This window comes from Rhodococcus phenolicus (genome assembly GCF_001646785.1).
Taxonomy (GTDB): domain Bacteria; phylum Actinomycetota; class Actinomycetes; order Mycobacteriales; family Mycobacteriaceae; genus Rhodococcus; species Rhodococcus phenolicus.
This window is the reverse complement of the sequence record NZ_LRRH01000231.1, coordinates 1-57632: the sequence shown is the minus strand read 5'-3', so window position 1 is coordinate 57632 and position 57632 is coordinate 1. Positions and strand designations below refer to the sequence as shown.

The following is a 57632-nucleotide window of genomic DNA, read 5'->3' as shown; positions in this document are numbered from 1 at the left end:
CGCTGTCGATCGAAAAATCCACCCCAGACGCTGATCCGGAACCTGGGGAACTCCAGCAGCGAATCGAGCCCGACCCACCGCTTGGCGCGCTCGGTCCCGGTCTGCATCGCGATGACGGGCTGCGCACCCCATCTCGACCGAATCTGCTCGGCTGCGGCGCAGAGCATCAGGTACGCGCCCTGGTTGGTGAAGTTGCCACCCGTGATCAGAATGTTCTTGCGTCGTGTACTCATCGCGGATCTCCTTCGGTGCTGCCGACGAATTGTCTGATCGAATCCAGGTCCCGCTTTCCCGAGCCGGGAACCATGGCGTCCGGGAGCGCACGACCGTAGGCGATCAGCATCACGGTCCGTTCGTATCGCTCCAGCCCGAGGATCTGCGCGATGCGCGAATCCGCTGCCGCCGAATCCGGCCAGTTGATGCAGCAGGTCGACAGTCCTTGCGCCTGCATCGCCATGAGGAAGCCCATGGACGCCAGGGAGGAGTCCACGTAGATGAGGTGGCGGTCCCTGCTGTGGGCGTATGCCGACAGGTCGCCGACCACGACGACGAGGCCCACGAGATTCTGCGCGTAGCCGGCGGTGCCGCCGGGGATGTCGGCGATCCTGCGGATCGTGTCCCGGTCGTCCACGACCACGAATCGGTAGGGCAGGCGGTTGCACGCGGACGGTGCCTGCATGCCCAGTGCGATCGCGCGGTCGACGAGCGTGCGGTCCACGGTCTCCGGGGTGAACCATCGAACCGATTGGCGGGCGTGGGCGAGCGAGAGCAACGCGTCGTAGCTCGGCAGTCCTTCACCCGTGACCTGCGCGGGATCGCGGACCGGTACCGGACCGAGGAAGTCCCGGGACCGCGGTCCGACATCCAGTTGCTTGTACCTTTCCCGGGCGCGGCGGATCTCGGGTGACGAACTCGCCTCCGTCGCAGTGAAATACGCGTCGAGAGTGTCCGCAACCCACCCGCAGGTGACCGTGTCGAGCAGGTCGGCCGCGGTGCAGGCTTCCACGGCGGCGACGAGATCTTCGATGTAGCCGGCGGCGAAGGTGTCCCTCCGGGGGATCATCGAGATGCCCTTCTCCAGCATGTGAACGTGCCTGCGCACGTAGAAGACTTCGCGTCCGGAGCGACGGGCGTCGTGGTGCTTGTGCATCCCGGAGTACACCGCCACGATCTCCCGCAGGAACGCGCGGCGTGCGAAGAAGTCGGCGAGAGCAACGGCGAGGAAGAACCGCTGGGCGACGGTACGCCGGATCGAGCGGAACACGGACATCGATCGGTCGAACATTTCAGGGCTCCACTCTCTGGGATCCGACTCGGGCGAGAACGCGGCGGACCGGCGCCAGCCAGGCGCGGGACATCTGGACCGCCACCGGCCAGGTCGATCGGGACAGGAACGTGAACAGGTACACCGACATCACGTAGGACGCGGTGCTCGCCCAGGCGGCGCCGACGGCGCCCCATTCGGGAACGAGCAGAAGGCACAGGGCGACGGTCGCCACCGCGCCGAGCCAGTGCCGGCCCACCGAGATCCACAGATTTCCCTCGGCGATGATCCATTTGCTCAGCACCGACGACATGAACATGAACGGGACGGCGAGCGACTGGATCCTCAGCAGCTCGGCGGCATCCGCGTACTCGGCGCCGAACGCCGTCACCACCACGACGTCCGACAGGACGTACAGGATCGCGGCGATCGCGATTCCCGCCCACAGCGCACCGTCGAACGACCGCTGCAGTCTGTGCCGGTACTCGGAGGTCCCACCTCGTTCCCGGTCCCTGCGGCGCGCTTCGAGCAACGCCGGGAAGGTCGCGGTCATGTAGGCCATGGGCAACGCCAGGCACACGTCCATCACGCGCTGGGACACCGCGAACATCGCGACTCCGGTCGCGCCGACGAGGATCTGGACGACGATCAGCGACGCCCTCAGGTTCACCTGCTGCGCGATCCCGGAGATCAACAGCGGGAAGGACCGCTTCCACAGTTCCACCACGTCGCGGGCAGCGGGCACGGCGAACGCCCGCCCGGTCGTCACGTCCCGGCGATAGCAGAGCAGGACGACGATGCTGGCGGTGAACAACTCGGCCACGTAGAGCAACACGATCACGGTGACACCGGATCCGAGCCAGAGTGCCGCACATTTCAAGGCGAAGAACGCGGCGGCCACGACGATCTTCGCGATGGCCGGCTTCCGCGCGTTCAACTCGGCCTGGTACCAGAGTTCGGGTGCATCCAGGACGCGACCGAACACCGCCACACCGGCCAGGGCGACCAGGAGGAATTCCTCGGTGCCGGTTGCGGTGCTGCCCATGAAGCCCAGCAGCACAACGAAATAGAACGCCACCGTGATCTCGCGCACGATGATGATCGAGCAGGTGACGGCTCCGGGATCGCGGCTCTCGCTGTACCTCTGGATGGCCAGCCCGTACAGACCGGCCAGTCCGATCGCGATACCGAGTCCGGCCAGCGACATCGCGTAGCTGTAGACACCGAAGTCCTCGACGGACAGTGCCCGAGCGAGGATCACGCTCAGGAGCCCGACGAACAGCAGGTTGCACATCTGCTGGAGCGACGCCCAGATGCCGTTCGACGCGGCTCCGTCCCGCAGCCGATCGCGAAGCCTGCGCATCTTCGTGACCGGTTGCGCAACCTCCGGATTGATCGTGTTCATCTCGTCGGACGCCGCTCAGCGCACACCCGAGAGACCCACGATCACGGCCGCACCGTGGGGTGCGCCGGATCGCGCGATCACGGACAGGCTCCTGCCCACGCCACGCAGGGATCTTTCGGCCAGCGCAGCACGCAGCACGTGGGTGCAGGCGAAGTCCGCGCGCGCACGGCCCGACATGGTCGCACCGTGCACATCCAGCCAGCGCAGTGACGCGCGGTGATCGGCCTTCTTCGAGATCGATCCGTGGCTGTCCTGCTGGACGTGGACGAGCGGTTCGGGTACCCACACGAACTCGGAGCCGGGTACCTGCATCGCGCGGGCGATGTAATCCCAATCCTGATGCTTGGGCAGCGACTCGTCCCACCGGACCGCCTCGTGCAGTTCGCGGCCGATCAGCAGTCCGCTCGTCTGGAGTGCGTGGGTTCCGAACCGGAGCCGCGGCCTGGCCACCAGGTAGGACGCGACGTCACCCCGGCCGTCGTACGGATGCGACGGGATCCGAGTGACGGAATCCGCTCGGTGGAAGTACATTCCGCTCGCCACGAGCACCCGCTTCCCGGCCGTCCTGTCCCGGGCCGCGTTCAGCTGCTTCTCGATCTTGTCCGGTTCCCACCAGTCGTCGTCGTCCAGATACGCGATGTACTCGCCGTCGGAAGCGTCGGCACCGAGGTTGCGTGCGGCGGATCCGCCGATGCGCCCGGGTGTTCCGATCACCGTCACGTTCCGCGCTGCGACCCACTCCGTGACCGTCCCGAGTGCCGCGGGGTCGTCGACGACGACCGTGACCGTGACCGGCACGGTCTGAGCGAGGGCGCTCTCCACGGCACGCACGACCGACTCCCGGCCGATCGTCGGTATCACCACCGAGACAGGCATGTTCACGACTTCCTCTCCTCTTCTCCCGCAACGCGACGCCCCTCACCCGTCGCGATCCACCTGGCGGCGACGACCATCAGCAGCGCCGGCTCGACGAGGTAACGGAATGCGAGCCGTCGCGGTGATCGCGCGAGCCGGTAGAGCCACTCGACGCCGAAGCGACCTGTCCAGCGCGGCGCGAGATCCTGCGTGCCGGACAGATAGTCGATGCACCCGCCGACGTTCGCGACGACCTTCCCGGCGAACTCGTCGCTTTCGATGTTCTCCGCGATCCAGTACTCCTGGGTGGGCATTCCCCGGCCGACGAGCACGACGTCGGCCTTTCGGACCGCGTCCTGCCAGGTCAGTCCCGCAGCCATCGAACTCTGCGGTTCGAGCCGGTATCCGTCGAATCCCATCCACACCACGTCGGGGCAGTTCTGTTCGACCCGTTCGGCGGCGAGCCTCGCCGATTCCGGTGACGCACCGATCGAGACCACGGTGCGGCGCTCACCCGACTCCAGCAGGACGTCCAGCCAATCCGAGCTTCCGACGCGGCGATCACCGTCGAGCTTGCGGCGGGAGGCGATCCGTGCCAGCTGCAGGATCGGCCAGCCGTCCACCAGGAAGACTCCTGCCTTCCGGTATGCCTCACGGAATCTCGGTTCCTTGAGGTACAGGTACAGGGCGTGCAGGTTGTAGTTGGCGATCCACAGTGGCTCGCTCGTCCGGCTCGCCGCTCCGATCAGGTCGACGACCTCGGCGGCGTTCATCGGATGCAGTGTGATCCCCAGCGAATCGATGCTGACTTCCGGTGTATCGATCATTGTTCGTCCCCCTTGTCGATCGTGTGACGGCGGTCGGTCCCGGCGGCCGGCTGTGTGACGTTGCCCGTGTCCGCAGTCATGAACAGCGCCGCCGCAACGACGATGAGACCCGCGGTCTGGGGGCCGAAGAGCGCCTCGGCGAACATCGCCGCGCTCGTCCACGCAGACAGCAGTACCGCCGAGCGCTTCCCCAGGTGCTTGCACAGGCTCGCCACCGTGGCAGCGAAGAGCACGATGCCGAGGATTCCGGCCTGATAGGCGAGGACGCCCCAGCTGCTCTCGCCGCCGGTGAGAATCCACCTGGAGACCGGTGCGCCGGCGATCCGTGCGAAATTGCCGCCGTTGCCGATTCCGGCACCGACGAATTCGGTGACCGCGTGCTTCATGCCCGCGACGAGCCCGGCGAGATGGTAGGTGGTGCTGTCGCCGCCGACGATCCCGAGCGGATCGGTGAACACCGACACCGCCTTTCCGGGTCCTGTCGCCACGGCGACATAGGCGAGGACCACGAGCAGGGAGATCGTCCATCCGCCGAGGAGCCCACCCCACACCCGCTTGGACCGCGCGTACGTCACGCCGCTGATCGACGCGACCAGCAACATGAGCAACCCGCTCTTGGCGCCACTCGAGATCAGCACCCACCCGCACAGGGCGATACACACATACATGCCGGTGCGCACGGACCGCGGTCCCTGGATCGAGACCAGCGTCGCGATGATGATGACCGCGGCGGCGATGTACCCGGCGTTCGTCGGTTCGACGATGAATCCACCGGTCCGGTCGATCTGTATGCCGAGGAAGGACGTCACGGACGACAGCGAGTTCAGCGCCGCGTTCTTGTCCACGTTGACCATCGACCGCCACGCGGACGAACCCACGAGAGCTTCCGCGACCGTTCCGATCGTCAGAACAGCCGTGCTGTACCGGACGACGACGCGGAGAAGGTCGGACCGGCGATCCTCGCTCCACTGCGCGGTGATCGCGACGATCAGCAGCACCGTCGCCAGCGGAATGAGAAAGTTCCTCAGGTACGGCAGGGTCGCGCCGCCCAGCGACGAGACGTGACCGACGACCACCACTGCGAACAGCCCGTACCAGATCACCGGACGCCGATACCTTTTCAGGTTCGTCATCGCGGTCGGGAACATCAGGGCGAGGGCGGTGACGATCGCCACCGTCTTGCTCTCGCTGATGTACACCGGCACGAGGTCGACGTGTCCCGGCACGAACATGCCGACCGCGAAGTTCTGGAAGAAGGCGAGCGCCAGCCAGAACACGACGAACAGCTCCGCCCCGATCGCCATGGTCAGCACGGTGGCCACCACGACGGCCGCGACGGAGAGCACCATCAGCACGGTCGGCCGGAACTGGCCGACGAACGACAACGGCACCGCGTACACCGCGAACGCAGCCAACGTCACGAACAGCAGGTGGACGGGATTCACCGGCGTACCGGCGCTCCCGGCCCGTGCCCGCTGCAGTGACGCGAACCGCCGCGTCCGGCCCCGAACGGGATCGGCCTCACCCCTCGAGAGGTCGTCCCGACGGGGAATCGTCGTGGTCATTGCGGATGCCTTTCGTCGGTCGCTGTCATTTCCGGCTCCGATTCCTTCCTCCGGCCGTCACGAGCCGACACCGACGTGCAGTTGCATCTCGTCCGATCGGGTGTTCGTGAGCACGACGGTGAGCTCGCCACCACCGGCGTCGACCCGGAACGCGACACCGACCATTCCTGGACCGTCCCCGAAGGTGGACCCCACCGTGTTCGAGACGCCTTCCGTGGTGACGGCCGCATCGCCGTTCTCCCGCGCCACGAGCACCACAGCCGACGCCGCACCCCGCGTCCCGTCCTGCGGATTTCGCGCCAGCAGGGAGATCGAGTGCACCCGGCCGATGTCGAACGGGTCCAGAGGAAGGTACGAGAACGTCTCGGAGGCTTCCTCTCCCGCGGCGAGTGTCACCTTGCGCGAGGCGGTACCGCCGTCGCCCACGAATCCTGCGCGTGTCGACTTCCCGAGGTTCGCCGCGAGCTGCACACCGGAACCGACCGCGTGCGCACCGGCTCCCCCGGAACCCGTGTGGCCGGTGAGGTCGTTGCCCACGACGATGCCCGTGGATTCCGGGTCCGCGACGATACAAGCGCTCGGAGAGTCGTAGCCTTCGCCGTCGTCGTTCGGTCCCGAGTTCGTCAGATTTCCCAGGACCAGCGTCCCGGCACCACCGGCCGACAGGATGTGGGTGTCGTCATCCGCGACACCTTCCGAGCGCGCGCCGTTGCGACGCAGGACGTTCGCGGTCACGACGGTGCGCTCACATCCCGAGAGCCGGATCCCGGATCGCCCGTTCCTGTCGATATTGTTGCCGGACAACACATTGTGCTTGGCATCCTCTGCGTTGATGCCGTATCCGTGGTTCCACTCCAGCTTGTTCTGGGTGATGATGTTGTCGTTCGCCCCCGCCGGCAGGTGGATTCCGCCGGCGCCGTTCACGTTGACGTAGTTGAGGGAGACGATCGAGTCGACACACCTGGCGATCCCGTATCCGGAATTGTCGTGGATGTTGCAGCACTCGATCCGGTTGACTCCCGAATAGCCGCAATCGATCCCGGTGCGACAGTGCAGGATGTTGACCTCGCGGAGCAGGTTGCGGCCGTCCAGGACGACGCCGTCGTGTGCCGGATCGTGTTCGGTGCCGCGCACCGCCAGGGACGTCAGGCACGCGCCTTCGCCGAGTCTCACCACCGGATCGGTCCGCCCGTCACCGGTTGCGATCAGACGCGTTCCCTCCTGAGGTACACCGGTGTAGGCGAACGACCATCGTCCGGCCAGCCGACGGCCCGGCGGCACGACGATCGTCCCCTCCACCCGGTACCGCCCCGACGGGAGAAGGAGCGAATCCTGTTCGACGAGTGCCGCATTGATCGCGTCGGTGTCGTCGGTCTCCCCGTCACCGGCGATACCCAGTGCGGCGATGTCGTCCGGTGCCACCGGTTGCGCGTTGACCCGCGCCGGCGGCACCGATTCGACGGCATCCTCCTCGGCCTTGCGCGCGCAGGTCGGAACCGTCGCGATCGCGGCGACAGCCGCGGTCAGTGCGGTGCCGGAGATGGCCTGCCGGCGGCTCATACGCACGAGGGGTCCTTCCTGCGAATCGCGGTGCTGATCAGCCGGCCACGGCTTCCGCGGCCGCGCGTCCCAGGCCGCGGTACTGCCAGCCGGCACTGCGCCACCGGTCCACGTCCAGGCAGTTGCGCCCGTCCAGCACGACCTTTCCGCGCACAACGGTGGCGAGCACGTCGGGATTCAGCTCACGGAACTCCTTCCACTCCGTGAGAACGAGCACGACGTCCGCGCCCGCGCAGGCCTCCAACGTGCTCGTCGCATAGTTCAACGTGGGGAACAGACGGCGAGAGTTGTCCATCGCCTGCGGGTCGTACACAGTGACCGCAGCTCCCTGCAACTGGATCTGCCCCGCGACGTTCAGCGCGGGTGAATCGCGCACATCGTCGGAGTCGGGTTTGAACGCGGCACCGAGAACCGAAACCCGCGCACCGAGCAGCGACCCGCCCGCCGCGTCCCGCGTCAGCTCGACCATGCGACTGCGTCGGCGCATGTTGATGTTGTCGACCTCGCGCAGGAAGGTGAGCGCCTGGTCGGCGCCGAGCTCACCGGCTCGGGCCATGAACGCGCGGATGTCCTTCGGCAGGCATCCACCACCGAAACCGATTCCCGCATTGAGGAATCGGCGACCAATCCGGGCGTCGTGCCCGATCGCGTCGGCCAGGACGGTGACATCGGCACCGGAGGCCTCGCAGACCTCGGCCATGGCATTGATGAACGAGATCTTCGTCGCGAGGAACGCGTTGGCGGATGTCTTGACGAGTTCCGCCGTCGCCAGATCGGTGACGATGAAAGGGATCTTCTCGTCGAGCAGCTGGGAGTACACCTCCCGGGCAACCTCGACGGCCCGGCCCGGATGCGCTCGGTCGACACCCAGAACCACGCGGTCCGGGTGCAGAGTGTCCTGCACCGCATAGCCTTCCCGCAGGAACTCCGGGTTCCACGCGAGATCGACGTCCTCTCCCGCCGGGGCCAGCTGCCGCGCTCGCGCACGGAGCCTCTCCGCGGTTCCGACCGGGACGGTCGACTTCCCGAAGATGACGGCCGGCTCCGTCAGCAGCGGCGCGAGCTGCTCGATCACCGAATCGACGTAGGTCAGATCCGCGGCGAATTCCCCCTTCTTCTGGGGTGTTCCGACACCGATGAAGTGAACGTCGGCGAATTCGGCGGCCTCGGCGTACGACGACGTGAACCGCAGGCGCCCGGCTGCGAGGTTGCGTTCGAGGACCTCGGTGAGGCCGGGTTCGTAGAACGGCACCTCGCCGGCCTCGAGCTTGGCGAGCTTACCGGCGTCGACGTCGACGCCGAGCACCTCGTGACCCAGTTCGGCCATACACGCTGCGTGCGTGGCGCCCAGATATCCGGTTCCGAACACGGCGATACGACAAGTCATGGCAGAGACCCGACCTTTTCTACTTCGTTCTCGATTGAATGCGGGTGTGGCTAGTACGCGCCGTCACTGGCGACGACCGCTTTGACGGTCCGCGCAATGATCAGGACGTCGCTCACCATCGACCAGTTCTCGACATAGGACAGATCCAGGCGGACGGACTCGTCCCACGACAGATCGGAGCGTCCGCTGACCTGCCAGAGGCCCGTGACTCCCGGCCGGACGAGAAGCCGGCGCTGGACACGCCCGTCGTAGTTCTCGACTTCCCGGCGGAGCGGCGGACGCGACCCCACCACACTCATCTCCCCACGGACGACGTTGAGGAACTGAGGAAGCTCATCGATACTGAAGCGGCGCAGCACTTTACCGACCTTGGTGACTCTCGGATCCTCGCGCATCTTGAAAAGCAGCCCCGCGCCCTCGTTGCTCTTCATCAACGAGGCAACCTGCCGGTCGGCGCCGGTCACCATCGACCGGAACTTGATCATGCCGAACGGTTTTCCGTCGAGTCCGATCCGCTCCGAGCGGTAGAAGACCGGGCCCCTGCTGTCGAGCTTGACCGCGACCGCGACGAGAGCGAAGACCGGAGCGAGAAGAAGCAATGCCGTCAACGCGAACACCAGATCGAAAGCGCGCTTACCGCTGCGCTTGGCCCCGTGGTAGCTGGGCTTCTCGACGTGAATCAACGGCAGGCCCGCCACCGGGCGCATGTCCAGTCGAGGTGCCGACACGTCGACGACACCCGTCGCCACCACGAGATCGGCGTCGTGGGGGTCCATCTCCCAGAGCAGGTCACGAATACCGTCGTGGCCGAGTGTCTCCGTGGCTGCCACCGCGACCGTGTCGGCGCCGGAAGCCCCGAAGGCGTCGACGATCGAATGCTCGTCCCCGTACACGGGAATTCGCTTTCCGCCGATCTCCAGATGGTCTCCCTGGATCCCTGCGTATCGCGGCACGCAGACGCCCGCGACCCGGTATCCGTCCGTCGAGTTGCGTTCGAACGTCTCGACCATCAACCGCACGGAGCGAGCCCCGCCGACGACGAGGACCGATGTCTGGAACTCGCCCCGGCCACGTTCGGCAGCGACCACCTTTCGCCACACCCACCGTCCGAGCAGGAGCCCGAGAAGGCCGGCGGGAAACGCGATCGCCAGGTAGCCACGCGCGATCTCGAGCCGGAAGACGAGCGCAATAATGGCCACTAGACCGAACATCCGGAAGGTCGCCGAAACGATTCTCTGGTATTCGTCGTATCCGGAGCCGATCACCCGCCGCGACCGCGTCCGGAACGCAGCGAGGAACGCGATCCACATCGCTGCGAGACAGATCGAGATGACGACATAGTTCCATTCCGCGACCACCGCGTTCACGAGCATGTCGCCCTGCCCGAAGCGGACGACGTGGGCGAGCGTGACCGCGAGCACCACAACGAGACTGTCGGTCACGATCAGTCTTCGAACGTAGATCCGTTGCCACGCCCGCCGCGTGCTCACGCCGGAAGCGTGAACAGGCGGCCTCTCCGCGGCATGAGTGTTGGGTCGAACCGCTTTGAGCGCCAATGCGGTTCGACCTTCAGGCGGTTGTTCTACCGCTGTCATCGATGTATGTCCTCCCCGTAGCCGGTAAGCCGTTGCCGGTTGGGCATGCGCCCGTGCAACTCGTCCGATCGCCGGGTCCCACGCAACTCTTCCTCCCCAGGAAATTGCACGGGAATCGACGGCCGATACCAATTGCCTTACGTAAGTAGAGAGTCTCGGGCATCCGGCCGCCGATTGCATCTCCTTCCGTGAGGCGAAGTGCGGCTTACCTATTCGTGCACCACAAGTGTCTATTCACGACAGCCACCGATATCGGGCAGTCGGCGCTGGTCAGCCGGTCCCGGAACCGGGCCGAGCCCGATAACCGACCGGTAGTTCTCGTTTCGACGCCGAAACGCTTGTGGTCAAGATCACAGCGCTGCAGCGGCAATACACCCTACATTCACCCACCTGGACACTTGACCAAGTGGAACTTTCACCGTAGGAGCGACGAGCACTCGGGGCCCGCTACGGTCGCCACCGCTCCCGGCACGGATACCGCCGAGCCGCCCGATCGAACGCCCGCGGCCGATCCGGTCGCGGGCGTGCCGGGCACCCCGGCCTGCACGGAGACCCGCCGATGAACACCGTTCTCGGAATACTCCGATGTCGCCCCGGGCCTGGCGCCAACCACTTTCCTCATCCCACGGAGGCGGCACTGCACGTACCGACGACTCGACGGGCGAGTTGCGACGTCCTCGTTCACGATCACGTCCGAATTCGAAATACCCTACTACACAAAGGTATTAATACCCTTGAGGCACGCCTGCACGGATCGTCGGGATGTCGGTGCTTGTCGCTGCGAGCGAAGCCGGGCAGCGCGATCGACGTCGGAAGGTCGCGCCGATGCAACGAATTCTCTATACTCCGATTCGACTCCACGCCTCCCCACGATCGCTGGTTCGATCGTCGCTTCTGCCGGGAGTTTTCCAATTCACCGCACGAGGACGTGCGCTCGTTGCTCGATGTGGGACGCAACCCATCGGGTGACCTCGGCTCATCCATCCGAATTCAGATATGAGGTAATGCCATGGGGAGTATCGACAGTCAGGTTCACAACACCTTCAGGACTGCGGTCGTTCCGGCGGCCGGAATGGGGACTCGGTTCCTGCCCGCCACCAAGACGGTGCCGAAAGAGCTTCTGCCCGTGGTCGATACTCCGGGGATCGAGCTCGTCGCCTCCGAGGCCGCGGGATCCGGCGCCGGCCGGCTCGTCATCGTGACGGCACCGGGGAAGGACGGAGTGGTGGCCCATTTCGTCGAGGATCTCGTCCTGGAGAGCAGGCTCGAGGAGAGCGGGAAGTCGCATCTGCTCGAGAAGGTCCGGCGGGCGCCGAACCTGCTCGATGTCGAGTCGGTCGTCCAGGAGCGCCCGCTCGGGCTCGGCCATGCCGTCGGTTGTGCGGAACAGGCGCTCGACGACGACGAGGATGCCATCGCGGTCCTCCTGCCGGATGATCTGGTGCAGCCCTGCGGGATTCTCGATGTCATGGCTCGCGTGCGCGCCGAACGCGGGGGCAGCGTGCTGTGTGCGATCGACGTTCCGAAGAGCATGGTCGGTTCCTACGGGATCTTCCACGTGGAGGAGGTACCGGGGGTCGCCGAACCCGGTGTGCTGAAGGTCCTCGGAATGGTGGAGAAGCCGACGCTGGCGGACGCACCGTCGACTCTGGCCGCAGCCGGCCGGTATCTGCTCGACCGCGTAGTTTTCGACGCCCTGCGCCGCATCGAACCCGGCGCCGGTGGGGAACTCCAGCTCACCGACGCCATCGCCCTGCTCATCGAGGAAGGGCACCCCGTTCACGTGGTCGTTCACCGCGGAACTCGCCACGACCTGGGAAATCCGGGTGGCTACCTCCGCGCGGCGGTCGATTCCGCACTGGCCAGCCCCGACTACGGTCCGGGGCTGCGTCAGTGGCTGTCCGATCGACTCGAGCTCGAGGACTCGGTCGGCTGAACCTGGATGCCGGACAACGGGTCCGGATGCGCATCACCGCGACATTCGGTGGTGGGCATCCGGGCCGGTATCCGGCCTTGCGAGCCGCGCGAGACCCGGACGAGTACATCCGCAGTCATGATTCACGTAACTGTTTCGTCACGCGGACGGGCACAGCGGGTCCTCGTCCGCTAAGCTGTCGGACGTCGCCGGAAGGTGACGGGTGCGTCTCCGATATGTCCTCCCTGACAAACTGGAGTTACTGCACAGCCCCGCCCGGCTCCTCCCCTTTTGCCGGCGGGGCTTTCCCGTCTTCCGTGACAGCCGCGCTCACACGATCCCGAGCGCGCTCGAAATGAACGCGTATGCCCAGGCGACGATCTCCTGGAGTCCGATGGCACTGGATCCCTCCGAGCCCACCGGGGGCGCTTCCGCGGCCGCGTGAGCCGGGGCCGACGCCAGGAAGGTACTCGCAACGACGATCGCGCCGATCATCGCAGATCCCACACGACCCGATGTCATTCGACCTCCCGCGCATCGACTTCCGAATTGTCGTCGGGGACCGAGGGTTACGCCCCATCCTGCGTCGACCGGGGTTACCCCTCGCAATCCCGGTCGGCACAGTCGTGGGGCGGCGAGACCGATTCGTCCGAACCGACGAGCGGATCCGAAACGATCCGGTCCCGCCACCCGTTCCCCGACGGAGTCCACTGTAGCATAAAACCGGTCAAACGGTTTTTTACCAATATGTGACATCTCGGTACGGTATCTTTCGGGCAATTCGGCCCGGGAGCTACGTCCAGATGTCGTGCACACCGCTGTTCGACAGGCTGTTCTATAGTCGCCGCCAGCACCGCTCGAAGACACGTTCACACGACAGCAAGGGAGGCCGGAAGATGGCCGGGGGTTTGCACGTAGACGAGGCACGTCCCGTCTTGGGATTCGAATCGACAGTGCCACGCCGTTTCGTGCACCGCCGTGCGGTCGCCGAGGTCTTTCTCACCGATTGCGTGGCCTCGGAAGCACCGGACGACTTCGTGCTGGGCGCGCAGTGGCCGCGACTGCACGGCTACTACCGGTCGCAGACCGGGCGCTACGACACGATGCTGCTGGTCGAGACGCTCCGCCAGGCGACGATATACCTGGCACACACGAGATATCGAGTGCCGCTGGGTCACCCGTTCGTGATGCACACTCTCCGTGTCGACGCGACACCTCACGCGCTGGCAATCGGCGACCGCCCGGCCGAGGTGACCATCGAGGCGCACGTCGGTGATCAGATCTACCGCGGCAATATTCTCGCCCGGTTCTCCGTCACCTACGTATGCAGCATCGACGGCACCGAGATCGGCCGCGGAGTCGGTACGGCGAGTGTGTTCACCCCCGCCGCGTACGCCCAACTTCGCTGGGGTGGTTCGGGACCCCGGATCATCGGCACGCCGGTCTGCCCAGAGCCGATCGCCGCCGAACATGTCGGCCGGTCCCGCCCCGAGGACGTGGTCCTGGGAGAGGAACATACCCCGAACCGGTGGACACTGCGGGTCGACGATACGCACCCCGTCCTGTTCGACCACCCCAGTGACCACGTTCCGGGCATGCTCGTTCTCGAAGCATTCCGGCAGGGCGCACGCGCTGCCCTCGCGCAGCCGCACGGAGACATCGAGACCATCGAGGTCACCTATCATCGCTTCGCCGAGAACGACGCGAATGCCACGGTCTCCGTCGAGCCCGATCCGGATTCCCCATGCACAGTGCGGGTTTCCGTGGAGCAATGGGGCCAGCACATCGCCAGCGGGCGGGTCCGCCTGCTACCGGCCCGGTTCCGGCCGTGAGAACGCGCGTGGGCTTACGATGCGGCGGCGGACCACCGAGCGCGCCGGATCGCCGGGATCTTCAGGTGCCGATCGGCGGGCATGATTCCGGGCAGCAGCAGAAGCCACATCTCGTCCAGGCGCTGCTCGAGGTCCTCCCGTCCGGTCAGGACGTTCGAGACCAGCTGCACCCCGGTGAACGCCCCGATCCCGAAGCGGGCAAGAGTCTTGGGCTCGATGCTGTCGAGGAGATCGCCCTCGGCGGAGGCGCGTTCGGACAGCGTCTCGTACGCCTCGATCCAGCCGAGGTACGGCTCGGCCGGGCCTGCGACCGCACTCAATTCCAAGGTCAGCCGGATACCCGCCCGCACGATGGGATCGTGCACCATCTGGTCGCCGATCTCGTAGCTGAGCATGACCATCTGTTCGAGAGCGGAACTCCCGGTCGCGGCGATCGCATCGACAGCGGCGATGGAGATGAGGTGCTGCTCACCGATGATGGCCTGCGCCAATTCCTCTTTCGACTTGAAATGGAAGTACAGGGCGCCCTTGGTGGTACCGGCGATCTCGACGATCGTGCCCAGAGTGGAGCCCTCGAAGCCTTTCTGCTCGAATGCCTTTGCCGCACCGATCAGAATCTGCTGCCTGGTTGCTTCCGCTCGAGCCTGCCTGACCACGTTCGCTCTGCCCCTAACCGACAAGTGAGATGAATTGTGACGGAATTCGTTGATGGCCCCGCTTTCGACCTCTCACCGAACACCATAGCCGGACCCGTCCCCCACGGATCCGCACTGCCCGCGCCGCGAATCGTACTCTTCGGCGCCACCGGTTTCATCGGTGGCGCAATACTCGAGGCGCTGACCAGCGCGGGAGCCGACTGTACCGCAGTCGCGCGGCGGCCGGAGGCCGTTTCTCCGTCGGCTCCGCGTGTCGTCGGGGCCGATCTCACCGATCCGACGAGCCTCGAAGGCGTGCTGAGCGGGGCCGATGTGATCATTCACGCGGTCTCGTACACCGGCGGCGACCCCGAAGAAGCCGACGCCGTGAACCGGGTCGGAACCGAGAACCTGATCGCCGCGGCCCGCGACCGCCGAGTGCCGCTGATTTACGTCAGCACGGTCGGCGTGTACGGTTCGGGGCCACATCGCGGGATCGTCGAGGGAAGCCTGGACCCGAACCCGGTGTCCGTTCTCAGCATCAGCCGTCTCGCCGCCGAGGAAGCGGTGCGCGAGTACGGCGGTACCGTGGTCCGGGCCGGTTTCGTGTACGGCCCCGGCGACCGCTGGTTCGCGCCCGGGCTCGCGTACATCCTCGCCCGGCTGGGCGCGTGGGTGGACGAAGGCCGGTCGGTGTTGTCGCTCATCGGCGTCGGTGACCTCGGTCGTCTCCTCGCCACGCTCGCCGAGCAGGCACCGCCGCTCCGGACCGGCGGGACGCTGCTGCACGCCGCGTACCCCGAGCCCCGGACGGTCCGGGAGATCGCCGCCGAACTCGCCGCCGACGGCGCGTTCTCCCTGCCGGAGGCCGGCCTGACGTACGACGAAGCCGTCGCACGCGCCCCTGAACTCGGCCTGTCCGAACGCAACATCGATCTGGCCGGGCACGACCACCACTACGACTCGACGCTCATCTGGCGGACGACCGGACTGCCCGTACCCGACCAACGTCCACGTCTGAGCTTCTGACGATCCGGCCGAATCAGATCCGTCGACCCGTTCGGGACGTGGAAAGAGCCGTGCCCGGGGCGGTCCGACGAGGGCGGGTCGGAATTTTTTGTCCGCCACGGGCATCGGAATCCTGCGGGGTGAGCGTCGGCTCCCCCGACCGGACGATCTCGACACCGTCGGCGCGCATTCACCCTGTCCGGACAGGGTGAATGCGCACTCCCGGATCCGCTCACGATGTTTCTGCCCTCGAGGTGCACGAACATCACTCGGCGTGATGCATCACACATTTCACATGCACAGCCGGAACATGTTCTGCCACAAACAGTTCATGCGCGACACTCCTGCCGAGACTGCATGATCTCGCCGAGTGGAACGCCGCTACGCGGTCGTCGGAATCAGAACGGACCGATGATCAGGCGATGCCGATCAGGGTGGCCAGCGTCTGCAGGCCCTGCGTCACGACATCGGCCGGGGCGGGCGGTGCCGGCGGTGCGGCCGGCGCCGGAGGCACGGGCGGTGCAGGCGACACGGACGGTGCTCCGCCTTCCTGCGCGGTACCGCCCTGCGGCGGCGCCGACGGCGCCGCGGGGGCCACGCCCTCGCCGTTCTCGCCCGGCACCGTCACGGTGATCGGCGACGCGAACGGTCGCCCGGAGGGGCCGTAGATGTTCTCCCACTGCTGACCGTCGGCGTCCTGGCAAGCCCAGAAGACGTCGTACGTCCCGGCCGTGATGGCACGCGGACCCGCCGAAACCGGGCCGTTCTCACCGATGTACGTGGCGGACGAGGTGCGGTTGTTCGAAATCGAGAAGTTCGAGCCGGCCGGCTGCGCGTCGAGGCGGGCGGAAGGCTCCGCCGCATCCAAGGTGCCCTGCTGCGCGACGACATAGGTGATGCACGTGACGCCGAGCGCGACATCGACGCCACGGAAGTCGAAATCGACGAGCACCGAACCCGGCTGCGCCGACACCGAGACATCGGGCGAACCTGCTGCGGATGCTGTGGCGGGCGCGAGAACTGCGACCGTTGCGGCTCCGAGCGCGGTGACGGCAGCCTTCTTCACAGAGATGTTCATGGGTACGTCCTCCCCTGGCTTCCCTTTGCGGATCGGTGGCCGCACCGCGAATCGCGGTCTCCCTTTTGCGGCCACCTGATGGATAGTTCGTACCCACACTAACGTTGTCGTGGCACGGCCGCGCGGGAAGCGCCGGTATGTCGCCGGTCCCGGCTCCGTGCTCCTGCTCGCGAGAAGGATTGCGCGACACGCCCTACGCGCGCGTCGTCCGGTCCCCGTGCCCGAGATCACGGTCGGGATCGACGACATCTCGCACTCGCTGCTTCAGAGTGACGATGTCGGGAAAACCTCCGTCCCGTTTGCGATCCCATACGAGGTGCTCGCCCGCGGTCACCTGGAAGACACCGCCCGTGCCCGGAATCAGCGCTACTTCGCCGAGGTCGCATCCGAATGTGTTGAGCAGCTCCTGTGCCATCCAACCGGCCCGCAGCAGCCATTGGCATTGCGTGCAGTAGGTGATGGTGATCCGGGATCGTGTCGTGGCCATGGACCGAGGCTAACGGTGAAAACAAGGCGAGACCCCGCCGGCCGTGGTGGTGGGCCGACGGGGTCTCCGCAGGCCGGAGATGGGGGGATGACCAGCCTGCATCGTCGTCCTCGCAGGGGGGTAGGAGGACGACGGATTGCAGATTAGTCCGCCAAGATCGTTACTCGCGAGTACAAACGTTCTCGCGCGTGTCAGCTCAGCTCCGTGCGGGAATCGTCCCGGTGCGTGCGCTGGATCTCGACGATCTGCTCCTCGGTGTCGGCGCGGCGAAGAATGCGCCCGAGGACCAGGGCGGCAATCGCCGACACCATGACCCACGCCGCGCCGCCTATGGCGATCCACCACCACATGACGAACATTGTCCCCGATAACCGGGAACGAGCCAACTGCCGCCCTCCACCCGGCCGGTGCGGCGGACCGCCGATCGGCCGGGTCCGTCGCAGAATCCGGCGGGCGGAATCACAGGATCGGATCCTGCGGACGCAGCAACTCGCGGGCGACGGTGCTCGCCTCGATGCGGTCGAGCGGATCCGCGGCCACATAGGCATCGAACCCCAGACCGGTCATCGAGGCGATCCGCCGCACCGGGACCTGGTAGGTGCGATAGGCCCCGAACGAGAACTCCTCCGGACCTGCCAGGAACTCGTCGAGCAACGCAGCCTGACTCAGCAGATATCCGGTGGCGGACAGCGTGCCGTCGGACTTCCTCATCGCCACCACCTTCCAGTACTGGCGCGGCAGGGCGACACCCCGGTACAGCGGATCCTCGGCCGACAGGATCGGGCCGGTCACCACGCTCACCTTCAGATCCCGCGTGTCGGCGTTGCCGAGCACGTAGTCCTCGAGGCCGAGCCACAGGGTGCTGCCGGCATTGAAATCATGGTGCTGCGGAGTGCAGTTCGTGAAGTGGAAGGTGTCGTCGTTCGCCGCTGTCGCGGCGGGACCCCATGCCGGATCGAGGCGACGCACGAGATGCCCCCGGTCGAGCGGATTGTCGCGATACACCTCCTCCCCCGTCTGCTCGTCGTCGGGCAGACGCGGATCGCGGATCCACCGGTCGCCGTCGCGCCGGAGCCTCTGCGCGAGTCCGCCGTCGATGTTCACCGCCGTGAACAACGCCAACCGGCGGCGCCGGTGCATGACGACACTGAAGTGGTGGTAGCGCAATTCGCCGGAGGCCACCCGCGCGGCGTCGCCCGTCACGCCCGGGAGCGGAAGCATCGAACCGAGGAAGCCGGGATCGAAACCGGCGCGTCGGCTGTAGTCGGGGTCGATGGAGATCGCCTCGATATCGGGCGGAGGAATCACTGCTGCCGAACCGGTTTCGCCGACGCGGACGGTGAGCTCCACCGTCCGGCCGCAGGGCACCCGCACCGTCACGGCACCGTCCGGCGTAGCGGCCGCACCGGGATCGTCGGCGGGGTCCGGGCGTGCCTGTGGGACCGGCCGATCCGTCAGCAGCTCCGGGCGGTCGGCGGTGGTCAACTCCGCAACCAGGGCCCGTTGTGCGGACGGCAGATCCCGGTCGTCGAGGAACTGCAGAATCCGGCTGATCCGTACGCCCTCGTTGAGGAATCCGCCGTACTCGGTCTGCTGTGGGGCTCGCACGCTCGCGTGATGGAGTGCGACGACCTCCCATTGATCGTTGAAGACCGGGGAGCCGGACGAACCGGGCTCGGTATCCGCCGAGTAGTGCACGAACATCTCGGGGATATCGACGATCTTGTTCTCCCGCAGCGCGATCTGCTTCTTCTCGCCACGCGGATGCTGCACGATGGTCACGAACTCACCGATGACGATCGTGCCCTGGGCAGTGGTCAGGCGATTGAACCCGTACTGTGCCAGAACCTCCGGCGGTGCATCGACCGCGACGAGCGTGAAATCCCGTTCCCGGTCGGCGACGAAGAAGCGACTCGGATCCAGTGACACCGACCTCGGATGCAGGGGGTGCCCGTCGATTCCGTCCTGGTAGTCGAACTCGACGGCGCTCGCCGACGCGGTCGCGGCGTCGGGAAGCACATGATGATTGGTGAGCAACAGGTGCGGCGAGACCAGGAAGCCGGTGCCGTACCCGAGCCGCGAACCGCCGGCACCGAGGATGTGGACCCGGCCGATCGCCCGCGCGGCCGCCACACCCTCGTCGAGGTAGCGCACTCCGACGAAATCGGCAGTGTTGATGATCTTTTCGAGCATCGAATCCGCATCCTCGGTCGCAGATCCCAGGATCGACGGGGCACGTTCGAGCGCCGATTCGATCAGCGCGGCAGGATCCGCACCCGTGGGCGCGTGCGCGGTGTCGCCACCGAGGTAGTACCGGCTGACCCGGTCGAGACGTCTGGCGATCCGTTCCGGATCGTCGGCACGAGCGATCCCGCCGGGCTCGTCGAGCACCTGCTCGTTGCCGGTCCGCACCTCCGTCCGGTCGACTATGCGCCGCGCCGCAGCGCGTCGCTGGTGTTCGCGTTCGGTCAGGTAGGCCGCGGCGTTGTCGCCGGACCCGGTGATCCTGGTGTTGGAGATGATCGTCATGACATCGTCTTTCGAGCGGAAAGTGGTGTGCGGAGAGCGCGGTTCGGGAACACACTGCCTCTGTTCGTGTTCGCCGTGGGCTCGTGTTCAGCCTCGCGCAGCGTGAGGGTCCGGTCACGAGTGGTGCACTACGCGGATTGCGGCGTGCCGGATCAGATCTCCACCGACATCGAGTACGACGCCGGCTCGAGAACGCCCGGGGCGTGCCCACCGTCGAGGGCATCGAGGACCCGCGCCGGGTCGACGTCCCACTCGACCACCGTCGACGCCCCGAACAGCGCCGCCCGCAGCAGCGCGGTCTCGAACGCGAGAACCTGCCGCAGATGCGGCACCGCTGCGACGAGATCCGGGCGCGCCGCCAGGAAACCCGAGAACGTGTATCCCTCGAGCCCGGGTGCCGTCTCCGGCGGGTGCGCTGCCGTGTACGCGGCGATCACCGCTTCCGTGGCCGTCGCGCCGAGCGTGGTCAGCAACGCCGTCGTCGTGTACCGCATCACCTGCGCGAGCTGAGCCCGCCGCTGTTCCTCGACGAGCCTGCCGTACAGACGCACGCCGGCCTCGGGCCGTCCCGGACCACGCAGGGCCGCAACCAGATCCCGCTCCGCACGGTGCACGAACGCGCGGTCCGCGGCGGTCGCGTGGGTCGCGACGGCCGCAGGGAACGGCTCCGGCGGGGCCGCCGGTCTCAGGTCCCAGATCTGCCACAACCGTTCGAGCTGGGTGTGCACGCCGTCGAGCCCGAGGCGGGCGACGTTGGACGGCATGATCTCGAAGGTCAGCGCCCGCAGGTTCGGCAGATCCGGCACCACCTCGGCAGAGAGATCGAGCAGTTCGCCCGGTACCGCGCCACTGTGGGCGTCGAGCCGGTATCCGTCCATTTCGTCACCGCCGGCGACATGCACCTCCCATACGCGGTCCAGCGGGAGGTCGGCCAGGACATCGCGGACCGTGTCGCGGCCGTTGATCTCGTTGCACCACAGATTGTGCAGGTCCAGCACGATTCCGCTGCCTGAGCGCTCGGCGACGCCCCGGAAGAAGACGCCGTCGCCGAGTTCATCGTCGCGTGCGGTCCGGTAGTCGACTCCGGTTTCGAACGCGACCGGCCTGCTCACCACGCGCCGGTAGCGGTCGATGTTCTCCGCGGCCACCGCGATCTGCTCCCGCGTCCGGTCGGGCGGCAACAGGAATCCGGCGTGCTCGATCCCCGAGGCGCCCTCGGTGCGCACGAAACCGAGGTGCTCGCTGACCCACGGCGGGTCCAGCAGATCGACGCTGCCTCGCAACGGGGTTCGGTAGTCCAGCGGATCGTCGACAGTCCCGGCGAGCGGCTGGCCCACCCCGTGAACGAGCTTGCGTTGCGGCAGTGCAGCCACCGCGTTCAGCGCCCACTCGTCGACCCGATACCGCCAGCCTCCTTCGGAACAGACCGGGCGCCACAGTGTTTGTGGCTCCAGTTCGGCGACCGCCACGACGCTCGCACCCGCTTCGAAAACCGGCCCGAGCGCCGGGGCATAGACCATGCCGACACCGAGGACGGAACCGTCAGTAGCCCGGAACACCGGGGATCTCCCGGATGTCGAGCCCGTCGGGATCCACCACGAAGTCCCTCAACTCGACGAATCGGATGTCGAACCCGGATGTGCAGCCGGGGCAACCGAGCCGTTCGAGCACCTGCCGGGAGATCCTCGCGACCGCGTCGAGATCGTGTGCGGTGTGATGCGGCAGATAAACCCGCACCGTGTCCGGCGAACGCGGACCACGTGATTCGAACTCTGCCATGGTGTGCTCCCCTCCTGATCGGATCTGCGGTGTCTTCGAAAGTACGAGCCGACAACGTGGTTCACACGCGTAGCGGACTACCCGAATGCACCGGGGTCAGGGCACCGCGATCGTGTCGAGCGCCGTGATGATCGCCGGCACGTCGCTGCTCTCGGTGCGGCGGATCAACCGCAACAGGGTCGCGGCCGGTTCGTCCGGACGGGCGATGAGCTGTCCGAGGCGGGACGTCGCGGCATCTATCTGGGCGACGAGCAGCGGCACCGTCTGCGGGTTCTGCGCCGAGATCAGCGTCGCCGCCGCCCACGCACTGTCGCGTGCCCGCTCGAAACTGAAGTCGAGAATCGGCTCGAGACCGTCGTCGAACGGCCCGAGCAGGCCGAACAGAGGCGAGAACCGGACGATCGCCCCTCGGATCCGCGGAACCAGTTCGGCGAGAATGCCGTTGATGCGGTCGTAGTCGGCACGGAAGTCGTCGAGTTCACGCCCGTGGAACGAGGTCCCGGTGACGACCGCGAGGTCGAGATTGATGTGTGCGTTGATGCCGAGCAGCAGGTTCTGCATCACGATCAGCGGGGACGACGCGATCGCGTCGAACGTCACCCGCCACGACCGGGTCGGAGGCGGCGACGATTCGTAGGCGGAGAAGTAGCGGTTCGCGAACGCGGCATCGAAGACCCTCATTCGCGCGCCGTCGTCGAAGTCGCCGGAGACGATGCCGCGGCGCACCTCCAGAGTCACCTGCCGGTACAACGCCGCGAAGAATCCGCGCGGGTTCGCCACCGCGGTGGTGTCGGCCACGACAGCGGTGAGGATGTCGAGAACGTCGTCGATGTCGTCCGCGTGCATGGTGTGCTCCTCGACGAAGAGAATGTGATCTCATCGTCGAGCACACCGCGCCGCCGGGCGCGAGTAGTGGGCTACCCGATTCGGGGAACGGTCAGCTCGGACGCGCGTCCGGGTGCTCGTGCACGAAGTTCAGGTATGCCTTCGACGGGGTCGGTCCGCGCTGCCCCTGGTACTTGGACCCGACCTTCGCGCTGCCGTACGGATGCTCGGCAGGACTGGTCAGGCGGAACAGGCACAACTGGCCGATCTTCATACCCGGCCACAGCGTGATCGGCAGGTTCGCGACGTTCGACAGTTCCAGCGTGATGTGCCCGTCGAAACCGGGATCGATGAACCCGGCGGTCGAGTGGGTGAGCAGACCGAGGCGACCGAGCGACGACTTGCCCTCGAGCCGGCCGGCGAGATCGTCGGGCAGGGTGCAGCGTTCCATCGTCGAGCCGAGCACGAACTCGCCGGGGTGCAGCACGAACGATTCACCGTCCGGGACCTGCACGAGAGAGGTCAGTTCGTCCTGCCGCTGAGCGGGGTCGATGTGCGTGTAGCGGGTGTTGTTGAAAACTCGGAACAGGCTGTCGAGGCGGACGTCCACACTCGACGGTTGCACCATCTCCGGGTCGAAGGGGTCGATGCCCAGATGGCCGGAGGCGAGCTGGGCGCGGATGTCGCGATCGGAGAGCAGCACGGATAGAGGTTAACAATGCACCACTTGACCTCGAGTCGGCTGGAGGTTGTTCGCTGGGATCACACCCGACGAACGGAGACGGTCGTGCACGCAATCGTCCAGCGCGAGTTCGGCTCCGCCGACACATTGGTCCTCGAGGAAACCGCCGATCCGGTGCCGGGACCGGGACAGGTTCGCATCCGGGTGTCCGCGATCGGGGTGCATCTCGTCGACACCACGATCCGCGCCGGTCGCGACAACGGGGCCATGCCCGTGCCGAGCCTGCCGATGACGCCCGGACGAGAGGTCGCGGGGGTCGTGGACCTGCTCGGAGACGGCGTCGGCACCGCCCTTCTCGGCGCGCGGGTGGTCGCGCATCTGGGCACGGCGAGCGGCGGGTACGCCGAACTGGCCGTCGCCGCGGCGGCCTCGCTGCACCTCGTCCCGGACCGGGTGCCGCTCGAGGCGGCGGTCGCGGCGATCGGCACCGGCCGCACGACGCTGGGCATCCTCGACCGGCATCCGCTCACCGCAGCCGACACGGCGCTGGTGACGTCCGCGGCCGGGGGCATCGGCACCCTGCTCGTCCAGGCGGGCAGGCGGGCCGGTGCCTTCGTGATCGGTGTGGCCGGCGGCGCCGGCAAGGTGGCGCTGGTCCGCGAACTGGGTGCCGACGTCGTCGTCGACCGGCACGACCCGCGCTGGCGGGAACAGATCGCGGCGACCAGGCCCACCGTGGTGTTCGACGGTGTCGGCGGCGCGGTCGGGCGCGCCGCGTTCGCCGCGTTGGCTCCCGGCGGCGTCCAGCTCGTGTTCGGCTGGTCCTCGGGCGAACCGAACACCTACGAATCCGACGCCAAATCGGCCGTCACGGTCCTCGGACCTCGGCTGACCGCGCGACCCGGTGGGTTGCGGTCCCTGGAGACCGAGGCACTCGCACTCGTCGCGGACGGGTCGTGGCGGCCGGTCGTCGGCGGGCGGTTCTCCCTCGCCGAGGCGGCCGGCGCGCACCGCGCGCTGGAGTCGGGGGCGGCCGTCGGCAAGGTGGTGCTCGAGGTCGCGCGATGACGGTCGTCGGCGCTCCCCTGCTGTGGTCGCCGCGGTTCCGTGCCACCACGGCCGGGCTGTTCCTCCTGTCGGTGCTGTTCGCGTTCGAATCGTTCGCGATCGCGACGGTGATGCCCGTCGTCGGCCGCGAGTTCGACGCGCTCTCCTCGTACCCGCTGGCGTTCGCCGCACCGATCGCGGTGTCGGTGTTCGCCATCTGTCTCGCCGGGGTGTGGATCGACCGGGCAGGTCCCGGAGCTGCCCTGTACGTCGGGGTGGCGGTGTTCGCGGCCGGACTGATCTGCGCTGCGCTCGCCCCGGGCATGCCCGTGTTCCTCGCGGGCCGCGCCGTGCAGGGATTCGGGTCCGGTCTGGCCGGCGTCGCGCTGTACGTCCTGGTTGCCGTCGCCTACCCCGAGGAACTGCGGGCGCGGGTGTTCACCGTTCTCACCAGCGGCTGGGTGCTTCCGGCACTGATCGGACCGCCTGTCGCCGGTGGGCTGGCCGACGCGGCCGGGTGGCGATGGGTGTTCGCGGTCGCGCCGCTCCCCGCGACGGTCGCGGCGGTCGCACTGATCCCCGCGGTGCGACAGGCCCGGCCGCCGGACACCCCGGGGCGGACCGCGCCGTCGTTGTGGTGGGCGGGCGTCGCGGCGGTGGCGGTGCTCGTCGTCGGGGTCGCCGGTCGACAGGAGATCGCGGGGTGGCCGCTGGCGGCGGCCGTCGCGGTCGCGGCGGTGTTCCGGTCGGTGCCGCGCCTGGTGCCGGCGGGCACGTGGCGTTTCGCGGCGGGGCTGCCCGCGGTGCTGTCGGCACGGTCGCTGACGGGCGCGGCGTTCTTCGGCGCCGAGGTGTACGTGCCGTTGGCTCTGGTGCAGTTCCACGGGTTCACGCCCGCGCACGCCGGGATGTTCCTGACCGTGTCGGCGCTCGCGTGGTTCGCCGGGTCGTGGATCGCGGCGCATGTGCCGGTGTTGTCCGACGCGGTGCTCCGCGTGCGGTGGGGCACGGCGGCGGTCGCGGTGGGGATCGGCGCGTCGGCGACCGTGCTCCGGCCGGAGGTGTGGCCTGCGGTCCCGCTGATCGGCTGGTCGGTGGCGAGCCTCGGCATCGGGATCGTGTTCTCGTCGGCGTCGGTGCTGTTGCTCGACTACTCGCCGCCGGAACAGACCGGTGCGAACTCGGCCGCGATGCAGGTGAACGACGCTGTGGCACAATCGGTCTGGCTCTGCGCCGGGGGCACGCTCTTCGCAGCGTCCGCCGCGGCGGCATGGGGATTCGCGGCGATGTTCGCGGGTGCGGCGGTCGTCGCGGCCGGGGCGTACGCGGCCGCCGCCCGGATCACCGCATCGTCGTCGATGCGGTGAGCAGCAGGTCGGTGCAGGCCTCGACGACCTCGTCCTCCTCGAGTGGAACCGTGCCGTCGAGCCACGACGTGAGGGCCTGCGCCAGACCGCCGACGACGAAGTGCGCCGCGAGATCGAGGGCGGGACTGAGCTTCGCCTGGTAGAAGTCCTCGGCCTGCATGGTCACGAGCCCGGCGAACATGCGCGCGGATTCGAGCCGGCGCCGCGCGAGCTGCGGATCGGCCTGGCTGACCGAGAACAGCACGCGACCCAGGCGCGGATCCTCGGCGATCTCGCGGACGATGTTGGCGACCGCCGCGTGCACGATGCCGCGTTCGTCGCGGGGCGCGGCGGCAACGGCCGCGAGGGTGCTCTGCGCGATCTGCTGCACGACGTGGTCGTACACCGCACCGGTCAACGCGTCACGGTCGGCGAAACTCTCGTAGAAGTACCGCGAGGCCAGGCCGGAACGTTTGCACACTCCGCGCACCGACAGTGTGGGTTCCCCGTCGGGGGCGCCGAGCAGGTCGAGGCCCGCCTCGATGAGCTGGGCGCGACGATCCGCCTGACGTTCCTCGCCCGCGCGTCCCCCGTAGAGCCGTCCTGTTGCCATGCGGCCATCTTGTCAGCACCGATGCTTTACGAGCGTCATATATCTGCGTACATTCGTGCACAGATACTCGGCCGGACGGAGGGGCGACGCATGACGACGACGGAGAAACCCGCGGGACTCGACGACACGATGGACGGCCTCGGACTCGTCGCCGGAGCCGCGAACATCATCATGCAGCTGTCATGGCCCGGCGTCGGCTACGGCGTGTTCGAGAGCCGCGTCGAATCCGGACGCCTCTTCGACCACCCGTTCAAACGTACCCGCACGACCCTCGGGTACCTCGCCGTCGCCGCGCGCGGCACCGACGACGAACGAAAACTCTTCCGCCAGGCCGTGAACCGCTCGCATCGGCAAGTCCGCTCCACCGAGGACAGCCCGGTCGAATACAACGCATTCGACCCGGAACTGCAACTGTGGGTCGCGTCGTGCATCTACCGCGGATTCGAGGACGTGCACCGCGCGCTGTACGGGCCCATCCCCGACGAATACATCGACTACTTCTACCGGAACGGCGCCAGGTTCGGCACCACACTGCAGGTCGAGCCGGACATGTGGCCCGCCGATCGCGAAGCGTTCGAGGAATACTGGGTCGAGAGCCTGAAGAAGGTCCACATCGACGACCGCATCCGCGAACATCTGCTGTCCATCACGAAACTCGAATTCATGCCCGGGCCGACAGCACTGCTGTTCGGCCGGATCAACCTGTTCTTCACCGCCGGCTTCCTGCCGCCACTGTTCCGCGACCAGATGCGGCTGGCGTGGAGCCCACGCGACCAACGCCGCTTCGACCGGATCCTGCGAACCATCGGCAAGGTCAACAAACACGTCCCCGTACCCGTCCGCGAAGCCCCCTACCGCCTGCTCCTCACGGACATGCGGTGGCGGATCCGGACCGGACGCGCCCTCGTCTGAGACCCCGACAGCACACGCCGCAGCCGAAGTGACAGAGGTCGCGAAGAGTCTGATACAGTGTGCGACGAGCCAGGGACGAGCCGGTGAAAATCGGTAAAAGCCCAGCGTGCCGATGTAGTTCAATGGTAGAACATCAGCTTCCCAAGCTGAATACGCGGGTTCGATTCCCGTCATCGGCTCCACAGGGTGTTCACCCATCAGGGCCCGTTGCGTTCACTATTGAATCTGCGGACGCAATCGGGCCCCGATTTCCATCGCAACTCCGCCGAGCAGGTCAGATTCGGCAGATCGTCGGCTTGATCGCGGCGCAATTCCCATACCGATCGAGCCGAGTCGTGCTCTCCCGGCGGCTGCGGACCGGTGATTCCGCACTGTGGTCGAAGTCGAGCCACGAAACCCGTGGATCTCGTTGTCGGGGCGGGGACGCTATCTGCCGGATCGGACACTCACCGAATACTCTTCACTGCACCGCGTTGCGAGATGACCCCTACCGATTGCGCGCTCCGGCTCCGGCTCACCGAGGAAGCGACCCCACGGATCGAGACGCGCACGCTTGCAGAGCCAGTCGTGCAACTCGAGCACGTTCAGCGCAGCAAGTGCGAAGCCGACGAGCACCGTGTACCGACCGATCCCGAAACCGCGGAAGTACCCACGATGCACATGCAGCCGGTTTTGCTTCACATCGTCGAACACACTCTCGATCCCGATCCTGCGGTGATACGACACCTCCCACGCGAGGGTGCCGTGCTGGAACGGCATCCGCATATCCGGGTAGTCCGAGTCGTACAGAGTGACGGTGCGCCCGCACCCGCAGTCCGTTCCGCGCGTGAAGAGGTTGTGGGCACGTTCTGCGGTGCCCGCATCGACCTCGGGTTGTTCGGACACCGCACCCGTGCGGGTGCGGCGGCCGGCCCGCGATAACGCCGAGCCCCGTCGGGGTGACGGGCATCGTGCGGGACGAACGCATACGCCTGGCGCGCCTGGTGACGGCGCTCGACGCGGGCGCGTTCGTCCTCGGACATGTCGGTCTCGATCGGGTCGAGGTCGTACAGGCCGTCCGGGAGGCTGTCCGAGTAGAGCAGCCCGTCGATCCAGAAGGTGTGTGCGCCTTCGGGTCCGGGATGCATGCCACGTTGGTGCGGGTGCCGGTCGTAGATCGTGGTGTACCCGAGCTTCCAGACCGGCAGCGCGAAGTACTTGTTGGTGAAGTTGTTGTAAGCGCGGTCTGCGAGGAGTTGGCGCGGTTATCACCCAGCCAATAGTCGCCAGCCGCCACTCCGAGGAAATGTCATGCGGTGTCGGTGAGAACCCTTCACCTGCCATTTTCCCTTTCTCCTCCGAGTTTGCAGCTTCTCGGCTGCGCCTCGGGTTGGATGCCGACCGGCTGACGAGATTCAGCCCGTTCGCATTCCGAGGTTCCGCCCCACACTCCGTGCTGCTGCCGGGTGGTGAGCGCGAACTGCTTGCAGCGGTCATGGACGATACAGGTTGCGCAGATGCGTTTGGCTTCGCGTTCGCGGCGCTGCCGCTCCCCTCTGGATTCGTTGTCGGGGCCGAAGAACAGGGCCGGACCGTAGAACAGGCAGGCTGCGTAATTCCACCATTGCGAGTCCTGGTGGTGAGCAATTCGATGTTCGAGAGGCATGGTCTCGTTCGAGAGTGAGGCGGCGCCACGTGATGCGGTCAGCATGGCCGGTCCGGAACGTAGGGGATCGCCGAGGCACGGTTCTCGTCCGCGGCAAGCGGTCTGCCGATCTGGGGAAAGGCGCGCTGGGCACAATCGGCGCGGTCACAGACACGGCATCCCGCACCGATGGGGACAGCGGTACCCGGATCCTCGAGATCCAGGCCGCGGGCGTAGACGAGCTTGTGGGCATGGGCGAGGTCGCAGCCGAGCCCGACGGCGAACCCGCGCGGTTGCGATCGAAACCCGCCGATCGGCGGTTCGTCGGTGGTGCGGGCGATCCACAGATAGCTACGTCCGTCGGGCATCTGCGCGATCTGTGTTCGGATGCGCCCCGGCGTGGCGAACGTGTCGTGCACGACCCACAGGGGACAGCTTCCTCCGACTCTCGAGAAGTGGAATGCCGTGGCGGACTGCCGTTTCGATATGTTGCCGGCCTTGTCGGTACGGACGAAGAAGAACGGCACTCCCCTCCGGCCAGGCCGTTGCAGCGTGGAGAGGCGATGGCAGACGGTTTCGAAGCCGACCTCGAATTTCGCGCTCAGAAGGTCGATGTCGTAGCTCAACGCTTCGGCCGCTCGGAGAAACGGAGTGTAAGGCAGGACCAGCGCTCCGGCGAAATAGTTCGCCAGGCCGATACTGGCCAGCGACCGTGACTGCGGCGGCAGATCGCTTGCGGCGTCGACGAGTGCGTCGATGGTGTGCTTCTGGGTGAGAAACGCCAATTGGGTGGCGAGCTGAAAGGCACGCTGCCCGTGGGTGAGTCGACGAGCGAGACTGATGGTGCCGGTGGCCGGATCGTAGGTGCGTTTGGGACCGGGCGCATCCGGTTCGTCGGTGCGGATCCGCACAGTGATGTCATGTTCGTCGCGGAGCAGGCGTGCGAGCTGCAGATCGAGGCCCCCGAGCGTGAGGTTTCGGGACACGAACAGCTGCTCTGCGGCGTCGTCGAGTTCACGGATGTGATTGCGCCGGTCGTAGAAGAAATCGCGCACGTCCTCGTACGGCATCGAGGTGGCAGCACCGGCCATGCTGTTCTCGTGGGCCGGAGACAGCCGCTCGACTTGTGCGGTGGCTCCGCGCAGCCGTCGGTGCATGCCGACCAGAGTCCTGGCCGCGGCGGGAAACCGCGTCACGAACTCGTCGATCTCGGCGGCTGTGACATCTGCGCTGTCCGTGTTGTCCGCGAACACGTCCTGCAGGTCGGCGAGCAAGCGGGCATCGGTGTCGACCGCGAAGAACCCCATATCGAGATCGAACGCCGCGTTGAGGCGCAGCAGGACCGGAACGGTCAGCGGGCGTTGGTCGTGTTCGAGCTGGTTGACGTAGCTGGTGGATAGCCCGAGGGTCTGCGCCAGGGCAACCTGGGTCAGTCCCTGTTCCTCGCGCAAGCGGCGAAGCCGCCCGCCGGCGTACATCTTCTGCATGCGCTGAATCTAGCAATTCCGACTTTCGCAATATTTGCAGATTCACCGGATCGGATCCGCAGAAATCCTCATCTGCAAGGCATTTCCCAGTTCACATGGCCTGCATAACCTGCTAAGCAACCCAGTTGTCAGTTGGAGGTTCGCCGTGAAAACCCATCTCGTCCGCACTCATCGCTCCACCGAAGATTTCCCCGAGCACGAACATCTCGCGTGGAAGATCGCCGAGGTCGCCACCGATGCGGTCGAGGTGCCGAAGGACACCGAGGAGATGATCGTCAACCGGATCATCGACAACGCGGCTGTCGCCGCAGCGTCGGTCACCCGGCGTCCGGTCTCCAACGCTCGCGCTCAGGCACTGGCCCATCCCTACTCCCCCGGCTCCACGGTGTTCGGCGTCGGCGGTACATTCTCGCCCGAGTGGGCAGCATGGGCGAACGGGGTCGCGGTACGCGAGCTCGACTTCCACGACACGTTCCTCGCGGCGGAGTACTCGCACCCCGGCGACAACATCCCGTCGATCCTTGCTGTCGCCCAGCACACCGGCCGCAGCGGTGCGGAGCTGATCCGCGGCCTGGCCACCGGTTACGAGATCCAGGTCGATTTGGTGCGTGCGATCTGCCTGCACGAACACAAGATCGACCATGTCGCCCACCTCGGGCCCTCCGCCGCAGCCGGCATCGGCACGCTCCTCGGCCTCGACACCGGCACCGTCTACCAGGCGATCGGACAGGCACTGCACACCACGACCGCGACCCGCCAGTCCCGCAAGGGCGAGATCTCGAGCTGGAAGGCGTACGCACCGGCCTTCGCCGGGAAGATGGCCGTCGAGGCCGTCGACCGGGCATTGCGCGGCGAGAGCGCGCCGTCGCCGATCTGGGAAGGCGAGGACGGTGTCATCGCGTGGCTGCTCGGCGGACCGAACGCCGAATACCATGTGCCGCTGCCCGGTCCGGGTGAGGCCAAACGGGCCATCCTCGACACCTACACCAAGGAGCATTCGGCCGAGTACCAGAGCCAGGCACCGATCGACCTTGCCCGCCGGATGCGCGAGCGCATCGGCGACCTGGATCAGATCGCGTCGATCGTGCTGCACACCAGCCACCACACGCACGTCGTCATCGGCACAGGATCGAACGATCCGCAGAAGTTCGACCCGCAGGCCAGCCGCGAAACCCTCGACCACTCGGTGATGTACATCTTCGCCGTCGCGCTGCAGGACGGAACCTGGCACCACGAGCGTTCCTACGCACCCGAACGGGCACAGCGGCCGGACACGATCGAGCTGTGGCGCAAGATCTCCACCGCCGAGGATCCGGAGTGGACCCGCCGCTACCACTCCACCGACCCGGACGAGAAGGCCTTCGGCGCCCGCGCCGAGGTCACGTTGAAGAGCGGTGAGGTGATCGTCGACGAACTCGCGATCGCCGACGCGCATCCGCTGGGTGCACGGCCGTTCGCCCGCGACCAGTACATCGTCAAGTTCCGCACCCTCGCCGAGGGTGTCGTCGCACCGGCCGAGCAGGACCGTTTCCTCGACGCCGCTCAGCGCACTCCCGAACTGGCGGCCGGGGAGCTGAACCAGCTCACGTTCACCGTGTCCGACGAGATTCTCGCCCGCGCACCGAAGTCGCCGAAGGGACTGTTCTGAGATGTCCGGTCTCATTTCCGCCACGACCTCCGCGGCCGACAAGCGCAGTGCATTCCGTGCGTCGCTGGCCTCGGGAAAGATCACTCGGCTCCCGGGCGCCATCAATCCGCTGACCGCCAAGCTCATCCAGGAGATCGGGTTCGAAGGCGTGTACGTCTCGGGCGGCGCGTTCTCGGCCGCTCTCGGTCTGCCGGACATCGGCCTGACCACACTCACCGAGGTCGCCGCACACAGCGCCCAGATCGCTCGTTCCACGGACCTTCCCGTGCTGGTGGACGCGGACACCGGATTCGGTGAGCCGATGTCGGCGGCCCGCACCGTGACGGTCTTCGAGGACGCCGGTCTCGCCGGCCTGCACCTCGAGGACCAGGTCAATCCCAAGCGCTGCGGACACCTCGACGGCAAGTCCATCGTTCCGACCGACGAAATGGTTCGCCGACTGCGCGCCGCGGTCTCCGCACGGCGGGATCCGAACTTCGTGATCTGTGCCCGCACCGATGCGGCCGGCATCTGTGACACGACCGCCTCCGGCAATGGCGGCATCGATGCAGCGATCGAACGGGCGAAGGCCTACGCGGACGCCGGAGCCGACCTGATCTTCACCGAGGCGCTGCACACCCGTGCCGATTTCGAGAAGTTCCGTGCGGCGGTGGATATCCCACTGCTGGCGAACATGACCGAGTTCGGCAAGTCCCAGCTCATCCCGGCACAGGCGCTCGAGAGCATCGGCTACAACGCGGTGATCTACCCGGTCACGACCCTGCGGTTGGCGATGGGCGCGATCGAGCGCGGCCTGCGGGTGATCCACGAGGAAGGCACCCAGGAGACCCTCCTCGGCGAGATGCAGACGCGGTCACGGCTGTACGAATTGCTCGAATACGAGCGCTACAACGAGTTCGACTCCGGAGTCTTCAACTTCACCCTCTCGAGGAGCCAGTGATGACACAGTCTCACTACCGTTCGGGGATGACCGAAACCGCTGTCCCCACCATCTACAAGGGCCTGGCCGGCGTCGTCGTCGACACCACCGCAATCTCGAAGGTGGTGCCCGAGACGAATTCGCTGACCTACCGCGGTTACGCGGTCCAGGATCTCGCCGAACACTGCAGTTTCGAACAGGTCGCCTACCTGCTGTGGAACGGCGAACTACCCACCGTTGCGCAGCTCGAACTGTTCTGTCAGCGCGAGCGCGCGAACCGGCGTGCCGACCGGTCCCTGCTGGCGCTGGTGGCGAAGATGCCCGAGAACTGCCATCCGATGGACGTGGTGCGCACCGCGATCAGCTACCTCGGCGCCGAGGATCCGCAGGAATGGGACAATGATCCGAAGGCCAACCACGAGAAGGCACTTCGCATGATGGCCGTGCTGCCGACGATCGTCGCGGCCGACCATCGCCGGCGTCACGGCCAGGACCCGATCGCTCCGCACCACTCGCTCGGGTTCGCCGAGAACTTCCTGAACATGTGCTTCGGGAAGGTGCCGGATGCGCAGATCGTGAAGGCGTTCGAGGTCTCGCTGATCCTGTATGCGGAGCACAGTTTCAATGCATCCACGTTCGCCGCTCGGGTCGTCACCTCCACCCTCTCGGACATCTACAGCGCCGTCACCGCCGCGATCGGCACCCTCAAGGGTCCCCTGCACGGCGGCGCGAACGAGGCCGTGATGCACGACATGCTCGAGATCGGCGAACCCGAATGCGCGGAGGAGTGGATGCGCGGCAAACTTTCCCGCAAGGAGAAGGTGATGGGATTCGGTCACCGGGTGTACAAGAACGGCGACTCCCGGGTGCCGACGATGAAGAAGGCCTTCCTCGACGTCGCCGCCCACACCGGTGACGAAAAGTGGGTGCGGATGTACGACATCCTCGAGAAGACCATGGGTGATGCCACCGGAATCGAGCCGAACCTCGACTTCCCCACCGGGCCGGCCTATTACCTGATGGGCTTCGACATCGAAGTGTTCACCCCGATCTTCGTCATGAGCCGGATCACCGGGTGGACGGCGCACATCATCGAGCAGGGCGCATCCAACGCCCTGATCCGCCCGCTCAGCGAATACACCGGCGTCCCGCAACGGTCCGTCGTGGCCTGACGCCCACCGAGCAGCGCCCCGGGGGCAGCGTCGTTCACCGCTCGTACCCCGGGGCGCGTCCCCCTTCGGCCCGCTCCGGCGAATCCGGTGCTGGTCGCGACGGATCGGTCGATCGCGTCACTCCGGCGGTTGCCACCCCGACGTTCTGGTCATGCCCGCGGCGCGTCCCTTTCCGGAGATGACGAGTGCCATCTTGCGGGACGCCTCGTCGATCATCTCGTCGCCGAGCATCGCCGCACCCCGGGATCCGCCTGCCTCGGAGGTGCACCATTCGTATGCGTCGAGGATGTTCTCGGCGTGGTCGAAATCCGCCTGCCCGGGGCTGAATACCTCGTTGATCACCTCTACCTGCGTCGGATGCAGCACCCACTTACCGTCGAAGCCGAGCGCGGCGGTGCGTTGCGCGGACCGGCGGAACGCGTCGACGTCCCGGATCTGCAGGTAGGGGCCGTCGATGGCCTGCAGTCCGTGGGCGCGCGCGGCCATGAGGATCGTCATGAGGATGTGGTGGTAGGCGTCGCCGACGTCGTATCCGGGCGGTTGTTCGCCGACGACGAGCGATTTCATCTGGATCGAGGCCATGAAGTCCGCAGGTCCGAAGATCAGGGTCTCGATGCGGTCGCTGGCCTGGGCGATCTCGTTCAACGCGATCAGCCCTGCCGCGGTTTCGATCTGCGCTTCGATGCCGATGCGACCGACGTCGAGTCCGGTGGACTTCTCGATCTGCGTGAGCAGCATGTCGAGGGCCCGAACCTGTGCTGCGTCCTGGACTTTCGGGAGCATGATGCAGTCGAGCGCGTCGCCGGCCCCCTCGACCACGTCGACGACGTCACGGTAGGTCCACGGCGTGGTCCAGTCGTTGACGCGGACCGTGCGGATCTTGCCGTCGAACCCGCCCTCACGGAGGGATTCGACGATGATCTTGCGGCCTTCCGCCTTCGCGTTCGGGGCACATGCGTCCTCGAGATCGAGGAACACGGCGTCGACGTCGAGCGAGCGGGCCTTGTCGATCATCTTCGGGTTGGATCCGGGCACCGCGAGGGTGCTGCGCCGTGGGCGGATCGTTCTGGTGCTCATAGGGAGACCCTTTCGTATACCTGCGCTGTACTGATGTATCTGTTTGTGATTAAAATACGGATGTGTTCACGACTGCAACCCCCGGCCGCTTCACCGCCGCATTCCGTTTGCACCCCGCCGGAGTCGCGCTCATCACGGCCGATGCGGGGACCGGGCCGGTCGCACTGACGGCCACCTCGGTGTCGTCGGTGAGCGTCGACCCGCCGATGCTGATGTTCTCCGTCTCCGATGCCTCATCGAGTGCGCCGACACTGCGCTGCGCCGACACGGTGGTGATTCACCTGCTCGGGGCCGACGAGCGCCACCTGGCGAAACTGGGGGCGAGCAGTGGCATCGACCGCTTCGCCGACACGGCGTTGTGGCGCCGGCTACCCACAGGCGAGGCGTACTTCCCCCAGGCGCGCGTCCGGATCCGGGCACGCGTCGCCCAGCGGGTACGGGCCGGAACCTCGTGCGTGCTCATCGCACAGGCACTCGAAGCCGCAGGTCCCGGCGTCGACGGCGAGCCCGCACGGACGCCGCTCGTGTATCACGACCGGACCTGGCACGGCCTGGACGACCGGTCGAAACTGGGCTGAAGCCGGGAGGTCACCCCGTGGCAGCGCTGTTGCGGGCGGCCTGCGCGATGTAGGTGCTGAGCATCTGGGACGCGCCTGCGAAGTGCTGCTCGGTGATCCGCCGTGCTTCGGCTCCGTCACCCCGTGCGAGCGCACCGATCAGCGCGTCGTGCTCGTCGAGGCTGCACGGGACACGCTCGGGGAACAGCTCGAAATAGCGCTGGGGAATCATGCGGCCGGCGTCGCCGAGCATCGATTGCAGGCGCAGCGATCCGCACGACTTGTTGATCTCGCGATGGAAGAGCCAGTTCAGGGTGGCGATGTCGTCGCCCGCCGCTGCGGCCACCCGGATCTCCCGGTGCAGTTCGCGCACGCGGAGCAATTGCCGCTCGTCGATCTTCCCCGCCGCCCACTGCGCGGCGACCCCCGACAGCGCCGCCATCAGCGCGAAGTTCTCGACGATCGTGTCCGGCGAGACGCCGATGACCGTGACACCGCTGCGCTGCGCGACCCGTACGAGCCCTTCCTGGGCCAGCGTCAGACACGCTTCCCGCACGGGGGTGCGGCTGGTCCCGAACTCGGCCGCGACCGCGTCGAGGTCGATGCGATCGCCGGGCGACAGGTCGCCCGACAGGATGCGGTGCCGCAGGACCTCGGCAGCGCGCTCGCGGCCGGTCTTCTTCTCGGGCACCGCCTCGAGCGGCTCACCGACGGTCCACGGCCCCTTGTCGACGTCGGTCATCGCGCCCCTCTCGAAACAGCCCCTCTCGGCCTTGACAATCTATCACCGCCGATTAAATATATCAGTCACCAACAGATATGCTCATCAAGCGAGGGGATCCCCACCATGTCGGACAACCGAACCGATCAGATGACGCTTGTGGCGTTCATGCAGGCGAGCAACGTCTCGGTCTACTCGGGGTCGTGGCGCTACCCGCATTCCGCGCAGGACTACCTGGACCTGGCCTACTACCAGCGCATCGCGCGCGTCCTCGAAGAAGGCCGCTTCGACCTGATGTTCTTCGACGACCGCCTCGCGATGCCCGGCATCTACGGCAACTCCGTCGACGACGCCGTCCGATACGGCGCGCGGCCCGTCAAGCTCGACCTCACCGCGATCCTCGGCGCCGCAGCAGCCGCCACCAGCCACCTCGGTCTCGGTGCGACCTATTCGACCACGTACCACCAGCCGTTCCACGTGGCACGCACCTTCGCGAGCCTGGACCACCTCAGCGGCGGACGCGCCGCCTGGAACGTCGTCACCTCCGTCAACGACGCCGAAGCGCGGAACTTCGGAGTCGACCAGCACTTCGAACACGACAAGCGTTACGACCGCGCCGAGGAATTCGTGGAAGTCGTCGCCAAGCTGTGGGATTCGTGGGAGGACGGCGCCGTCGTGGCCGACCGTGCCTCCGGCATCTTCGCCGACCCGGCCAAGGTGCACACACTCGACCACCACGGCGAGTTCTTCGATGTGCAGGGGCCGCTCACAGTGCCCCGCACCCCGCAGGGCCGGCCAGTCCTCATCCAGGCCGGCCAATCCGGTCGCGGCCGGCAGTTCGCCGCCAAGTGGGCGGACCTCATCTTCACCGGCGACCCGAGCCAGTCCGTCGCGGCCGAGCACTACGCCGACCAGAAGGCCCTGATCGGTGAGCACGGTCGCGATGCCGATTCGGTGCGCATCCTCCCGATGGTCTACGTCATCCCCGGCGAGACCGAGCAGATCGCACGGGAGAAGGAGAACATCTTCCTTCACGACCTCGTCCACCCGCAGGCGTCGCTCACGCTGCTGTCGGAGGTCACCAACTACGACTTCTCCGGACACAGCCTCGACGACGTCGTCACCGACGAACTCATCGATCAGGTTTCCGGCATCCGCGGCCTCGTTCAGGGCGTCAAGCGGCACATCGGCGATCAGGAACTGACACTGCGCGTGCTCGCCAACCACCGCGCCACCCTGCTCCAGGGTCCCCGCTTCGTAGGCACCGGCCCGCAGATCGCCGAGCAGATGGAGCAGTGGTTCCGGTCCCGTTCGTGCGACGGATTCGTCATCGCCGCAACGCATTTCCCCGGCGCTTTCGAGGACTTCGTGCGCCTGGTCGTCCCCGAGCTCCGCTCCCGCGGACTCGTGCGGGAGAACTACACCGGCACCACACTGCGGGAGAATCTCGGCCTGGAACGGCCCGAGAACATCTTCGGCGCCGGCCACGACGCACCGGTCGCGACCGGCGAGAAGGTGGCCCAGCATGCCTGAGAGCGCGTCGGCACGCGGCACGATGCTGCGCGGCCTCCGCGTCCTGGACATGGCCACACTGGCGGCCGGTCCACTCGCGGCAACCTATCTCGGCGAGTTCGGTGCCGACGTCATCAAGATCGAGCAACCGCAGGGTGGCGACCCGATCCGGGGCTGGGGCGTGCAGGACGGAGGTGTCGGGCTGATGTGGAAGAGCATCGGCCGCAACAAACGATCCGTCGCCGTCGATCTGCGCACCGCCGACGGCCAGGATCTCGTGCGTCGCCTCGCCTCCGAATGCGATGTCGTGGTGGCGAACACGCGACCGCACACCCTCACCCGCTGGGGCCTGGACTACGAGGCGCTGCGCGCGGTCAACCCCGGTCTGGTGATGCTGCACATCACCGGATTCGGACTGGCGGGGCCGAAGTCCACCCGTCCCGGATTCGGAACGCTCGGCGAAGCCATGAGCGGATTTGCCCACACCACCGGTGAATCCGACGGCCCGCCCACCCTGCCGTCGTTCATGCTCGCCGACGGTATCGCATCACTCAACGCCGCATACGCCGTCCTGATGGCGCTGTACCACCGCGACGTCCACGACGGCGGCGGGCAGCTCATCGACATCAACCTCGTCGATCCGCTCGCCCGGTTGCTCGAACAGTCGCTCCTCGCCTACGACCGGACCGGTGCTGTCCCCCGCCGCAGCGGGAACCGCTGGGAGATCTCGGCTCCCCGCAACACCTATCGCACGAGCGACGACCGGTGGCTCGCGATGTCCGGCAGCGCTCCCACCGTCGCGCTGCGGGTGTTCAAGGCCATCGGGCGGTCCGACCTTCTCGACGACCCCGACTTCACCGATCCGCAACGTCGGCTGAAGCGCTCGGCCGAGGTGGACGAGGCAGTAGCCGAATGGGTTTCACGCCGGACCCTCGACGAGGCGATGGCCGTGTTCGAAGCCGAGGAGATCGCCGCCGCACCGGTCTACGACGTGGCGCAACTCGTCGCCGACGAACAGATGCAGGCGCGGAAGGTGTTCGTGCGGGTCGACGACGACGAACTCGGCGACCTGCTCGTGCAGGCACCCGTACCTCGATTCTCAGGAGAGGAAGGGGTCGTCGACACCCTCGGACCACCGATCGGGCAGCACACCAGCGAAGTGCTGTCCGAGATCCTCGACCTCACCGACGCCGAGATCTCCCATCTCCGCGACCGCAACATCGTCCGGTAACGAACAGGAGCCCATCCATGACTTCGCCGTCGCACCCCGTCCGACGCTCGGAACTGGCAACACCCGCGTCCAACGAGCACATGTTCGCCAAGGCCGCCGCTTCGAACGCCGACCTCGTGTTCCTCGACCTCGAGGACGCCGTCGCCCCCGCACAACGGGAACAGGCCCGAGGCAAGGCCGTTCACGCACTCAACGACTACGACTGGGGCGACACCGTCCGCGCCGTGCGCATGAACGGCATCGACACCCGCTGGGCGTACGGCGACATCGTCGAGGTGCTCACCGGCGCCCGCGAGAACCTCGACGTCGTCATCGTGCCCAAGGTGACCGCGGCCCGCGACGTGTGGTGGGTCGACACCCTGCTCACCCAGGTCGAGGACACCCTCGGAATGACGAAACGGATCCGCCTCGAGGTACTCATCGAGGACGTCGCCGGTGTCGCACACGCCGAGGACATCGCCACATCGAGCCCGCGGCTGGACGCGCTGATCTTCGGGGCCGGCGACCTGTCCGTCTCGCAGGGCGCACGGGTCGACACCAACTTCCGGCCCCGCGACGAATATCCCGGCGATTTCTGGCACTACGCACGGATGAAGGTGCTCACCGCCGCCCGCATCGGCGGCCTGCTCGCGATCGACGCGCCGTACCCCGACTTCAAGGACGCCGCCGGATACGAACGGGAGGCCCGGCGTGCTGCGGCGCTGGGATTCAGCGGGAAATGGGCGATCCATCCGTCCCAGATCGAGATCGCCAACGACGTGTACTCGCCCACCGAGGACGAGATCAGCCGTGCGAAAAGGAATCTCGAAGCCTATCGCGAAGCGGAAGCCCAGGGACTCGGCGCGACCAGCGTCGACGGCCAGCTGGTCGATGCCGCGCACGTCAAGCTCGCCCTTGCGGTCCTCGAGCAGGCGCAGCGAGTGCGGCGCTGAGGATCGTCACCGACGGCACCGGTGGCCCGGATCGGCATCGGCCGGTCCGGGCCACCGGGTTCATCGCGTGTCCGTCACAGAATCTCGGTGCGCACGGTCCTGGTCGCAGCGACCATGTTCGCCAGCGACTCCTTCACCTCGGCCGGACCGCGGGTCTTGAGTCCGCAGTCCGGGTTGACCCACAGGCGCTCTGCCGGCACCGCGGCCAGCGCCTTGCGCAGCAACGAGGCGATCTCCTCGACACCGGGAACCCTCGGTGAATGGATGTCGTACACACCCGGGCCGACCCCGAGTTCGAACCCGGCGCCGTCCAGATCCGTGAGGATCTCCATATGCGAGCGCGCCGCCTCGATGGAGGTGACGTCGGCATCGAGCCGGGCGATCGCGTCGATCACTTCACCGAACTCCGAGTAGCACAGGTGCGTGTGGATCTGTGTGTCGTCGCGGACACCCGATGTCGCGAGCCGGAATGCGCCGACCGACCAGCCGAGGTACGCGTCCTTGTCCGCGGCGCGCAGCGGCAGCAGCTCACGCAGCGCCGGCTCGTCGACCTGGATGATCCCGACTCCTGCCGTCTCGAGGTCGATCGTCTCCTGCCGGATGGCGAGAGCCACCTGATCGGCGGTGTCGGCCAGCGGTTGGTCGTCGCGCACGAACGACCAGGCGAGGATCGTCACCGGTCCGGTGAGCATTCCCTTCACCGGCTTGGCACTCTGCGACTGCGCGTACGTGATCCAGTCGACGGTCATCGGGCTGTTGCGGGCGACGTCGCCGTACAGGATCGGCGGTCGCACGCACCGGGTTCCGTAGGACTGCACCCAGCCGTTGTCGGTGGCGAAGAAGCCATCGAGCTGTTCGGCGAAGTACTGCACCATGTCGTTGCGTTCCGGCTCACCGTGCACGAGGACGTCGAGGCCCAGCTCTTCCTGAAGGGCGATGACGTCGTCGATCTCGGCGCGCATGCGGTGGACGTACTCGCCCTGTTCGATGCGGCCGGCCCGCAGGTCCGCGCGAGCGATTCGGATCCGGGACGTCTGCGGGTACGAGCCGATCGTCGTGGTCGGCAGGGCGGGCAACCCGAGACGATCCTGTTGGACGCCACGCCGCTCGGCCGCCGGTGTGGTGCGGCAGCGGCCGGGGCCGAGCGCGTCGAGATCCGCACGGACCTGGGCATTGTGGAGACGAGGGTCGCTCCGGCGCACCGCCGCGGCGGTCCGTGAGGAGGCCAACGCGTCGGAGACGGCGTCACGCCCGTCGCTCAGTGCGGTCGCGAGTGTGACCACTTCGCGTTCCTTCTCTTCACCGAATGCCAGCCAGCAGCGCAACGATTTGTCCAGCCGGGTCTCGGCAGCGACGGTGTACGGCACGTGCAGCAGGGAGCACGACGTCGAAACCGCCACTGTTGCTGCCACATCGCGCAGCCCGATGAGGGTCGTGAGGGACTGCTCGAGGTCGTTCCGCCAGATGTTGCGGCCGTCGACGACGCCGGCAACCACCAGCTTGCCGGCCAGTTCCGGAACATCGGTGAGCGAATCCGCAGAACCACTGACCAGGTCGACCGCGATTCCGTCGACGGCTGTGCGTGCGAGTCGAGGAAGGGCCTCGCCGAGATGCCCGAAGTAAGAGGCGACGAGAATCGCCGGGCGATGCCGGACCTCACCGAGCCGCTGGTACACGGCGGTCACGGCATCGAGGGCGGTGTCGTCGAGGTCGGTGACCAGGGCCGGTTCGTCGATCTGCACCCAGGACGCTCCGGCGTCGCGCAGCCGGCCGAGCAGGGACGCGTACAGCGGGACCAGTTCGTCGAGCCGATCGAGCAACGAACCCTGACCGTCGACGGGCTTGCTCAGTTTCAGGAATGTGATCGGCCCGAGCACCACCGGGCGTGCCGGCACTCCCAGCGTGCGGGCGTGGGCGAGCTCCGCGAGCAGACGGGTGGCGTCGAGCCGGAACACGGTGTCCGGCCCGATCTCGGGCACCAGATAGTGGTAGTTGGTGTCGAACCACTTGGTCATCTCGAGCGGGGCGACCGTCGCGGTACCTCGGGCGGCCGCGAAGTAGCGGTCGAGGTCGTTGCGGATAACGGCGACTCGCTCCGGTACAGCACCGAGCATGAATGCCGTGTCGAGCACGTGATCGTAGAGGGAGAACGTGCCGACCGGGATCGAGTCGAGGCCCGCGGCGCGTTGCCTGGACCACGTGTCCGCGCGCAGTTGCGCGGCGACCGCTTCGAGACCCGGCCGCTCCAGGCGACCGGACCAGTAGGCCTCGATCGCCTTCTTCAGTTCGCGGTTGGGGCCGATACGTGCCGAGCCGAGCACGGTGGCCGTGAAAGGTGCTGTCGATACAGACATCAGGGATGGTTCTCCGGTGTTCGTCGCTGATGGCATACCACCCGACGAGCGCACGAATCACCGATACGAGCCCCTGCTTCGAACCCGGTTCGAAGTGTTCGCCGATCGGGTCGCGCACCCATTCCACGAGGTGGCATACCGTCGGACACGGCGTGTCCGACACGATCGGCAGGTCTTCGGACTCGCAGGCGCTCCACATCCGTGTCCGGACGGGAACCTACTGGCCGTCGCTTCCCGGAACCGGCTGGGCTCCAGTGCTGATGACGGCGTTCGTTCCTGCATACCGCTGCGGGACAGTCCCGGATTCACACCGGGTTCCCTCTCGCACCCGGCAGGGTGCTTCGACGCGCGTGCGTTGTCTTCGGGGCTCCTCACGACAGGCACGGCGAACCGCTCGCAGCGTCGACTATATAACCCTGCCGATCACGTAGCGGACACCGCCCGTTGTCGACCGGCAACGGCATTTCACGAGTGCCGGAAACCCTGACCGGCGCGATCCCGAGGGTCCGGTGCCAGCCCCGGGAAATCCGCGCGGATTCGGTCCCACGCCTCGAGATGTGCCCAGATCGGCTCGTCGGTCAACTCTTGGGTGTTGGTGAGGAACGGGGTGGGCAACATGACCGTCAGCACCTGCTCGTCGCGGTCGTTGAACAATCGCAGACCCCACGAGACGGCGGTGTCGTCCTTGCCGATCCGGCGGTACATCTCCGCCCGGGCGCAGCGGCGGATCCGGCCGAGTCCCGGTCCGCTCGCGGTGTGTTCACCGATGCACACGTGGAAGTGCCACCGTCCGAAGTCGACGGTGACGTACCCGTCGTACATTCCGATCTTCCTCGGTGCGTTCGGCGCTGCCACTTCGAGCGCCGAACCTTCGATGAGCAGACGGAACCACATCTCGTTCCAATAGTCCTCGAACAACACTCGCACCAGACTCAGCAGGCTGTCCTGGTCGGTGGGCAGCGGCCGACACTGTTCCCGCCCGCCGTCCTCGGTGACGGCGACCTCGGGATCGAAAATGACTGTCACAGAATCTCCTTCGAGTATGCGCCCGGCAGAGCGGGAAAGACGCAATCGCCGCACGCCCTCTCGGCCATGTCCGACACCACCGCGTCGCGGGTTGCGGGGTCGCGCAGTTCGAAGGTCGCACGCCACGCGTCGTCGACGGGACCGGTACCCACGCGGAAGTACGGACTCCACCCGGCGATCCGCTCGAGCACCTCGACCGCGTCAGACACGACGATCCTCCGGCTCGAGATCGAACACCACCGTGCGGGGATCGAACCTCATCCGCCCACGATCGAAAGCCGCCCCGATACGACCGGATTCAGCCAGGGCCGAGGGACTGTCACACGTCAGTGTCCGATCGGCGGCGAGCAGCCACATCCGATCCGACACCCGCAACGCGAGCTCGAGCTCGTGCGTGGACATCACCACCGCCAAATTCTGTTCCCGGGCCAGGCGCCCCAGGACATCGACGAACTCGACCCGCGACGGCACATCCAGGAACGAGGTGGGTTCGTCGAGCACCAGTAGGGACGGATCCTGGGCGAGGGCACGCGCGGTGAGACCGCGTTGGCGCTGACCGTCGGACAGTTCACCGAACTGCCGCGATGCCAGTTCCGAGGCACCGACAGCGTCGAGTGCCCAATCCACTGCGGCCCTGTCCTCGGGAGAAAGCCGGGCACTCGCGGGCAAATGCGGAGTCCGGCCGAGCGCGACCAGTTCACGCACCGTGAGCAGGCCCGGATCGATACTTTCGGTGAGCACCACCGAGATGCGGGTCGCGAGGTCCGCAGGCTTGATCGTCGCGATGTCCTGGCCGTCGATGAGGACGCGCCCGCGCAGGGCCGGCTGCAGACCGCACAAGCGCAACAGCGTCGACTTGCCGGCACCGATCGGTCCGACGAGCGCAGCGAGTTCTCCGCGCCGGGCGACGGCGTGGAGACCGGTGGCGATCTGCGTGATGTCCCCACGGCGCAGTGGTCGACGGCCTCGGACCGAGGAGTTTCGGCCCGTCCAAGTACGCCCTGGTGCGCATCAGCTCGAGTTCATCCCCTCAACGACGGAACCGCAGCCCTACGTGGAGGTCGACCACCTGGCCCGGGAGCCGGTGGATCGAGATGCACCTCGACCACCAGCGGTCCCCTATCAGTGTGATCCGAGTGCGCAGTTCGGTGTGACTACCGCCCGGTTAGAACCGTCAACCGGTCTGCTACCCGGCGCGATACGGCACAGGTGACCATCCCTCCACCATCCTCGATCTCTCGGTCCGTCCTCTCATGGAAACCGACGGGTGATGGCCGAGATGATCTCGTCCGGCGCGTACTCCTGGACGAAGTGCCCGGCACGGGGCAGTTCGACGACGTCGAGATCGGCAAATGCCGCACGTATCCGCGGGATACACGTTCCCGGACGAAAAACGATGTCCCGCATCCCCCACACCGCCAGGGCCGGCTTGTGCCCCAGCAGAGCGGGTACGTCCCGGGCGAGACGGTCCAACAGCGGGCGGGCGGCGCGAATTTCCCTGGGCATGACCGCAAGCCCTCGTCGCGATCTCTCCGTCGGTTGCACCTGGCGGTAGTGGTCGGCCTCCGCCTCGGTGAGCGTGCCGCCCAGCTCGCCGAGCAGAAATCGCTCCACCAGCAGGTTCTTCCCGAGAATGCGTCTTTGCATGGGACCGCTGCTCATGATTGCGCTGAACGCCCGATTGGCCAGCGGCTCGATCGGCCAGAACACCGTGTTGCCCAGCACAACCCCTCTGACTCTTCCTGCCCGTTCGGTCGCCGCGCTCAGTCCGATGGGTCCGCCCCAGTCATGCCCCATCACCACGAAGCCATCCAATTGCAGGTGGTCGATCAGTTCGCCGAGCACCGTCGAGTGCTCGGCGATCCTGTAGTCGAAATCCTCCGGCCGTTCGGACAGCCCGAAGCCCAGATGGTCCACTGCGATGCACCGATACCGGTCACGCAGACCCTCCACGATGTGGCGGTAGAGGAAACTCCACGTCGGTGAACCGTGGCAGAACAGGATCGGCGGTCCGAATCCCTCATCGAGGTAGTGAACCCGACCCGCAGAAGAGTCGAACCATCGCGACTCGAACGGATACAGGGTCTCGTCGGGAACGAAATCGATCATCATCTGGCGCCCTCCCCTTCCGGACCATCTCTTCGTGCCGTTCGGCGAGAACGGAGCAGATCCACCGCCTCCAGCCCGTCCCCGACCACAGATCCGCTACATCTGTAGCGTCTCTGGATCTCAGGCTACACCTGTAGCATGAGAATGTGTCCACACGAGTGTCCGGCGCCGATGAACGCCGAGAACTGATCGCGAACAGCGCCATTCGCATTATTTCCCGCGATGGCCTGCGCGCGCTCACCCATCGGGCAGTCGATCAGGAGGCCGGAATCCCGCAGGGCTCGACCTCCCACCACGCGCGAACCCGACTCTCACTACTCGAACTCGTAGTCGAAACGCTCGCCGAACGGGCGATAGCGGACGCCGAACATGCCGCACGCGCGCTGAACACATCGTCTCGAGGCGAACGCCGCCTGAGCGTCGCCGAGCTTGCCGGCATCATCGCCGCGCTCGTCGACAGACTCGCGGAACGCCGGGACGACATGAAAGCCCGCTACGCACTCATCCTCGAACTCGATGACTCCCCCTCGCTGCAGCGGAAACTGACGACCCGGTCCACAGTCCACGCGATCACCCGAGAGGTGACCTCGTCCCTCCTCGCCAGCGCGGGTCTCATCAATTCCGACGAACGGATCGAGGAGCTGATCTCGCTCACGGATTCCCTGGTCTTCACGAGAACGGTCATCCGCGCGACCATTCCTCTGGAATCCATCCTCGCCGCCTACCTGCGAGGTGTTGTCCCGATTCCGGCCGATTCGACCGACAAGTCGTGAGATCCGACGTAGGTCTGGTCGACGTGAACCGACGCTTGATCCAGTTCCGCAGGGATGCCGCCAGGCAGTTGGGAACAGCCTCGCGGAGGGCGGTGCGGGAGACGTTCACCTGTGGCGGTTCATGTTGGCCTGCAGCAGGGTTGGACCTTGCGACCGGACGAACAGCTCACTTTTCCGCCGGACCCGACACGCCCGACGTGGACGAGGATTGTCGCCGATTCAGGGGACGGTGTAATCGCGGTTCCAGCGGAGGGAAGACGAGGCTCAACACCGCACCGATTGTGAAGTAGCTACGGAGGAGGCGAAACAAGAGATACGCGGGAACATGCCGGACCGATCGGCGCCACCAGAAGAAACAGACGAGCAATGCCAAGGTCATCTGCATCCCCAAAATGGTGGCGACTACCGGTTGCCAGCGGAGATAGTCGAAGGTGGAACGAAATACTCCCTCGACGAGGACTGCATAGATGAGGATGGGTACGAGCATTGCTCGCCGGGCCGAGTTGATGAGTTGGAATGGAAGGACGAAGGCGCCTGCCATGGATCGTCGATCGAGCAAGGTTCCTCGATTGTGCGCCGTGATGTGGTAGATGCTTCGAAACCATCGGATTCGTTGTTCGCGGAGGTGTGCATAAGAGCGAGGGGTTTCGCTGTAGTAGAGAGCTTTTGGGTCCGCAACGGTGTGGTAGCCTGCCGAGTCCATTCGGAGGCAGATGTCGGTGTCCTCACCGTTCATTCCCTCGACGATGCCACCCACCTGCAAGAGCGCACTTCGCCGGTAGACGGAGAACATCCCGGGTACGCCGAGAACCCCCTGGTATCCGTCGAGTGATACCTGGAAGAATCCGTGTCGGAGCAGGACTTCCACCAAACGGACCTTGTCGATCCACGTCTCCAGCTTTCTGGGTAGCGGCAGTCCGCCCACCGAGCCGACCTTCGGGTCGGCGAAATGCCGTAACGCAGTCTGCAGGCAGCCCGGGGCGATTACGGTATCGGCATCGATCCGAACCACGAACTGTTCTCGGATATGGGCAAGCCCCAAATTGAGGGCGATGGCCTTGCCGGGGATGCTGCATTCGAGGACTTCCCCTGTAACAACGGCACACTCGGAAATGGATTGTTCGGCGACGGCGACTGTCGAGTCGGTGGAGGCGTTGTCGACGATGTAGACGTGGATGTGCTCAGGGTACGAGGCTGCTGCGCGGTCGATCGCGAAGATCGTCGCCGCGATGTCGTGGGCTTCGTCGTGTGCAGGTACCAGCACGGCCAACGGTGGCGCGAACTCGAGCCGGCGAGATCGTCCGAGGGCCCGCCATCCGAAATACGCGGTGAACGCGGCGAACAGTTGCTGTACGAGGAAGAGGCCCGGGCCGACACCTCCCAGCAGCGCGAACATCTTGAGGTCGACGACCGCTCGGATGAACACCTGTTCGATCAATGCGGCGACGACCACGGCGAGAGTCAGGCAGAGGAACAAGCGGAGATATGCATTCGACGGTGTCCGAGGGGAGATGGGCCCGTGCCCTGCCGGCGGGAGTTTGGCGTGTCGCATGATCGTGTGCGGGAAGATCGCGAGCGCCAGCAGGGCAGAGATCACCTGTTGTGTGAATATCGTCAATGAGACCAGTTCGAGTTCGTGGAGCACCCACCCGAGCAGGTCGACGACGACGCATGTCGCTGCGAACTTTCCGAGCAGCGACAAGCCGATGCACAGGCGGCGCCATCTGTTCGAGTAGGCGTAGACGGCGAAGGTGATGAAGAAGACGATGATGAACAACCGTGTCGGCACCGCGACGTTTCCCCTACCGGCGGCGAGAATCACCGGATCGTGCTTGCTCACGACTCCGGTGTGCACCAGCAGGGTCAGGATGCACAGCGCGACGATGCTGACGCCGGTGAACGTGATGAGGAAGCCGTTGCTCGCACTCGCCGGTCGGTCGACCGCGTACCCTGCGGGCGCACTGTCGACCGACCGGTAGTGGTCGGTGATCGCGCTGGGTGCCGACGCGTCGCGTCGTGTAGTGGTCATCGTGGTGTATTCGTGGAAACCAGTGCGCCTTCGGCGTCGAGCGAGAAGGTGCCTCCGGGGGTGGCCACGTTGACGCACTCGCGGCCGAACGAGGGAAGTGGAGCACGTCCGGCCTCACCCACTGCCTGGATCGACAGGCCTCGGCTCGCACCCGGCCCTGTCGCGCACTGGATCACGGCGCCGTTTTCGAACGAGGAAAGATCCAGAACCGGATTGTCGCTGCTACCGGCAGTGAGACGACCGTCCTCGACGTGTGCGACCGTGGCCACCTCCGAACTGGATCCGACCACCACGAAGGAGGTCCCCGGAACAGGTGGCGTATTCCACTGGTAACCAGGATTTGATTGCGAGGGAACGATTTCGGCGATGACGGGGACGGAGGCGTTGAGGAGTTCGATCGCCGTCGAACTCTCGGTGTCGGGAAAGTAGACGGTGTATCCGGTGGCGAGGTCGCGGGGCATCGCCGTGAACCCTGCTCCGGGTTCGTCGCCGAGGACGAACCCGGAGGTGCCGAGCAGTTGAATCGGATAGCTCGTGGGGCGCACGTCGCAGCCGCCGAGGTCGCGGTCGCGCTGCACGGTGAGTTTCAGGGTGTTGGCGAGCAGCTGAGTTGCCGGCGGTAGTGGGACGACGACTGGATCCGGTGAATCGAGTCGTCGGCTGTCGACGAGTTGACCGTTGAGAGTGACGTTCAGAATCCAGGTGAGATCGGCCGGCGACGCAGGTAGTCGCAGATCCACCCGCACGGCTTCGGGGAGACGACCATCCGGTAGATCGGCAATGGAGTATCCGACGGTCCAGGTATGTGAATCGGTGATCTCGACTTCAGTGAGATCTGCCCCGTGAGCTGCGAGGCTCGCGGGATCTGCGGCCGGCGCCGTCACGAGTGCTTGCGGATCGGATATTGCGGTATCGGCGGTGGTCGCGGCAGCCGTCGACAGGAAGAGGGCCGTGAGATCGGCCTGTGGTTCGACGATACCGAGAACGGGTGTGGTGTCGATCGTTCCCAGCGAGATGCCGCCACTGTTCGAACCGTCGTCGTTCGCCTCTGTTCCGGTCCACCCGGCCACATCGGACAACCGCACCGCCGGACCGAGCAAGATCGTGTCGGACGGGCCCGATTCGGGGACGGTCTCGGAGAACGCGACATCGTATCCCGCTCTCGTCAGCCTGATTCCGACATCCGCCGCGGTCGAGCGCCATTCGTCGCTCTGGTCTGTCAGAACGACCGTCACGGTGCGGTTCAGTGCTGCGAGGGCATCACGGACGGTATGCACGGGATCGGACAGAGCAGCTTCGACGACCGTCCCCGGATCGAGGTGGATGACCGTCCCCGGCGACTGGTCCGGTGTGCACACTGCCGTGTGCAGTATTCCGTGGGTACTGACACGGACCCGCACATGGCCGTCCTCTGCCGTCCAGGCAGGAATGGCGATCGCCGCGTCGAGTGGGTTGTTGCCGTGCGGCAGCTGGGCTTCGTACACTTGCTGGCCATCCATCGCGACAGTGATGAACGCTGTGCTGTCCTCGGCGACCTGAGTGGTTCCGGTAAGACGCAGTCGGGTGTCCTCGCGGGCAGAGTCCACGGGAAGCGACACGAGGAACGAGGTGGATGAAGAGTCATCCGTCAGCCACGTGCCGTCGATACGTCCCAGTCCCGCCAGCGTTTTCGTGAAGTGCCGATCGGCAGGAACGTCCAGGTCGGCGATGCTGTCACTGTCACCGGAAGCCCTGAACCAGACCGGCCGCACGACGACGAAGGCCAACAGCAGGGCTGCCGCGAGGCCCAGGATCCACCAGGCAGACCGCGGAATCGGACGGTCCTTCTCGCCGGGAAAATAGTCCGGGGTCTGCGGATCTTCTTCTCGAAGAATGCCGTTCGTGGGTTCGTCGTCGCCGGAGCTCGTGCTACCGGAAGGTGCAGTTTCGTCAGCCATAGACGTGTTCCTCCGCTGCTGCCCGGCGGGACCGGTTCCAGTACGACGTCGACACGATACGATCCCGTTCGATGCGATCCGCGTACTTCTGCGCGATCTCCACAGACTCCGTCAACAGGCCGGTCGCCAGGTAGATCGGTTCCAATCCGAGGCCCACGAGTCGGTCGTTCCGTACCCGAAGCTCGTTCTCATCGGCTTCCTTGCGAGGGTTGGGCACCAACTCGACCTCGGCACCGACGAGGTCGGCAACAAGGTGCGCCAGGTCGATGACCCGGTGGGTTTCGGTCACCTGGTTCATCACGCGTACTCGTCCTGATACCTCTGCACCGGATTCCACCGCCAACCGGATGCAACGGACTGTGTCGCGAATATTGATGAAGGCCCGGGTCTGTCCGCCGGTGCCGTGGACTGTCAATCGATGACCGATCGCTGCTTCTACCAGGAACCGGTTGAGAACCGTTCCGTAGTCTCCATCGTAGTCGAACCTGTTGACGAGCCGTAGATCGAGTTCGGTTTCGTCGGTCTGCGTACCCCAGACGATTCCTTGGTGGAGATCGGTGATGCGTACACCGTCGTTGTTCGCGTAGAACTGGAACAGTAGCTGGTCCAGCGACTTGCTGAGGTGGTACACGCTGCCCGGCTGCGTGGGATAGAGAATTTCCCGACTGTGATTCCGCCCCGTCCTGTCGGGATACGCGACGGTGAGATAGCCCTCGGGGAGATCCATCGGCACGGATTCGTAACCGTAGACCCCCATCGTACCCAGATGAACGATATGGCAATCGAGACCCGATTCCACCACGCCCGCGAGGAGATTGTGGGTGACGGCCACGTTGTTCTGGATCGTATATCGCTTGTGGGCTGAGGATTTCATCGAGTACGGTGCCGCACGCTGTTCGGCGAAGTGCACCACCGCGTCCGGCCGCTTCGTTGCCAGGAGATCCGTCAGTGCCGAATAGTCTTCGGCAAGATCCATTTCCACGAAGTCGATCGACCTGCCGGTCACGCTCTTCCAGGCGTCGAGACGCTCGGGCAGCAGTCGTATCGGCGTCAGTGACCGAACACCGAGCTCATCATCGATACGTCGCCGCACACAGCTGTCGACGATGGTCACATCGTGTCCGTGTGCGGACAGGTGTAATGCGGTTGGCCAGCCGCAGAATCCGTCACCACCGAGAATGAGTAGCTGCATGGGTCACCTGCTGAGTCGTCGACCGGGCCGTTCAGAGAAGGTCTCGGCGTAATCGGAGAGTCTCTGCACACGCTGTGCGCGCTGATACGAGTAGGAACTGAAAGTCGCGTACCGAGTAGAGCGCAGGCCAGAACGATTCGGGTTCGTTGCGCTCATCGATGAGCGTCAACCGTTCCACCGGAGACTCCGAGGGCGAATCATCCGAAGGGCAACGCCGTTCGGTCGGCACCATGTTGGTGCAGCTTGCCGGAACGTGCCGTCGCGCCCCACGAGTGCGATGCTGCCGATGGTTTGCTCGCGCTCGACGTGGATATACGGACTGAGCCGATGGAGGTGGGGGCGTTCACCCGCCCCGAGCATGTTCCGGCTCGATTGCACGCATGGAATCGAGTGAATGTCCTGCTCGAGTATCCTCGTTCCTCTGTTCTGATCGGTCGTGGTCACAACTACGGCTCCTGATTCAGAGACTGCATTTACTCTCGATCGTCTGTCCGCGTTGCCGAACTTATCGCAAACGAATCCGGTTTGCGTGGTGAACGAAACATGCAGGAGAACGATTCGACGGCTCGGGGTGGGAGCGCACCATCCCGTCCGACCACGTCGGCGCGTTGACCCCGACAGCGCGGTTCGTGCGGGACGGCAGGCGGATTGGACCTTGTGACCTCGGACTCGGCGCACTCGCCCCCTGGGTGAACATCCGACCGCTCACCCATCCGCCTCCTCTCCTCGGCCTCTCACGCTTCCGTACCCGCTCGCCGACCGGCTATCCGCTGACGTCATCGTCACAGCGCACGACTGCGGGCCGAGCGGATCCCTACACGGCGTCGCCGGCACTCGACGCCACCCGAGGCACCGGCGAGAACGCCGGTCACGCCCACAACACCCGCGTCTGCTGCATCCGACTGCATCACCTCACGACCTCGTCGATTCGAGAGCTGCGAGGCGAGCGGCACGCGCAGAATCAGGGGCGTGCTCGACTCCTGGTCGCCACCGACGCCGATGCTCGCCGCCTTGAGAATTCCCCCGGTCGGCGGCGGGTGGGCGTTCGAGATGAAGTGGGATGGACAGCGCGCGATCGCGATGACGCGCGGCGGGCGGTGCCGCCTGTTCAGCCGCAACGGACGCGACATCACCGGCACCTTCCCCGAACTCCCCGACGCGGTCATGGCCGCGCTCAGGGGACGGAACGCGATTGTCGACGGGGAGATCGTCGCCCTCGACGAGAAGGGCCGGCCGTCGTTCTCGCGACTGCAACAGCGGATGCACGTCCAGCGCCCCACCCGGCAACTGCGCGACAACGCGCCCGTCGTCTACCAGCTGTTCGATGTGCTCGACGTGGACGACGAGCCCACAACCGCCCTGACCCACCTCGAGCGCAGATCCGTCCTGGATACTTTCGTGCACGATCACTCTCACGCACAAGCGCCTCCGTACCGGACCGACACCGACGGACGGACACTCCTCGGCATTGCCCGCAACCATGGATGGGAAGGGATCGTAACGAAACGCACTTCGTCGGTGTATCTGCCCGGAAGACGTTCCCCCACCTGGACGAAAACGCCCCTGCGCGCCGACACGGAAGCGATCGTCGTCGGGTGATTGCCCGGATCCGGTTCCGCCAGCGGCGGTATCGGCTCGCTGATCCTCGCCGCCCATGACGACGACCGGAACCTGGTCTACATCGGCAACGTCGGAACCGGGTTCACCACAGCGATGCGACGTCGATTGCGTTCGCAGCTCTGAACACTGAACTCGCCACCAGTCCCCTCGATCCCGCGCCACCTGCACGGGAAACTCGCGGCGCTCACTGGGTCGAGCCGATCCTTGTCGGCGACGTCGGCCTACCCGGACGAGACTGACTCGCCGCGCGCTGTGCGAGCCCGCCTTACGTGTGTCGGCGGCAACCAGTAGCCCTGGATGTGTCCGGACACCGGTGGTGGAGGCCGGAAGGTCAGGGTCTACCCGTAAGAACCGTCGGCGGCGACCGGATATCGTGAGCATTGGGCCGCCGGCCGGTATCAGACGGTGAGCAGGACCTTGGTGGCGCGGCGCTCGTCCATCGCCCGGTACCCCTCCGGCGCCTGCTCGAGAGGCAGGGTCAGATCGAACACCTTGCCGGGATCGATCTTTCGCTCCCAGATCAATCGGATCAGGTCGGGCAGGAACCGACGGACCGGCGCCGGGCCACCGTGCAGGTGCACCCCCGAGAAGAACAGCGTGAGCCCGTCGAGGGACACGTCGTGAGAGACCCCGACGTAACCGACGTGCCCGCCCGGGCGCGTCGCGTCGATGGCCTGCATCATCGACTCCTGGGTACCGACCGCCTCGATCACGCTGTGCGCGCCGAGCCCTTCGGTGAGTTCGTTGATCCTGGCCACCCCGGCGTCGCCGCGTTCCTCGACGATGTCGGTGGCGCCGAATTCGCGGGCCAGGGCTTGTCTGTCGGCGTGTCGGCTCATCGCGATGATCCGTTCCGCGCCGAGTTCCCTGGCCGCCAGGATCCCGAGCAGTCCGACCGCACCGTCACCGACCACTGCCACGGTTTTCCCGGGACCGGCTTCGGCGGCCACGGCGGCGAACCAGCCGGTGCCGAGCACATCCGATGCCGCGAGCAGTGACGGAATCAGATCGGTGTCTGGCTCGCCGGGGGTCGCGACGAGCGTGCCGTCGGCCAGTGGGATGCGGGCGTACTCGGCCTGGGTGCCGATCGCGCCCATGGGGTGGGCGTGCACGCACCGGGACTGGTACCCGGCCCGGCAGATCTCACAGGTGTTGTCCGAGGCGAAGAACGATCCGACGACGAAGTCGCCGACCTTCACATTTCGCACTTCGCCGCCGATCTCGGTGACCACCCCGACGTACTCGTGGCCCATCGGGGTGTGGTCGACGTCCTCTGCACCCCGATAGGGCCACAGGTCGGACCCGCAGATGCACGACGCCGCGACACGGATGATCGCGTCGGTGGGTTCGACGATCGTCGGATGTTCCCGCTCTTCGACCCGGACATCGCCGGGGGCATACATGACGACTCCACGCATGGTGGTTCTCTCCTTCACTGGGTGACTTTCGCGGGGATGGTCGACGCCGCTTCCGTCGGTGTCGCTGTTGTGGGTCGGTTGACGAGGGCTCGTGCGGTGACGGCGGCGAACAGGACGGCACCGGTCGTGACGAGACCGAGGGGCAGGATGCTGGTGGCTCCGGCGACACCGACCAGCGGCGCCGCGACACCACCGAAGCCGAATCGCACCGCGCCGAGCAGCGACGAGGCGGTTCCGGCCAGCTGCGGGTACCCGGCGAGCGCGAGTGTGGTGGCGGGAGGCGAGGAACTCGCGACACCGGCGGCGAGCAGGAACAACGAAACGATCACCACCCACAGGGGCATCCTCACCGACCCGGAGGCGAGAAGACCGAGTGCTCCGCCTCCCGCGAGCAGAACACCCACGGCGAGGGTGCCGCGGATGCTCCATCGTTCCGAGGCCCGTCCGGCGAGGTACCCGAAGACCATGAATCCGGCCGAGTTGAGTCCGAATGCCAGCGCGTACTGCTGCGGGGACAGACCGTAGATGTCCTGCAGGACGAACGTCGATCCGGACAGGTACGCGAACAGCGCCGCATACAGGAAACCCTGGCCGACGACCGCGCCGACGAACACGCGGTCCGCGAGCAGCGTCCCGAAGTCCCGGGCGGCGTCGGTCACTCCACCGCGCGTTCGCCGCCCGGCCGGAAGGGTCTCGCGGAACGTCACACACGCGGCGGCGAGGATGACCGCGCCGACCACGGCGAGAAACACGAACAGGCCACGCCAGTCGGTGACGGTGTCGAGCAGGCCACCGAGGAGGGGTCCGACGACGGCGGCGAAACCGCCGACCACGGTCACCCTCCCGTAGAAACGGATCAGGGCGCCGCCGGCGTAGATGTCGCGGCCCGCCGCTTGCGCGATGACGATGCCCACCCCACCCGCGATGCCCTGCACGAGCCGCGCGAGGACGAGAAGTTCGATGGTGGGGCTGACCGCGCACAGCGCCGACGTGACGACGTAGGCAACGGTGCCGGCAAGAAGCACACCGCGCCGCCCGAATCGATCGGAGACCGGCCCCGCGACGAGCTGCCCGCCCGCGAGACCCACGAGGCAGGCGGTGACCGTAAGTTGCGCGACGGAGGTGGCCGTACCGAAATCGGCACTCAGCGCCGGCAGGGCCGGCAGATAGAGGTCCATCGAGATGGGACCGAACACCGTCAGCACGAGCAGCAGGGTCGGAAGCGTGCGATTCATCACGGCCCGGCCGGGAGCGTTCGGTGCGGTCATGGGACACAAGCCTGGCCCGGTGCCCGCGGGTGTGGGAGGCCCTGAGAAGGGGTGTACCGACAGGGCACCCCTCACCAGCGGTGATCGGCCTAACCTCGGGACTGTGGACAATCGAGCCGAGGTACGCGAGTTCCTGATGACCCGCCGCGCCCGGATCACCCCCGAGACGGCGGGAATCACTGCCGGCGCCAACCGCCGCGTCGCGGGTTTACGACGCAGCGAAGTCGCCGCTCTCGCCGACGTCAGCGTCGAGTACTACGCCAAACTCGAACGTGGCGCCATCGCGGGTGCATCGGCATCCGTACTCGACGCGATCGCCCGGGCACTGCAGCTCGACGACACCGAACACGCCCATCTGCTCGATCTGGCGCGTGCCGCCGACGGCATTCCCACCAGCGGTCGCTCCCGGCGGCGCGCAACCAAACCGGCACCACCCCGGCCGAGCCTGCAGTGGGCGCTAGCCTCGATCACCGACGCCGTGGCCTTCGTGCGTGATCAACGCCAGAACCTGCTGGCCACAAACGATCTCGGTCGTGCGTTCTACTCCCCTGTCATCGGCGACAGCGGCCGCACTCCCAACCTCGCACGCTTCCAGTTCCTCGACCCCGCCGCACGCGACTTCTATCCCGATTGGGATCGCTTCGCGGAAATGTGCGTGGCCGTCATGCGCGCCGAAGCGGGCCGCGACCCTCACGACAAGGCGATGCAGGACCTCGTCGGTGAACTCTCCACCTGTAGCGAAACGTTCCGCACGCTGTGGGCGGCGCACAACGTCCGCACACACGGTGCCGGCACGAAACGATTCCGCCACCCGATCGTCGGCGAGCTCGTACTCGCCTACGAGGAACTCGCTCTCACCGCCGAGCCCGGCCACGTAATGCTGATCTACACCGCCGAACCCGGTTCCCGGTCGGCCGAGCGGCTCCGGCTGCTCGCCTCCTGGACGGCAGAACACCGCGTCCGCGAATCCGACACCGCCGCGACTCGGCCGTCATCCGGCGCAGGCGACGAAGGCTGAACAAACCCGCATGCTCCATGAGCCTGCCCGTGACCAAACCGTTATAGTCAGCGTCATGACGTCAGTTCTCGGTGTATCGGTCGGTGCCAGCGCTGTGCGCGTCGCGCGCCGTGACACCGAGAGCCTCGACGGTCCGATCTTCCGATCGCGACCGGTGACCGCGACTCTCGAACGGCCGGAAGAACCGGCCGCAGAATCCATTGCCACGGCACTCACCGAAACCGACGAGATCGGCGAGGTACACGCCATCGGCGTTGCGTACCGGAACGAGGCGCAGGCCGGTGCCGCCCACGCCGCGATGACCCGATTGGACATCGACAACTTCCACGTGGTCCCCGAAGTGACGGCCGCGCTCGGGATGCTGGAAACGTCCGGGAGTCTCGGCGAAACGCAGACGCTCGTGTTCTACGACCTCGGCAGCTCCGGCCTCACCGTCACCGTCGTCGACCGAACCACCGGAATCGTCCTGAGCAGCGCCCGCTCGGACCGGATCAGCGGTGACCTCGTCGACCGGCTGATCTACGACCACCACCTCGAACTGCACCGCTTCACCCAGCCCGCCGACGCTGCAGCACAGCTCGCCCTACGCCGTGTGCATGCCGGGTGAGGGCGGTCTGCTGCTGCTCTCACAGGACAGCTTGGATTCGCTCATCGACGGTCCCGTGAAGACGTCGGCCCGCCTGGCCTGTGAGGTCATCCGCCGCTCCGGGCGCACCCCCGACGCCGCGGTGCTCATCGGCGGCGGTGCGAACATTCCGCTGGTCACCACCGTGATGGAATCCTGGCTCAACCTTCCGGTGATCGTGCCCGCACAGCCCGAACTCGTGGCGGCGGAAGGTGCGGCGCTGCTGGCCCACCCGGC

The 57632-nt window shown here is 66.4% G+C and carries 52 protein-coding genes, 1 tRNA gene, 1 pseudogene and 1 riboswitch; of the genes and pseudogenes, 19 read left to right on the top strand and 35 right to left on the bottom strand.

All coding sequences use genetic code 11. The annotated features are described in order from the left end of the window. The 9 genes from A8G15_RS29320 to A8G15_RS29280 form a co-directional block, all read right to left on the bottom strand. The coding region (locus tag A8G15_RS29320; protein WP_156665642.1) for a hypothetical protein at window positions 1–233 on the bottom strand (233 nt) is incomplete at its 3' end. Further along, window positions 230–1285 (bottom strand): nitroreductase family protein, encoded by a 1056-nt coding sequence (locus tag A8G15_RS29315; RefSeq protein ID WP_068166719.1) that lies wholly within the window; start codon window positions 1283–1285, stop codon window positions 230–232. The genes A8G15_RS29315 and A8G15_RS29320, both read right to left, overlap by 4 nt. Window position 1286: 1 nt before the next feature. After that, on the bottom strand, window positions 1287–2669 hold the full coding sequence (locus A8G15_RS29310) for a flippase (RefSeq protein WP_068166717.1): 1383 nt from the start codon (window positions 2667–2669) through the stop codon (window positions 1287–1289). A 15-nt stretch (window positions 2670–2684) separates the two neighbouring features. Next, window positions 2685–3545: a glycosyltransferase family 2 protein gene (locus A8G15_RS29305; RefSeq protein ID WP_068166716.1), complete on the bottom strand. Its 861-nt coding sequence runs from the start codon at window positions 3543–3545 to the stop codon at window positions 2685–2687. Between the two features lie 2 nt (window positions 3546–3547). Further along, entirely contained in the window at window positions 3548–4351 is an 804-nt protein-coding gene (locus tag A8G15_RS31375) for a WecB/TagA/CpsF family glycosyltransferase (RefSeq protein ID WP_068166714.1), read from the bottom strand. Continuing rightward, a complete protein-coding gene (locus A8G15_RS31370) occupies window positions 4348–5796 on the bottom strand; it encodes a hypothetical protein (RefSeq protein WP_169833961.1) in 1449 nt (482 codons plus the stop codon). Before A8G15_RS31370 ends, A8G15_RS31375 begins: the two co-directional genes overlap by 4 nt. Window positions 5797–5973: 177 nt before the next feature. Continuing rightward, window positions 5974–7476, bottom strand: coding sequence for a right-handed parallel beta-helix repeat-containing protein (locus A8G15_RS29290; RefSeq protein ID WP_156665640.1), 1503 nt, complete (start codon window positions 7474–7476; stop codon window positions 5974–5976). Between the two features lie 37 nt (window positions 7477–7513). Continuing rightward, entirely contained in the window at window positions 7514–8863 is a 1350-nt protein-coding gene (locus tag A8G15_RS29285; RefSeq protein ID WP_068166708.1) for a UDP-glucose dehydrogenase family protein, read from the bottom strand. 50 nt (window positions 8864–8913) lie between these two features. Next, window positions 8914–10353 carry a sugar transferase gene (locus A8G15_RS29280; RefSeq protein WP_068166707.1) on the bottom strand — a complete coding sequence of 480 codons (1440 nt, stop codon included), beginning with the start codon at window positions 10351–10353 and terminating at the stop codon, window positions 8914–8916. A gap of 1114 nt (window positions 10354–11467) precedes the next feature. On the opposite strand from A8G15_RS29280, the gene A8G15_RS29275 reads away from it, so the two are divergent. Next, window positions 11468–12394, top strand: coding sequence for a UTP--glucose-1-phosphate uridylyltransferase (locus A8G15_RS29275; RefSeq protein ID WP_068166706.1), 927 nt, complete (start codon window positions 11468–11470; stop codon window positions 12392–12394). Between the two features lie 309 nt (window positions 12395–12703). Here the strand turns inward: A8G15_RS29275 and A8G15_RS30975 are convergent, their stop codons facing one another. Continuing rightward, window positions 12704–12895, bottom strand: a complete 192-nt coding sequence (locus tag A8G15_RS30975; RefSeq protein WP_156665639.1) for a hypothetical protein — start codon at window positions 12893–12895, stop codon at window positions 12704–12706. A 374-nt stretch (window positions 12896–13269) separates the two neighbouring features. Between A8G15_RS30975 and A8G15_RS29270 the strand changes: the two genes are divergently transcribed. Further along, entirely contained in the window at window positions 13270–14205 is a 936-nt protein-coding gene (locus A8G15_RS29270) for a ScbA/BarX family gamma-butyrolactone biosynthesis protein (RefSeq protein WP_068166705.1), read from the top strand. A gap of 14 nt (window positions 14206–14219) precedes the next feature. Here A8G15_RS29270 and A8G15_RS29265 read toward each other — a convergent pair whose 3' ends face one another. Further along, window positions 14220–14861 (bottom strand): ScbR family autoregulator-binding transcription factor, encoded by a 642-nt coding sequence (locus A8G15_RS29265; protein WP_068166704.1) that lies wholly within the window; start codon window positions 14859–14861, stop codon window positions 14220–14222. A gap of 36 nt (window positions 14862–14897) precedes the next feature. On the opposite strand from A8G15_RS29265, the gene A8G15_RS29260 reads away from it, so the two are divergent. Beyond that, window positions 14898–15869, top strand: coding sequence for an NAD-dependent epimerase/dehydratase family protein (locus A8G15_RS29260; RefSeq protein WP_082900249.1), 972 nt, complete (start codon window positions 14898–14900; stop codon window positions 15867–15869). A gap of 394 nt (window positions 15870–16263) precedes the next feature. Here A8G15_RS29260 and A8G15_RS31365 read toward each other — a convergent pair whose 3' ends face one another. The 8 genes from A8G15_RS31365 to dcd all read right to left on the bottom strand — a co-directional run bounded on the left by A8G15_RS31365 (window position 16264) and on the right by dcd (window position 23249). After that, the gene (locus tag A8G15_RS31365) at window positions 16264–16926 is read right to left on the bottom strand and encodes a hypothetical protein (RefSeq protein WP_068166702.1); all 663 of its coding nucleotides are present in this window, start codon (window positions 16924–16926) and stop codon (window positions 16264–16266) included. 193 nt (window positions 16927–17119) lie between these two features. After that, entirely contained in the window at window positions 17120–17413 is a 294-nt protein-coding gene (locus A8G15_RS29250; protein WP_068166701.1) for an Rdx family protein, read from the bottom strand. Window positions 17414–17604: 191 nt separating this feature from the next. Continuing rightward, window positions 17605–17763 carry a hypothetical protein gene (locus A8G15_RS31360; protein ID WP_169833960.1) on the bottom strand — a complete coding sequence of 53 codons (159 nt, stop codon included), beginning with the start codon at window positions 17761–17763 and terminating at the stop codon, window positions 17605–17607. A 109-nt stretch (window positions 17764–17872) separates the two neighbouring features. Beyond that, entirely contained in the window at window positions 17873–19942 is a 2070-nt protein-coding gene (locus A8G15_RS29245) for a DNA/RNA non-specific endonuclease (protein WP_068166700.1), read from the bottom strand. Window positions 19943–20094: 152 nt separating this feature from the next. Then, window positions 20095–21501: an MbnB/TglH/ChrH family RiPP precursor modification enzyme gene (locus A8G15_RS29240; RefSeq protein WP_068166698.1), complete on the bottom strand. Its 1407-nt coding sequence runs from the start codon at window positions 21499–21501 to the stop codon at window positions 20095–20097. Then, complete coding sequence (locus A8G15_RS29235) at window positions 21485–21721, bottom strand: hypothetical protein (protein ID WP_068166696.1); 237 nt, start codon at window positions 21719–21721, stop codon at window positions 21485–21487. Before A8G15_RS29235 ends, A8G15_RS29240 begins: the two co-directional genes overlap by 17 nt. A 96-nt stretch (window positions 21722–21817) precedes the next feature. Further along, window positions 21818–22567, bottom strand: coding sequence for a DUF5995 family protein (locus A8G15_RS29230; RefSeq protein ID WP_068166695.1), 750 nt, complete (start codon window positions 22565–22567; stop codon window positions 21818–21820). 91 nt (window positions 22568–22658) lie between these two features. Next, complete coding sequence (dcd, locus tag A8G15_RS29225) at window positions 22659–23249, bottom strand: dCTP deaminase (RefSeq protein ID WP_068166694.1); 591 nt, start codon at window positions 23247–23249, stop codon at window positions 22659–22661. Window positions 23250–23333: 84 nt separating this feature from the next. On the opposite strand from dcd, the gene A8G15_RS29220 reads away from it, so the two are divergent. After that, entirely contained in the window at window positions 23334–24296 is a 963-nt protein-coding gene (locus tag A8G15_RS29220; RefSeq protein WP_068166728.1) for a zinc-binding dehydrogenase, read from the top strand. Beyond that, entirely contained in the window at window positions 24293–25642 is a 1350-nt protein-coding gene (locus A8G15_RS29215) for an MFS transporter (protein WP_068166693.1), read from the top strand. The genes A8G15_RS29220 and A8G15_RS29215 overlap by 4 nt, the downstream gene beginning before the upstream one ends. Here A8G15_RS29215 and A8G15_RS29210 read toward each other — a convergent pair. Further along, a complete protein-coding gene (locus tag A8G15_RS29210; RefSeq protein ID WP_068166692.1) occupies window positions 25617–26234 on the bottom strand; it encodes a TetR/AcrR family transcriptional regulator in 618 nt (205 codons plus the stop codon). The genes A8G15_RS29215 and A8G15_RS29210 overlap by 26 nt on opposite strands. Window positions 26235–26324: 90 nt before the next feature. Between A8G15_RS29210 and A8G15_RS29205 the strand changes: the two genes are divergently transcribed. Continuing rightward, window positions 26325–27146 carry an oxygenase MpaB family protein gene (locus A8G15_RS29205; RefSeq protein WP_068166689.1) on the top strand — a complete coding sequence of 274 codons (822 nt, stop codon included), beginning with the start codon at window positions 26325–26327 and terminating at the stop codon, window positions 27144–27146. Between the two features lie 108 nt (window positions 27147–27254). After that, a tRNA-Gly gene (locus A8G15_RS29200) sits at window positions 27255–27328 on the top strand. Window positions 27329–27572: 244 nt separating this feature from the next. Here A8G15_RS29200 and A8G15_RS31610 read toward each other — a convergent pair. The 3 genes from A8G15_RS31610 to A8G15_RS29185 form a co-directional block, all read right to left on the bottom strand. Beyond that, window positions 27573–28031 carry a hypothetical protein gene (locus tag A8G15_RS31610; protein ID WP_068166688.1) on the bottom strand — a complete coding sequence of 153 codons (459 nt, stop codon included), beginning with the start codon at window positions 28029–28031 and terminating at the stop codon, window positions 27573–27575. 427 nt (window positions 28032–28458) lie between these two features. Beyond that, a complete protein-coding gene (locus A8G15_RS30330; RefSeq protein WP_082900247.1) occupies window positions 28459–28836 on the bottom strand; it encodes a WhiB family transcriptional regulator in 378 nt (125 codons plus the stop codon). Next, window positions 28830–30257 (bottom strand): short-chain fatty acyl-CoA regulator family protein, encoded by a 1428-nt coding sequence (locus A8G15_RS29185; RefSeq protein WP_068166684.1) that lies wholly within the window; start codon window positions 30255–30257, stop codon window positions 28830–28832. Before A8G15_RS29185 ends, A8G15_RS30330 begins: the two co-directional genes overlap by 7 nt. A gap of 145 nt (window positions 30258–30402) precedes the next feature. On the opposite strand from A8G15_RS29185, the gene prpD reads away from it, so the two are divergent. The 3 genes from prpD to A8G15_RS29170 are packed head-to-tail and all read left to right on the top strand — an operon-like array spanning window position 30403 to window position 33996. Then, on the top strand, window positions 30403–31905 hold the full coding sequence (gene prpD, locus A8G15_RS29180) for a 2-methylcitrate dehydratase PrpD (protein WP_068166683.1): 1503 nt from the start codon (window positions 30403–30405) through the stop codon (window positions 31903–31905). A 1-nt stretch (window position 31906) separates the two neighbouring features. Beyond that, entirely contained in the window at window positions 31907–32845 is a 939-nt protein-coding gene (gene prpB / locus A8G15_RS29175; RefSeq protein ID WP_068166682.1) for a methylisocitrate lyase, read from the top strand. Window positions 32846–32871: 26 nt separating this feature from the next. Continuing rightward, entirely contained in the window at window positions 32872–33996 is a 1125-nt protein-coding gene (locus tag A8G15_RS29170; protein ID WP_068166681.1) for a bifunctional 2-methylcitrate synthase/citrate synthase, read from the top strand. A 117-nt stretch (window positions 33997–34113) separates the two neighbouring features. Here the strand turns inward: A8G15_RS29170 and A8G15_RS29165 are convergent, their stop codons facing one another. After that, a complete protein-coding gene (locus tag A8G15_RS29165) occupies window positions 34114–35073 on the bottom strand; it encodes an HpcH/HpaI aldolase/citrate lyase family protein (RefSeq protein WP_068166679.1) in 960 nt (319 codons plus the stop codon). 62 nt (window positions 35074–35135) lie between these two features. Between A8G15_RS29165 and A8G15_RS29160 the strand changes: the two genes are divergently transcribed. Beyond that, window positions 35136–35651 carry a flavin reductase family protein gene (locus A8G15_RS29160; RefSeq protein ID WP_068166677.1) on the top strand — a complete coding sequence of 172 codons (516 nt, stop codon included), beginning with the start codon at window positions 35136–35138 and terminating at the stop codon, window positions 35649–35651. 10 nt (window positions 35652–35661) lie between these two features. Here the strand turns inward: A8G15_RS29160 and A8G15_RS29155 are convergent, their stop codons facing one another. Then, window positions 35662–36372, bottom strand: a complete 711-nt coding sequence (locus tag A8G15_RS29155) for a GntR family transcriptional regulator (protein WP_082900246.1) — start codon at window positions 36370–36372, stop codon at window positions 35662–35664. 105 nt (window positions 36373–36477) lie between these two features. Between A8G15_RS29155 and A8G15_RS29150 the strand changes: the two genes are divergently transcribed. From A8G15_RS29150 to A8G15_RS29140, 3 genes are read left to right on the top strand one after another with little or no spacing between them, the layout of a single operon-like run. Then, window positions 36478–37884: an LLM class flavin-dependent oxidoreductase gene (locus A8G15_RS29150; RefSeq protein WP_211270276.1), complete on the top strand. Its 1407-nt coding sequence runs from the start codon at window positions 36478–36480 to the stop codon at window positions 37882–37884. 22 nt (window positions 37885–37906) lie between these two features. After that, on the top strand, window positions 37907–39094 hold the full coding sequence (locus A8G15_RS29145; protein ID WP_068166723.1) for a CaiB/BaiF CoA transferase family protein: 1188 nt from the start codon (window positions 37907–37909) through the stop codon (window positions 39092–39094). A 17-nt stretch (window positions 39095–39111) separates the two neighbouring features. Then, window positions 39112–40026 (top strand): HpcH/HpaI aldolase/citrate lyase family protein, encoded by a 915-nt coding sequence (locus tag A8G15_RS29140; RefSeq protein WP_068166676.1) that lies wholly within the window; start codon window positions 39112–39114, stop codon window positions 40024–40026. A gap of 74 nt (window positions 40027–40100) precedes the next feature. Here the strand turns inward: A8G15_RS29140 and metE are convergent, their stop codons facing one another. From metE to A8G15_RS29115, 5 genes are all read right to left on the bottom strand, one after another. Then, a complete protein-coding gene (gene metE, locus A8G15_RS29135) occupies window positions 40101–42380 on the bottom strand; it encodes a 5-methyltetrahydropteroyltriglutamate--homocysteine S-methyltransferase (protein ID WP_068166675.1) in 2280 nt (759 codons plus the stop codon). 153 nt (window positions 42381–42533) lie between these two features. Next, a riboswitch (cobalamin riboswitch) is annotated at window positions 42534–42741 on the bottom strand. Window positions 42742–42845: 104 nt separating this feature from the next. Beyond that, window positions 42846–43406, bottom strand: a complete 561-nt coding sequence (locus tag A8G15_RS29130; protein ID WP_082900245.1) for a DUF7676 family protein — start codon at window positions 43404–43406, stop codon at window positions 42846–42848. After that, window positions 43403–43615, bottom strand: coding sequence for a hypothetical protein (locus tag A8G15_RS29125; RefSeq protein WP_068166674.1), 213 nt, complete (start codon window positions 43613–43615; stop codon window positions 43403–43405). The genes A8G15_RS29130 and A8G15_RS29125 overlap by 4 nt, the downstream gene beginning before the upstream one ends. Next, on the bottom strand, window positions 43608–44345 hold the full coding sequence (locus A8G15_RS29120) for an ABC transporter ATP-binding protein (protein WP_425415141.1): 738 nt from the start codon (window positions 44343–44345) through the stop codon (window positions 43608–43610). Before A8G15_RS29120 ends, A8G15_RS29125 begins: the two co-directional genes overlap by 8 nt. Window positions 44346–44657: 312 nt before the next feature. Further along, window positions 44658–45518: a haloalkane dehalogenase gene (locus tag A8G15_RS29115; RefSeq protein ID WP_068166671.1), complete on the bottom strand. Its 861-nt coding sequence runs from the start codon at window positions 45516–45518 to the stop codon at window positions 44658–44660. A gap of 143 nt (window positions 45519–45661) precedes the next feature. Between A8G15_RS29115 and A8G15_RS29110 the strand changes: the two genes are divergently transcribed. Next, a complete protein-coding gene (locus A8G15_RS29110) occupies window positions 45662–46288 on the top strand; it encodes a TetR/AcrR family transcriptional regulator (RefSeq protein ID WP_068166669.1) in 627 nt (208 codons plus the stop codon). 166 nt (window positions 46289–46454) lie between these two features. Here the strand turns inward: A8G15_RS29110 and A8G15_RS29105 are convergent, their stop codons facing one another. The 3 genes from A8G15_RS29105 to A8G15_RS29095 form a co-directional block, all read right to left on the bottom strand. After that, on the bottom strand, window positions 46455–48128 hold the full coding sequence (locus tag A8G15_RS29105) for a glycosyltransferase family 2 protein (protein ID WP_245688063.1): 1674 nt from the start codon (window positions 48126–48128) through the stop codon (window positions 46455–46457). 185 nt (window positions 48129–48313) lie between these two features. Continuing rightward, entirely contained in the window at window positions 48314–50254 is a 1941-nt protein-coding gene (locus A8G15_RS29100) for a hypothetical protein (RefSeq protein ID WP_068166666.1), read from the bottom strand. Further along, the gene (locus A8G15_RS29095; protein ID WP_068166664.1) at window positions 50247–51446 is read right to left on the bottom strand and encodes an NAD-dependent epimerase/dehydratase family protein; all 1200 of its coding nucleotides are present in this window, start codon (window positions 51444–51446) and stop codon (window positions 50247–50249) included. The genes A8G15_RS29100 and A8G15_RS29095 overlap by 8 nt, the downstream gene beginning before the upstream one ends. Before the next feature lie 969 nt (window positions 51447–52415). Between A8G15_RS29095 and A8G15_RS29090 the strand changes: the two genes are divergently transcribed. Next, on the top strand, window positions 52416–53045 hold the full coding sequence (locus A8G15_RS29090) for an ATP-dependent DNA ligase (protein ID WP_245688062.1): 630 nt from the start codon (window positions 52416–52418) through the stop codon (window positions 53043–53045). Further along, on the top strand, window positions 53046–53189 hold the full coding sequence (locus tag A8G15_RS32170) for an ATP dependent DNA ligase (protein WP_245688061.1): 144 nt from the start codon (window positions 53046–53048) through the stop codon (window positions 53187–53189). Between the two features lie 275 nt (window positions 53190–53464). Here the strand turns inward: A8G15_RS32170 and A8G15_RS29085 are convergent, their stop codons facing one another. Both A8G15_RS29085 and A8G15_RS29080 read right to left on the bottom strand, forming a co-directional pair. Next, window positions 53465–54484, bottom strand: coding sequence for a zinc-dependent alcohol dehydrogenase family protein (locus A8G15_RS29085; protein WP_068166720.1), 1020 nt, complete (start codon window positions 54482–54484; stop codon window positions 53465–53467). 14 nt (window positions 54485–54498) lie between these two features. Continuing rightward, complete coding sequence (locus tag A8G15_RS29080; protein WP_068166660.1) at window positions 54499–55752, bottom strand: multidrug effflux MFS transporter; 1254 nt, start codon at window positions 55750–55752, stop codon at window positions 54499–54501. 103 nt (window positions 55753–55855) lie between these two features. On the opposite strand from A8G15_RS29080, the gene A8G15_RS29075 reads away from it, so the two are divergent. Both A8G15_RS29075 and A8G15_RS29070 read left to right on the top strand, forming a co-directional pair. After that, window positions 55856–56770, top strand: a complete 915-nt coding sequence (locus A8G15_RS29075) for a helix-turn-helix transcriptional regulator (protein WP_068166659.1) — start codon at window positions 55856–55858, stop codon at window positions 56768–56770. A 55-nt stretch (window positions 56771–56825) separates the two neighbouring features. Next, window positions 56826–57632 (top strand): annotated as a pseudogene (locus A8G15_RS29070) (DUF7159 family protein); the annotation flags it as partial.

What these genes read in the sequence shown, in the direction of transcription:
- A8G15_RS29315 (WP_068166719.1), bottom strand. Translation starts at nt 1,285, where the DNA reads ATGTTCGACCGATCGATGTCCGTGTTCCGCTCGATCCGGCGTACCGTC.
- A8G15_RS29310 (WP_068166717.1), bottom strand. Translation starts at nt 2,669, where the DNA reads ATGAACACGATCAATCCGGAGGTTGCGCAACCGGTCACGAAGATGCGC.
- A8G15_RS29305 (WP_068166716.1), bottom strand. Translation starts at nt 3,545, where the DNA reads ATGCCTGTCTCGGTGGTGATACCGACGATCGGCCGGGAGTCGGTCGTG.
- A8G15_RS31375 (WP_068166714.1), bottom strand. Translation starts at nt 4,351, where the DNA reads ATGATCGATACACCGGAAGTCAGCATCGATTCGCTGGGGATCACACTG.
- A8G15_RS29290 (WP_156665640.1), bottom strand. Translation starts at nt 7,476, where the DNA reads ATGAGCCGCCGGCAGGCCATCTCCGGCACCGCACTGACCGCGGCTGTC.
- A8G15_RS29285 (WP_068166708.1), bottom strand. Translation starts at nt 8,863, where the DNA reads ATGACTTGTCGTATCGCCGTGTTCGGAACCGGATATCTGGGCGCCACG.
- A8G15_RS29275 (WP_068166706.1), top strand. Translation starts at nt 11,468, where the DNA reads ATGGGGAGTATCGACAGTCAGGTTCACAACACCTTCAGGACTGCGGTC.
- A8G15_RS30975 (WP_156665639.1), bottom strand. Translation starts at nt 12,895, where the DNA reads ATGACATCGGGTCGTGTGGGATCTGCGATGATCGGCGCGATCGTCGTT.
- A8G15_RS29270 (WP_068166705.1), top strand. Translation starts at nt 13,270, where the DNA reads ATGGCCGGGGGTTTGCACGTAGACGAGGCACGTCCCGTCTTGGGATTC.
- A8G15_RS31365 (WP_068166702.1), bottom strand. Translation starts at nt 16,926, where the DNA reads ATGAACATCTCTGTGAAGAAGGCTGCCGTCACCGCGCTCGGAGCCGCA.
- A8G15_RS29250 (WP_068166701.1), bottom strand. Translation starts at nt 17,413, where the DNA reads ATGGCCACGACACGATCCCGGATCACCATCACCTACTGCACGCAATGC.
- A8G15_RS31360 (WP_169833960.1), bottom strand. Translation starts at nt 17,763, where the DNA reads ATGTGGTGGTGGATCGCCATAGGCGGCGCGGCGTGGGTCATGGTGTCG.
- A8G15_RS29245 (WP_068166700.1), bottom strand. Translation starts at nt 19,942, where the DNA reads ATGACGATCATCTCCAACACCAGGATCACCGGGTCCGGCGACAACGCC.
- A8G15_RS29235 (WP_068166696.1), bottom strand. Translation starts at nt 21,721, where the DNA reads ATGGCAGAGTTCGAATCACGTGGTCCGCGTTCGCCGGACACGGTGCGG.
- A8G15_RS29230 (WP_068166695.1), bottom strand. Translation starts at nt 22,567, where the DNA reads ATGCACGCGGACGACATCGACGACGTTCTCGACATCCTCACCGCTGTC.
- A8G15_RS29215 (WP_068166693.1), top strand. Translation starts at nt 24,293, where the DNA reads ATGACGGTCGTCGGCGCTCCCCTGCTGTGGTCGCCGCGGTTCCGTGCC.
- A8G15_RS29210 (WP_068166692.1), bottom strand. Translation starts at nt 26,234, where the DNA reads ATGGCAACAGGACGGCTCTACGGGGGACGCGCGGGCGAGGAACGTCAG.
- A8G15_RS29205 (WP_068166689.1), top strand. Translation starts at nt 26,325, where the DNA reads ATGACGACGACGGAGAAACCCGCGGGACTCGACGACACGATGGACGGC.
- A8G15_RS30330 (WP_082900247.1), bottom strand. Translation starts at nt 28,836, where the DNA reads ATGCTGACCGCATCACGTGGCGCCGCCTCACTCTCGAACGAGACCATG.
- A8G15_RS29185 (WP_068166684.1), bottom strand. Translation starts at nt 30,257, where the DNA reads ATGCAGAAGATGTACGCCGGCGGGCGGCTTCGCCGCTTGCGCGAGGAA.
- prpB (WP_068166682.1), top strand. Translation starts at nt 31,907, where the DNA reads ATGTCCGGTCTCATTTCCGCCACGACCTCCGCGGCCGACAAGCGCAGT.
- A8G15_RS29170 (WP_068166681.1), top strand. Translation starts at nt 32,872, where the DNA reads ATGACCGAAACCGCTGTCCCCACCATCTACAAGGGCCTGGCCGGCGTC.
- A8G15_RS29165 (WP_068166679.1), bottom strand. Translation starts at nt 35,073, where the DNA reads ATGAGCACCAGAACGATCCGCCCACGGCGCAGCACCCTCGCGGTGCCC.
- A8G15_RS29155 (WP_082900246.1), bottom strand. Translation starts at nt 36,372, where the DNA reads ATGACCGACGTCGACAAGGGGCCGTGGACCGTCGGTGAGCCGCTCGAG.
- A8G15_RS29150 (WP_211270276.1), top strand. Translation starts at nt 36,478, where the DNA reads ATGTCGGACAACCGAACCGATCAGATGACGCTTGTGGCGTTCATGCAG.
- A8G15_RS29145 (WP_068166723.1), top strand. Translation starts at nt 37,907, where the DNA reads ATGCTGCGCGGCCTCCGCGTCCTGGACATGGCCACACTGGCGGCCGGT.
- A8G15_RS29140 (WP_068166676.1), top strand. Translation starts at nt 39,112, where the DNA reads ATGACTTCGCCGTCGCACCCCGTCCGACGCTCGGAACTGGCAACACCC.
- metE (WP_068166675.1), bottom strand. Translation starts at nt 42,380, where the DNA reads ATGTCTGTATCGACAGCACCTTTCACGGCCACCGTGCTCGGCTCGGCA.
- A8G15_RS29115 (WP_068166671.1), bottom strand. Translation starts at nt 45,518, where the DNA reads ATGATGATCGATTTCGTTCCCGACGAGACCCTGTATCCGTTCGAGTCG.
- A8G15_RS29100 (WP_068166666.1), bottom strand. Translation starts at nt 50,254, where the DNA reads ATGGCTGACGAAACTGCACCTTCCGGTAGCACGAGCTCCGGCGACGAC.
- A8G15_RS29095 (WP_068166664.1), bottom strand. Translation starts at nt 51,446, where the DNA reads ATGCAGCTACTCATTCTCGGTGGTGACGGATTCTGCGGCTGGCCAACC.
- A8G15_RS29085 (WP_068166720.1), bottom strand. Translation starts at nt 54,484, where the DNA reads ATGCGTGGAGTCGTCATGTATGCCCCCGGCGATGTCCGGGTCGAAGAG.
- A8G15_RS29080 (WP_068166660.1), bottom strand. Translation starts at nt 55,752, where the DNA reads ATGACCGCACCGAACGCTCCCGGCCGGGCCGTGATGAATCGCACGCTT.